Origin of the sequence: Pseudomonas weihenstephanensis (assembly GCF_016812185.1) — a bacterium.
GTDB lineage: Bacteria > Pseudomonadota > Gammaproteobacteria > Pseudomonadales > Pseudomonadaceae > Aquipseudomonas > Aquipseudomonas weihenstephanensis.
The window spans coordinates 339,646-396,436 of record NZ_JAAEBV010000002.1 but is presented as its reverse complement, the minus strand read 5'-3'; the positions used below and the strand labels follow the sequence as shown (position 1 = coordinate 396,436).

Here is a 56,791-nt window from a genome sequence, read left to right as displayed (position 1 = left end):
GCGGGTAGCGAAGGGGTAAGGGTTTGCGCCTCACTTTTCCGAACGTAAACCCTTCACATCCGTTGCCTTGACTTCACCCGCCTGGTTGCCCCAACTGGTGCGAATGAAATTCACCACATCCGCCACTTCCTGATCTGACAAACGCCAGTCAAAAGCCGGCATGGTGAAGGTCGAAGGCGCCGTGTGCGTTGCCGGTAATGTTCCGCCCTTGAGCACGATATGAATCAAGGAGGTCGGGTCATCAGACTGCAACACAGGATTGCCGGCCAAGGCCGGGAATACACGGGTGTAGCCGTTGCCGTCAGTGCGATGGCACGCCGCACAGTTATCGATATACACCGCTGCGCCGCGTTTGCTGTCGTCACCGTTCCACAAGGCATCTGCCACGGCCGGATCGTACTGATGCGGCTTGTCAGCCGAGTCAACAGCAGGCAATGACTTCAAGTAGCGTGCGATAGCGGTCAAGTCAGCTTCAGACATGTACTGCATGCTGTGCACGATCACGTCACTCATGCCACCGAAAACTGCACTGCGATCACTGCGACCGGTTTTCAGGAACTGCACCAGTTGCGCTTCGTTCCAACTGCCCAGCCCATCTTTATGATCGCCGCGCAGGTTCTTCGCGATCCAGCCTTCCAGGGGCGCACTGCCTGACAGGAAGGTGCTGCCATCGGTAGCGCTCAGGGCTTTTTCCTGCATGGTCAGTGCGCGTGGCGTGTGGCATGCGCCGCAGTGGCCAAGGCCCTCCACCAGATACGCACCGCGGCTGACCACAGGGTCTTGCTGGGCCACGGGTGTGAAATCTTCAACCGCAGGCGCAAACATCCAGCGCCACATGGCCAGCGGCCAGCGCATGCTCATCGGCCACGGAATATCCACGGCCTGATTCTCTTGCGCGACGGGTTTAACACCGCTCATGAAGTAGGCATACAGCGCTTGCATGTCAGCCTGATTGACCCGCGCGTAGGACGGATAAGGCATCGCCGGGTACAACGTGCTGCCGTTTTTAGCGATGCCATGACGCACGGCTTTGTCGAAGTCTTCAAAGCTGTAATCGCCGATACCGCTTTTATCGGGTGTGATGTTAGTCGAGTAAATAAGGCCAATCGGGGTTTCCATCGCCAGGCCTCCGGCGAATGGCTTGCCCCCCTTTGCGGTGTGGCAGGCCACGCAGTCACCGGCGCGCGCTAGGTATTCACCTTGCTGGATCAGTGCATGCGCGCTGTCTTGGGCGGCCATTGCCGCAGTGCTGCCCAACAGGGCCAAGATGGCGATAACAAATGTTTTCATGGTCATCGCTCCTTATGCCTGAACCAGTGGGCCGGGGTTTTTCAGGTACTGCTCACGAATCGCCCGGGCTGACCAGTACGTCAACGCAGCCACCAAGCCTGTCGGGTTGTAGCCCAAACCTTGTGGGAACGCCGAGGCGCCTGGCACAAACACGTTATGCACATCCCAACTCTGCAAGTAGCGGTTCAGGGCACTGGTTTTGGGGTCGGTGCCCATGATTGCGCCACCGTTGAGGTGAGTGGTCTGGTAGGACGCCGTGTTGAAATGGTCACCGACTTTTTTACCGATCAAGGCGATGGCTTTCGGGTTCATCGCTTCGGCGATCTTGCCCATCTTTTCCATCATGAAACGGTTCATTTTGATGTCGTTTTCTTGCCAGTCGAACGTCATGCGCAGCAGTGGCTGGCCGTAGGCGTCGCGGTAAACCGGATCGAGATCAAGGTAGTTACCGCGGTAAGACTGATGCGCACCGTGAGCGTCCATTGAGACCTGATGCGTGTAGTAATCGGCTGTGGCCTTTTTCCAGGCGCTGCCCCACGCCGGGGTGCCGGGCGGGTTGGACGTACCGGCAATCGGGCGACTGCCTGCCTGGTTGACCCACATCGGCGAACCGCCCACAAAACCGTGGGGGCCGTGATCGAAGTTATCGGCGTTGAAGTCATCGATGGCCACGCCATTACCGCCAGCGCCGATGAAGTTGTTGGTGTGCACGTGTTTGTCGAAGTACGCCTTGATCGTGCCCATGTTCTGGTAGGCAAAGTTACGGCCCACCACCCCTTCATTGGTAATCGGGTCGTAGGGTTTACCGATCCCGGAGAGCAGCATTAAACGCACGTTGTGGAACTGGAACGCACCCAAAATCACCAAGTCGGCAGGCTGCTCGATTTCGCGGCCCAATGCGTCGATGTACGTCACGCCCGTGGCTTTGGTCTTGGTGTTGTCTAGGTTCACGCGAATCACGTGGGCGTTGGGGCGCAGTTCGAAATTAGGCACCTGCTTGAGCGCAGGCAGGATGTTTACGTTGGGCGATGCTTTGGAATACATGTAGCAGACGTAGCCACTGCAAAAACCGCAGAAGTTGCACGGCCCCATCTGCGCGCCGTAGGGGTTGGTGTACGGCCCGGAAGTATTGGCTGAAGGCAGGTTGTAGGGCTTGTAGCCAACCTCGTTGGCGGCCTTCTGAAACAGCTGTGCAGAAACGGTGTTTTTCTGCGACTCCAGCGGGAAATGATGCGAGCGATCCGGCGCATACGGGTTGCCGCCTTTGCCTTCGCCGACCAATTGACCGTTTACCGTCCATGCCTGACCCGAGGTGCCGAACACTTTTTCGGCGTAATCGAAGAACGGCTCCAGCTCTTCATAGCTCACGCCGAAGTCCTGGATGGTCATGTCCTTGGGGATAAAGTGTTTGCCGTAACGCTCTTCGTAATGGCTGCGCATGCGCAACTCAATCGGGTCAACACGAAAGTGCACCCCCGACCAATGCAAACCCGCCCCGCCCACACCGTTGCCGGGGAGGAAGGCACCCAACTGGCGATTAGGCAAAGCGACGTCATTCACGCTGTGGCGGATGGTGACAGTTTCTTTCGATACGTCTTGAAAGAGTTTTTTTCGAACGCTGTAAGTGAGTTCGTCGATTACTTGCGGGTAGTTGCCATCCGGGTAAGTGTCCTGCATCGGGCCGCGTTCAAGGGCGACAACGTTCAGTCCTGCTTCGGTGAGCTCTTTGGCCATGATCGCGCCGGTCCAGCCGAAACCGACGATAACTGCATCAACTTTTTTCATTACGGTGGTCATGCTCAAGCCCTCTCGCCGCGAATGGAGACTGCCGGGAAGGGGTATGGTTCGTTGCGTTCAACCCAGTCCATGAAATCAGCGCGCGCGCCGGGAAAGCCGATCAAGGTCCAGCCGACCATGCCTTTGTTGCCCCCGTGAATCGGGTCGCAGAAAAAGCCTTCTTTGGTGTTTTGCAGCAAAAAGCTAAAGAACATCTTGGCCGGGACACTCTCAAATTGCGGGGCGCCTGCTTCCAGCTGTTTGAGTACTTCGTCTCGGGTAGCGCTGTCTAGGCCAGCAAATACTGAACCATGTACCTTTTTGCAGTGCTCATCCGTAGCGGCAATGCCCAGGCGATAAATCTGGTTGGGCACCAGTTTGCTCTGCCAGCCCATCTCGGCAGGGGCGTCAGCATTGAACGGGCCTTGCATGAACCACAGCGCGCCGCTGGCATAAGGTGTGTTCATTTGGCGGTCGATGTATTCCGGCACGCCTGCTTCCAGAGCACCGGGGCCTTGTTCGTCGGCCGGGATCAAACGCGCCACGGCAGCATTCACAAACGCCCATTCTTCAGCGGTGAAATATGTCGGTTCATAGGCTTTGCCGGGCGCCGGCGTGCGGCCCTCAGCCGAGGAAGCGGTCTGTGCGTCAGCGTTGGAGGTGGCCATGAGCACAGAGCCGCCAAGGCTGGTGCTGGCCACCGTTACAACAGGAATCAGGGTCAGGGTTTTGCGCAGAAACTCACGCCGCGGGTTGTCTTGCTCAGACATGAGGCACCTCATCAGGCAGTCACGGATTACAGCTGCTCATGGGCAGCTTCTCGTTTTGGCAGGCGGTACGGGGTCGAAAACAACCTAAAAAAAACACGCAGGCAAAAATTGGTTACAAATTCTAACAGGCCATTCGCCTTGATGAACCGTTTCGTGCGTAATTTTGCCGCACCCATGGCCAATTGATTTTAAGTGTTTGCACCATGACGAATTTTTGACAAATGGCTCACGGAGTTTTTATCCGGTTTAACGCACGCTCGCCGTACTTTCCCTGATCCCTATAAAAGCGGTCGAACTGATATGGCGAAAAAACGGATTTTCCCTGGGTTGTGCCTGACCTTCCTGATGCTTGGATCACAGCCACAGGCTCAGGCGGATGAACGTCCGATGCTACGGCCGCAACAATGGGCGCAATCCGTTGCCACGCAGTACAACCTGTATCAAATGTCTCCCACGCTGTACCGCAGCGCATTGCCCGACAGCGCTGCCCAGCCCCTGCTGGAAACGCTGCACATTGCGACCGTGATCAATTTTTTGCCCGAGGCTGATAGCACCTGGTTGAAAACGCCCGGCGTCAACCAGGTGCAGTTGCCGTATCGCACGAACCATGTGGACGACGAAGATGTGTTGTCGGCCCTGCGCGCTATTCAGACTGCTCAGGCGCAAGGCCCAGTGCTAATGCACTGTAAGCATGGCGCTGACCGCACGGGCTTGATGTCTGCGATGTATCGCGTGGTGGTGCAGGACTGGAGCAAGGAAGACGCCCTGAAAGAGATGACGCAAGGCGGCTTTGGTGACAACTCGCATTACAAGGACGGGGCCAACTACATGATGAATGCCGACATTCCTAAACTGCGTTCTGCTTTGAGCAGTGGTGCTTGCAGCACTCGCCCGTTTGCTTTGTGCGTGGTTTTGAACGCGTTGAAGCCCACCAAGGCGTAATACCTGCTTTCTGACAAGGAGACACATTGCATCAGAACCCCTTGGCGGGTGCTCCCATGAAGTGCTCAAAGGACTCAAGGAGCGAGCGCTCGTCCCCCGGAGAGAAAAATGCATCCCTGAAGGCTTGACCTGTATTTTGGTTGAAAATACCGTCGTTCTCGAACTTGGTGAACACTTTCTGTGCCAGGCTTTCAGCCCACTCATAGGTGTAATAGCCCGCTTCATAGCCTGTGACCATGTAATCGAATGTATTGGCGAATTGATCGTTTTCTGGCCAGCCCAAGGGCAGGGCTTCAGTCCTTGCATGGCGTAACACTTGCTGCACGGTACGTCCGTCGCCAACGCTTAGGTGCACCTCAAAATCAAACTGCGAGCGGAGCAGTTCGGTGGCGGTCTCTAGGGCCGCGGTTACTTTTCTCGCATCCAGCAGCCGTCCAACCTGCTCACTGCTAAGGGCTTTGGCTGTTTGATAGTGACGTGAAATCCACAGCAGACAAGCAGGTGACAAGCACCATTGCTCCAGCATCTTTCCTGCGAACTCGCTGGCATCTTTACCCATGTGCAGGATGCTCGACAGTTCGCGCACATCGCTGAGCGTCAGAACCTGTTGCAGGCAATGGCCAAATTCATGAAACAACATGCGCAGCTGCAAGGGGCTTAACAAGCACGGTGTGGTGTCACTGGCAGGCGAGAAGTTTCCATGGAAAATGGCCACGGGCAATATGACGTTGCCTTGTGCATCGATACGGCGGTCACGCGCTGCTTGGGTCCAGCAGCCATCTGCCTTGGGTTCGCGAAAGAAGGGATCGATATAAATGTGCCCAAGCAGGGTGTGTTTATCCCGGACTTCGAACAGCATCACATCGTGATGCCAAGTACTGAAGCTGAGTTGCGCGACCAATTGAATGTCAAACAGTCGCTGGACGATCAGGATCAAGCCGTCAAGCACATGGTTGAAAGGAAAATAAGCCTGTAGTTCGGCGTCAGACATGCCGGACAGTTGCGCGCTTAGTCGATGAGCCACATAAGGGTAGTCCCACGCCTGGAGCGTCGAATACCCCAACGAACTGGCTAATGCCTTCAGCGACGGCATCTGTGCAGCGAGTTGCGGCTTTTTATGTGCATTGTTTGATTTTAAAAAGCCCATAACCTGTTCAGTCGACGTGGCGATCTTTGTTTGCAAGCTCAACTGGGCGTAATTGTCGTAGCCCAACAGGTGAGCTTTGTGATGACGCCGCTCCAAGAGTTGCTCAAGGATAGGCCCATTGTCGTTGTGACCTGCCATGGGGCCATGATCCGAAGCGCGGCAGCTATAAGCCGTTAACAGTTCCTGACGCAGCGCCCGGTTTTCACACTGCGCCATGACATCGTTGTAAATCGCCTCTTCGTCCAGCGTCAGTAACCAGCCTTCGCGCCCGGTCGCTATGGCTTTGAGTGCGAGTTTATTTTTGAGAGGCTGGCTCAGCCCGGCTAACAGGGACTCGTCAGAGATCAGTTTGCTCCAGGCTCTGCTGGCCACCTGCACGTTGGTGAAGAACGTGTGTTCAAGTGACTGGATGTGTTCGTTGAGGGTTATCAAGGCTGTTTTTTGGTCGTCCGCAAGGTTTAGGCCTGCGGCGTTAAACGCGTTGATCTTTTTCGCCAGTAATGTCTTTGCGGCAGGCGATAAATGCTGCGCGGCAGCCCCCATCGCTAATGTCTGGTAAGCCTTGAATAGCCCCAGGCTTTGGGTCACTTCAACGTGCCAGTCGCTGATGAGGGTCCAGCACTCGCTGGCGATGGCCTGCCAGTCATCCGTTTGGGGGATTAGGGCCAAGGTGACCAGCACATTTGAGGCGTCATCCACGCGAGCGCTCAGTGCGTCCATAGCCAGTACCAAGCCGCTCCACGTAGGCGTCTGTGCCTGACTTGAAATGATGAGTTCTACAGCGCTGCGATTTTCGTCAAGGATCCGCGTGATGGCAGGCTTGAGGTGCTCAAGCCTAATGTGTGCATAGTTGACGAGATTATGGGGTTGTAAAAGCGGGTTGCTGTCATTCACGTGCAAACTTCCTGTCTGTGTTGAGCGTGGCGAGATAGCCACCATCCGTGAGGCACAGACTAAAAGTCAGATTCAGCAACATGTCATACAGTGCTACCGCGAATCGACTGTGTTTTGGGGGTACGGCACAGCTAAAAAACGGGGGGCGAAGCGGCCGCCGACAGGTTGTGTCTGAAATGGCGTCGTTTTGCGAGTTACAAAGATGTCAGCGGATAAAGCACATACGCTCGTGATCACTACCTGCTTTGTAGGGGCGTGTGTTTAATCTGAACGCAGTGTGTGAGCAGGCTTTTCAGGGGGTGTTAGATAACTGGCGTAATGCCGCCTTGCGCCGCTCAGCGGGCAGCTTTGCGAGGTGTTCTACCTCGGTATAGAACGTTGGCCAGTCGCTCGTGCTTTTTTTGAATAGTGCTGCAAAAGCAGGGACCCATTGATCGTAGAGGCCAAAAGGCAGCAACTTGGCGTTATTCATGGGGGCATAGACCCACGCGTCAAAGCGTGTGTTACCACTCCACTGCTGATCACGTAACTGACGGTAGGCTTCGCGCATTCGCTCAAACTCTTCAGCTTTACGCTGGCGCATTTGCGGGGCTGTTAATGGCTGTTCGTAAAGCTGCTGCAAACGTTGTCGGGTTTGCAGCACCAGGCCAATGAATTGATCACGTTGCTGCACTGCGCGCATATCTGGCGAAGGCAAGCCTTGCCGGGCACGCCATTGGCGGGTGCCCTCCTGCTCGACGAAGGTGGCGAAGGACTCATTGAATTCAGTGTCGTCTTTGACATAGAAACGCTGGTGCGCCAGTTCGTGAAAGATCACGCTGGCAAGGCGCTCATCGCCCCAATTGAGCATGGTGTTGAGGATGGGGTCATCAAACCAGCCCAGCGTTGAGTACGCTTCAACGCCCCCCACAAATACGTCCATGCCTTGTTGGCTTTGCAGGGCGGCTTCTCCCCGCGCGCCGCCCACTGAGTAATAACCACGGTAGGCCACGCACCCGGCAATCGGGAAGCAATGGGTCACAGGGTTGAGTGAAAACGGGGGCGTGGCGAACACGTTCCACACCACATAGGGCCGCTTGAGGTCGGCGTACACGCGATAGCTCGGGTTGTCTGGCAGGTGCAAGTGTTGACTGGCAAAGGTGCGTGCTGCCTGGGCTTTGACCAGTTGTTGACGCAGGGCAGCAGGGCGTTGAGGGTCGGCGATCACCGCGGCCACCGGTTCGCGGGTCTGCAAAACGTGCAGTTGGCCGCTGGCCAGTTGCGAGTAGTAGCCCAGGCTGGAGCAGCCATTGAGTAAGGCCAGTGCAACGAGGGTCAGCACACGGCGAGCAAGTGGTGTCATACAACAATCCAGAAGAAGACTGCCGCAAGCCTAGCGCCTGAGCAGGGCTGCACGCCACAGCATTGCGGATCGGCGCTATGCTGGCACTTCAATCCCTCATGGAAAATGACTATGCGCACGTATTTGTTGCTGGGGATGGCTTGCCTGCTGAGTGCGTGTGTCAGTACGCCACTGCCCAAGCCGGACCCGAACCTGGCGTGGGTTGACCTCGAAACGCAAACCGGCAAGCTGGTGATGGCTGAACGCCTGGATCATCAACGCATGACCGACGGCCGCTATTTTCAGGTTTCACCGGGTAGCCATGAGCTGATGGTGCGCTTTGATTACGAGGTGTTTATCGGGGGCATGAGCCAGTTCAGTAACCCACAAGAACGGCTGTGCTACATCACGCTCAATTACGCCGATTTCCAGCCTGGCCAGCGCTACCGTTTGCAAGCGCGCTCTTTGGGGTTCAACGCCTACGCCCGGCTCTACAGCGCCGAGGGCAAGGTGTTGGCACAAGAGCGGCAGGTCAACTGCTTGCCGTAGCAATCAATTGTCGTTCTTTTGGTAGATGATTTTTTTGGTGCCGTTTTCGCATGTCCCGACCACCATGTTCTGATCGTGGACCTCTTCATTGCTCACGATTTCAAGCGTGTAAGAGGGCACATTGTTGCCTTGGATCTTGGCCTCGATCTCCGCTTTCAATTCATCGCAAGGCTTGGGTGCTGCCCATACTGAAGTGGCCAAGGCGCTACAGATGACAGCCAGAGCAATACGTTTCATGGTGAGACTCCCTTGATAGCAAAATGCAACGTCATAGGTTGACGCCAATGCGGCTCATTCGATCACATTTTGCAACATTTATGACTGATCCAAGGCATCGCAAGCCATGTCGTCATCGGCCCGCGCCACAGCAGGCGGGCCGATGGCGACATGTCCAATCAGCTCAGCAAGGTCGCGTCGAGGGTGATTTTTGCGTTGAGGACCTTCGATACCGGGCAGCCTTCTTTAGCCTTGGTGGTCAATTCGGTGAATTTTTCTTGGGTGGCACCCGGCACTTTGGCTTTGAGCACTAAGTGCACGGCAGTGATGGCAAACCCCCCATCGACTTGATCCAGCGTGACTTCGGCCGTGGTGTCGATGCTGTCGGCTTTGAGTCCGGCATCGCCAAGAATCATTGATAAAGCCATCGAGAAACAGCCGGCATGGGCGGCGCCGATCAGTTCCTCCGGGTTGGTGCCTTTGCCGCCTTCAAATCGGGCCTTGAAGCCATAGGGCGCGTCACGCAATACGCCGGTTTCAGTGGAGATGGAGCCGATGCCGGTTTTAAGATCGCCTGCCCAATGAGCCGATGCTGTCTTTTTAATACTCATGCGTGCCTCCTGAAGAGCGGCGTGAAGGTTTCACGCCTTGTGTAGAGTTGTGAGGGTAGTCGGCGGCACAAAGTTCATCCTGTCAGACCAATCGTCTTTTTAGGTAACTCATTTCATAGGTAGCTATTGAAACTCGGGTATATGCCCATATTGCAAAGAACACTGGCAGGTTTTGGCGAGCGTCTTGGCCTGCGTCCCACTAGGAGTAGCTGGTTGATGAAAACCCTGTCCGACATCAAATTCTCGACCCTTGACCTGGTGCCTGTGCGTGAAGGTGGCAGCCCCGCGCAAGCGCTGCGCAATTCGCTGGATCTGGCGCAGCACGTTGAACAGTTCGGCTACAACCGTTTTTGGGTGGCTGAACACCACAACATGGACGGTATCGCCAGCTCGGCCACGTCGGTGCTGATTGGTTATTTGGCGGGCGGTACTTCGACCATTCGTGTGGGTTCGGGCGGTGTCATGCTGCCCAACCATGCGCCGTTGGTCATTGCTGAACAATTCGGCACCCTTGAAAGCCTCTATCCGGGAAGAATTGATCTTGGGCTGGGGCGTGCCCCTGGCTCCGACCAAATGACGGCGCGCGCACTGCGTCGGGAACGGTCGGGAAGCGCCGATGACTTCCCCGAAGATGTGGCTGAGCTGATCCGTTATCTAGGCCCACGCACCCCGGATCAGCGCGTGATTGCCATGCCGGGCACTGGCACCAATGTCCCGGTCTGGTTGCTTGGTTCCAGCCTGTTCAGTGCGCAACTGGCGGGTGAGCGCGGCTTGCCTTACGCGTTCGCTTCACATTTCGCGCCACGCCTGATGCACGAAGCGATCCGCGTTTACCGCAATCACTTCAAACCTTCAGCCGTGCTCGATAAACCCTACGTGATGCTAGGCGTACCGTTAGTGGCTGCCGACACGGATGAGCAGGCAGAGTATCTGGCGACGTCTGTGTATCAGCGCATTCTGGCGTTGATGCGTGGGCAAAGCCTGGTGCAGCGTGCGCCTGTCGATACGATGGACGGCCTCTGGCTGCCCCATGAGAAAGACGCGGTGATGAGCTTCCTCGGCTTGGCGATGGTCGGCAGCCCTGAAAAAATCCGTGCCAAACTGGCCGTCCTGGTTGAGCAGACGGGCGCGGATGAACTGATTTTTACCTCTGACCTCTATGAGCACGCCGACCGCATTCATTCTTATGAGTTGCTGGCGCAGGTCATGAAGCAGGGTTAAGCGCGGCAGGTTTTTTACAGCTCTCCCTTCAAGCAATAACTATTTACCACCTGACGACCCTTCGGGGACGTCAGGCTGGCCTGACCTTGTTCCCCTCAGGTCATGAGCATGCCTTCTTCTTTGCACCATCACACGCCGGTTTTAACAGCCTTTGACCCTCGCGGCTTGAATGTTCGCAGTGTGGCGTATCACCGAACGTCATCTGAAGAGCCGGCTCAGGTGCGTGTGAGTTGTCAGGTGCACGGGGCCAGCGGTTTTTTGCTTGAGCAGTGGGACCCGCGCTTACACGGCTTACGTCAGCGCGAACCGCAAACCCGCTCAAATCAAGGCAGCCATTTCAGTCTGTCCGGGCACCCGCTGCTCACCCGCAGTGTTGATGCCGGTAGCCGCTGGATTTTGCGCGGGGCCGCAGGTCACGTGCTCACCCGTTGGGACTCGCGTGGCGGGCGGCAACGTTATGAGTTCGATCAAGCGTTAAGGCTGACGTCGTCCTTTGAGCAAGGCGCCAATGACGCGCGGGAACGTCAAGTCGAGGCGTTGGCTTACGCAGGCAGTACTGCGCAAGATCTGGCTGCTAACCGTTGTGGCCGGTTGATCCGTCACGATGATGCGTGCGGCACATTGCACTACGAACACTATGCGCTCACGGGGTCGCTGTTGAGCGAGCAGCGCAAATTTCGTCGCGGCCTTGACCCTGTGGACTGGCCGCTCTCAGTGCTTGAGCGCGATGAGGCGCTGCACCCGCAGGGCTTTACCACGACGTGGCAATACGATGCGTTGGGTGGCGTGGTGGCGCAAATCGATGCCAAGGGCCATTGCCAGCACACCGTTTACGGCATTGACGGGTTGTTGCGTGAGAGTGCTCTGACCCTCAAAGACGGCGTGCGCCAAGTGTTGCTCGATCAACGCGTGTGTAACGCCAGCGGCCGGGTTCAGTCGGAGCGCGCGGGCAATAACGTGATGACGGTTACACACTATTCTGCGTTCGATGAGCGTCTGGAGCGTTTGGTCGCATACCGCTCGGGCCAGTCGCATGCGCCGTTGCAATCGCTGGATTATGAATACGATCACGTCGGTAATGTCACGCGCATCCGGGATACTGCCCAGCCCGTGCAGTGGTCGAGCAACACGCAAATCAGCGCGGATAGCACGTATGTGTATGACTCGCTGTATCAACTGATCCGTGCCACGGGCCGAGAAAATGCGCATAACGGGGCGGGTCCCGCGTTACCTGAATATGTGGGCTTTGGCGCAACGGATGACAGCGTGTGGCGTCGTTACACGCAAAACTACCGCTATGACGAGGGCGCCAACTTGATTCACTTGCAGCATCAAGTGAGTTCGGGACAAGGCTATAGCCGCACCCTGGAATTGGCCAAAGGCAGTAATCATGGGTTGCTCAACCTCGCCCCGGCACAGATGCCGGTTAATCCGGGGCTGGGCAGCGGGTTTGATTTGAATGGCAACCAGCAAGCGTTGCAGGCCGGGCAAACGATGCATTGGAATGTTGCCAATCAACTGGCCAAAGTTACCTTGGTACACCGAGATAACGCTCGTGACGACGACGAAGTGTATGGGTATGACGCTTTGGGCCAACGTGTGCGAAAAGTGCGCACTACATTGGCCGCTCATCGGACCCACACCCAACAGGTCCTGTATCTGCCGGGTCTTGAGATACGCCACGATACTGCCAGCGGCGAACAATTAAACGTCATCACCGCTCAGGCCGGGCGTTGTGAGGTGAGGGTGTTGCAGTGGGAACATTGCCGAACGCAAGCCTCGTGCGATACGCAGCAACGCTTCAGTCTCTGTGATCTTGTGGGTAGCAGTACGCTGGAGTTGAATGACCAGGCGCAGATACTCAGTCAAGAAAGCTATTACCCCTTTGGTGCGACCGCGTGGTGGGCTGCCAGGAGTGAGGTTGAGGCTTCTTACAAAACCATTCGTTATGCGGGCAAAGAGCGCGATGCCAGCGGGTTGTACTACTACGGGTTCCGCTACTACGCCCCTTGGTTACAGCGTTGGATCAGTCCGGATCCCATTGGCAATGTAGAGGGGTTTAACCAGTACGCGATGGTCTCCAATAACCCGGTCTCACAAACGGACAGCTTTGGTTTGCACGGGCCCTCTGTTGATACCAGGCCAGAGCGTGTTCAGGCGCTTGACCGTTTCTTGCGCGAGCACTTTCCGGGTGCCTACCCCCAAAGTCTGGACACCTTTGCATACAGATACAGCCTCTCTCAAGGCCCGCATGCCAGCATCATCAATGCCGTACGCACTGCCGGGTATAGTTTTGATGAAATAGATGTTTACAACACCTCTGTGAGTATTAAAGCCACCAGGCCGGCCAATATCATGGCGGGGCTGACCGAAGTGTATGTGGCGTCCTCCAGTTACTTTAACGAAACAGCCAGGTGGATGACCAACCCGGTGATTAACCCTGACCCGGGTGTATGGGGTGGACCCAATATCGTGTCGACCTACGAGAGCATGCGACCGGCGGACTGGGGCACGTTTGATGCTCAGGAAACGGGTATGAGCGATGCCTTGAGTATCAGCCGAAAAGAAGCGGTCACGCTGTTCAATAAACTGATCAAGGGCAATCCCGCAGGGCAGGCCACCACTTACAGTGGGCGCAGAGTGAGTGATGTCGGGCTCAACGCATTGGCGGCCCAGGCCCGAGAAGGAAAGACCCTGCGCACTGAACAGTTCTTGTCAGTCAGTGACTCGCTGAGTGTGGCCAAATCATTTGCCATGGGCACTTACGACAGGCGCCCAGGCCCTCTGCACCCCGTGATGCTGACGATTAAGGGCGCGCGCGCGATGAAGCTGGCATCACCGGTCAATGAAGCTGAAGGCGTGTACCCGTTGCAATCAACGTTCACCCTCCACCCGGCGGGCTTTTCCGAAATGATGACCCAGGCGTATGTCCCGAGCGCGACGCACTTTATTTTGCAGGAGGTGATGGTCCCCAAGGCTCAGCGAAAAAATTTGGCCTTTTTAACCGATCCACGGGGGAGAAGCTGGCATTGAGCGACATCACCACGGCCAGTCATGCTGAGGTGTTACTGATCAAAACGGCGCATCGCCCAAAATAGTGGCGCGATGCATCACGCGCCGGTTCGGACGGTAGTCATCCACAGCGTAATGCTGGGTGACGCGGTTGTCCCAAAAGGCCACATCGTTTTGCTGCCAGCGCCAGCGAATGGTGTATTCGGGGCGGGTGGCGTGGGCAAACAGCAGCTTGAGGATTGCTTCGCTCTCGGCCTCTGAAAGCTCGTTGATCCGCGTGGTAAAACCTTCGTTGACGAACAGGGATTTACGACCGCTGACCGGATGCGTGCGAATCACCGGGTGTGATAGCGGCGGGTTGTTTTTACGGGTTTGATCCCAGCGGGCGAAGTCTTCGGGGGTGGAGCCAAAGCGCTCCAGCGGGAACGATTTGGTGAAATCATGTGTGGCCGTTAGCCCATCCAGCAGCCGTTGCAGCGGTTTTGATAACCCTTCGAATGCAGCAATGCCACTGGCCCACAATGTGTCACCGCCGAACGCAGGCAGTTGTTTGGCGCTCAGCACGGCACCCATGGCTGGCGTTGGCAAAAATGTAACGTCGGTGTGCCAGACCGCGTTGTCGCGTACATCGGTCACGGCGGTGTCCAGCACCAGCACTTCTGGCTGTTCGGGCACGTTGGGGTAAATCGGGTGAATGTGCAGATCGCCGAAATTGGCTGCAAAGCGTGCTTGCTGTTGCGGGGTGATGGACTGGTTCTTGAAGAAGATCACCTGGTGAGTGAGCAGCGCTTGTTCGATGGCATCACGCTGTTCGAGGCTCAACGGCTGAGTCAGGTCAACGCCTTCTATTTGGGCGCCAAGGGCAGAGCTCAGTGGGGTAAGGGTCAGGCTCATGGTTATTCTCTTCATCAGCGCGCCGATTGATCAGCGTCGTGTTTTATTCGAAAAATTTAGTGAGCCTGGCCGTGCCACGGCACCAGCTTGCGTTGCAGGGCGCGCAGGCCCATTTCCATGGCGAAGGCGATGATGGCTATCACCAAAATCCCCAGCACCACTACGTCGGTGACCAAAAACTGCGCGGCGGACTGCACCATAAAGCCCAAGCCACTGGTCGCAGCGATCAGCTCGGCCGCCACCAGGGTCGACCAGCCCACGCCCAAACCAATGCGTACGCCGGTCAAAATGTCAGGCAAGGCGCTGGGCAAGATCACATGGCGAATCAACTGCCAACGGCTGGCGCCCAATGATTGCGCAGCGCGTACTTTGGCCGGGTCGACGGTGCGTACGCCGGTGGCGGTGGCAATGGCTATCGGGGCGAAAATCGCCAGGTAAATCAGCAGCACTTTTGACAGCTCACCAATGCCGCACCAGATCACGATCAATGGCAAATAGGCCAGCGGCGGGATTGGCCGATAGAACTCGATCAGCGGGTCGAAAATGCCCCGGGCTATGCGGTTATGGCCAATCGCGATGCCCACCGGGATGGCCGTCAGAATCGCAAAGCCCAGGCCCAGCCCGATGCGGCTCAGGCTCGCACCCAAGTGCTGCCACAAGGTTGAGTCCATGTAGCCTTTTGTCGCCAACAACCAGCCTTTTTCCAGCACGGCCGAAGGTGGCGGTAAAAACAGCGGCTCGATCAAACCCGCGGCGGTGACGGCCCACCACAGGGCGATCAAAGTGATCAGGGTCAGCACACTGATCCCGCGGGTGCTCAGGCTGCGCTTGATCGGGCGTGGCGCATGGGGCACGGCGACCGGAGCCTGGTTGCTTGTCAATTCATAACTGCTCATGCGTGCTCCTGCCGCTGAGCGGCGCCGCGTTGCGAAAACACGCGTTCAAGCACGTGCTCGCGGGTTTCAATAAAGCGTGGGTCTGACTTGATCGAACGTGCCGATTCTCCCGCGTTATAACGCTGGCCGAAATCCAGCGTCAGGCGCTCCACAATACGGCCGGGGTTGGGGGCCAGCAGAATCAGGTCGGTGGCCAAAAACACCGCCTCCTCGATGTCATGCGTGATCAGAAATACCGGTTTGGCAGTGCGCTTGCACACTTGCAGGAGCAGCTCTTGCATTTGCTCGCGGGTAAAGGCGTCGAGCGCGCCAAAAGGCTCGTCCATCAGCAATACCCGAGGGTCGGCGGCCAAGGCGCGGGCCAGACCTACGCGTTGTTTTTGCCCGCCCGACAGTTCCCAGACGCGGCGTTTTTCAAAACCGGACAAATCCACCAGGGCCAGCATGTCGCGAGCACGTGTCTCACGTGGGTCGCGTGCAACGCCTGCCAGCTCCAGGCCGAACGCGACGTTGGCCAGCACGTCTTGCCAAGGCAACAAAACATCATCCTGAAACACCACGCCACGTTCGGCGCTTGGGCCGTGAACCGCAGCCCCGTCAAGGGTGATGCGTCCACCACAGGGTTCGACAAAACCTGCGATCAAATTCAATAACGAGGTTTTGCCGCTGCCCGACGGGCCGAGTGCAACCAGCAGTTGCTGAGGGCCGAGGTTGACGGAAATATCCGACAGTACCGGCTCAGCAGCGCCCGGGTACTGTGCGCTGATGCGCTCCAGTGATAACAAGGCCATGACGGGCGACTCCTGAATCAGCGTGAGTTATTGGGCAATGAAGCGGGCGTTTACTGAAGGCGCGTAATCGGGCAGAACGGCGTCAACCTTGCCTTGCTCTTTGAGGAAGGCCGCAGTATCAGCCAAGGCTTTGGTGGTGGGTGCGCCGAGCAACACCGCTTGGTCGGTGGCTAGCGGGTACACGTTGCCTTGCAGCAATAATGGGATGTCAGCGGCTTTGGCACCTGAGAGCTTCACCAGTTTGTCGACGTTGCTCTGATTGGCCAGCCAGGCTTTCGGGTCTTTGTGGTAGTCGGCGTAGGCATCCAGGGTCACCTTGGCAAACGCCTTGACGATGTCCGGGTGTTTGGCCGCGAAGTCTTTGCGCACGATCCAGGCATCGAAGGTCGGTGCGCCTAATTTGCTCAGCTCGCCCGAGGTGATGAGGACCTTGCCGTTTTCTTTGGCGGTACCCAATGCCGGGTCCCACACGTACGTCGCGTCAATATCGCCGCGCTTCCAGGCGGCAACTATCGCCGGCGGTGCCAGGTTCAGAATCGTCACGGTTGAGGGGTCAATGTTCCAGTGCTTGAGCGCGGCCAGCAGGCTGTAGTGCCCCGTGGAGACAAAGGGTACGGCGATTTTCTTACCGACCAGATCCTGTGGGCTGTTGATACCCGAACCATTGCGGGCGACCAGGGCTTCAGCGCCGCCGATCTGGGTCGCGATCAAAAAGGTTTCAACCGGCACATTACGGGTGATGGCCGCGGTCAGCGGGCTTGAACCCAGGTAGCCGATTTGCACGTCACCCGACGCAATGGCGGCAATGATGTCGGCGCCGTTATCAAATTTTCTCCATTTAATGTCAGCTTGAGTGGCCTGCTCATAAGCACCGTCGGCCTGGGCAACTTTGGCCGGGTCTACGGTGGTTTGGTAAGCCACGGTGACGTCGCTGGCAGCCTGTACGAAGAAGCTGGTCATCGCCAGAGACAAAGCCGCCAGAAGGCGAAGGGGAGAATGCAGTTTCACGATGAAGCTCCTCGACAGGCGGCCGGAGATCGGCAGAGTGCGAGGTTAAATGATCTAAGAAAGGCTAAATAAATAACTTTTAAGCATTAGCTTATGAAGTTCTGCATCCCTCAATCCCGCGCGCGTAACACGACTGATGCGGGCTTTTTTTCTACAGCTGATCTGCCGCGCAGCGTTATACCTTTAGGGACTTAAAAATTTCATAAAATTCTGTTTAGAAATTAGACCAAAGGCCGATAGCATCCCTTCACCGAGCGTAGGAAGTTTCTTTGTATATAGCTATTCGGTCTGAAAATTTTATAAATAAACCTTTTTTGGCTTAACCAAAAGCCATTACCCTACGCACAAATGACGGATGACTAGACAAAGGTCGTAGACATGAATGGTTACGATTGACTTGTCAGTCACGGTCTGGCGCTAATCGCGCATCTCTAGCACCGAAACGTCAGATTTCGGGTTAAAGAACTACAAAAATTAGAAAAGCAAAGGAGCAAGACAATGAACAAGTCCACCTTGGCCGTGGCTGTGGCCGTAGGTTTGTTGACGCAACAAGCAGGCGCTGCCGGCTTCATTGAAGACAGCAAGGCAACCCTGAAGCTACGCAACTTCTACATCAACACCGATAACCGCGACTCGGGTACCAAAGCGGCTGGCGCTCAGAACAAGCAGGAAGAATGGGGCCAGGGCTTCCAACTGGACTACACCTCGGGCTTCACCCAAGGCACGGTCGGTTTCGGTGTGGATGCCATCGCGCTGTTGGGCGTGCGTCTGGATTCGGGTGGCGGTACTAATGGTGTTGGTTCGTACGGCGGCACGGTTTTCCCGAGCAAGTCCAACGGCGACGCGGTAAATGAATATTCCAGCCTGGGCCTGACAGCCAAAGCCAAGATTTCCCAGACCGAACTGCGTTACGGCACCCTGATGCCCAAACTGCCGGTTATCTCCTATAACGATGGTCGTCTGCTGCCTCAGACCTTTGAAGGTGGCCAAATCACCTCCAATGAGTTCAAGGACCTGACCCTGATCGGTGGTCAGATCGAACACGTTAAAGGCCGTAACTCCAGCAACAACGAACAGATGTCGATTGGGGGTGCGAACGCTCGCACCGCCAACAGCAACAAGTTCATCTACGCCGGTGGCGACTACAAGGTCACCAAAGACCTGTTGCTTCAGTACTACTACGGCAACCTGGACAAGTTCTACAAACAGAACTTCCTGGGCCTGGTACACAACTGGTCGATCGGCCCTGGTGTATTGAAAACGGATCTGCGTTATTTCAACAGCCGTGATGACGGCAAAAACGGTTATGACTCCTCGTACTTCAGCAACGGCGATTACAGCAACAGCGTGCTGAAAAACGGTAAAGGTAAAGTTGATAACAACCTGTACAGCGGCTTGTTCCTGTACACCGTTGAAGGTCACACCTTTGGTGGTGGTTACCAGGTGAGCAACGGCAGCAGCGACTTCCCTTGGTTGAACCAGGGCGACGGCTCGTCGAACTACACCATCACTGACATGCAAATCCAGAAGTTCGGCCGTGCCGGCGAACGTACTTGGCAAGCTCGCTACTCGTATGACTTTGCCAAGGTTGGCGTACCGGGCCTGACGGCCGGTGCGGTGTACCTGCGTGGCGATAACATCGACACCTTTGGCAAAAGTGGCCAGACCAGCAATGGCGCCTCCGAGTGGGAACGTGACATCACGGTGGCCTACGTGGTGCAAGAAGGTCCGTTGAAAAATCTGGGTGTAATGTGGAAAAACGCCATGTGGCGCAACGACATTGCCGGCCAGCGCGATCAGGACGAAAACCGTCTGATCGTCAGCTACTCGATCCCGTTGCTGTAATGCGGGCGTAGTGCAAAGGTAAGAAAAATCCTGCCCGGCGCAATGCCGGGCAGGGTGTTTACCGAAGACCAGAACGATCAATTCGCAACACATTAATAGTCGCAGCTCCCTGCCGCTCCCCTTGCCTAAACCTGAGTCCAGAGTGGACCCGGTGCTTTGGTGCGTCCAATGAAACAGTTTTTAATATTCGTTTCAGATCTAAATAAATCGTCATTTATTCTTTTTAATTAAGTCATGCCGCAGGCAGAGTGAACGCTCACTGCCTCGCCATCTCTTATAAAAAGGAACTGCACCATGAGCCTTAGACTCGGCGATATCGCCCCCGATTTCGAACAGGATTCCAGCGCTGGCAATATCCATTTTCATGAGTGGCTGGGCGACAGTTGGGGCGTGTTGTTTTCGCACCCGGCGGACTTCACCCCGGTGTGCACCACAGAGTTGGGCTTCACCGCCAAACTCAAAGATGAATTCGCCAAGCGCGGCGTCAAAGCCATCGCACTCTCCGTTGACCCGGTGGACTCGCACCACAAGTGGATCGACGACATCAACGAAACCCAGCACACCGTGGTCAACTTCCCGATCCTGGCCGATGCCGATCGCAAAGTCAGCGACCTCTACGACCTAATCCACCCCAACGCCAGTGATACCCTCACCGTGCGCTCATTGTTCGTGATTGATCCGAACAAAAAAGTTCGCCTGACCATCACTTACCCGGCCAGTACGGGCCGCAACTTTAACGAAATTTTGCGCGTGATCGATTCGCTGCAACTGACCGACAGCCACAAGGTCGCCACCCCGGCTAACTGGCAAGACGGTGACGATGTGGTGATCGTGCCGTCTATCAAAGACGAAGACGAGATCAAGCAGCGTTTTCCCAAAGGCTATCGCACCGTGAAGCCCTATTTGCGCCTGACGCCGCAACCGAACAAGTAGGGCCTGGCCACCGCGATTGATCGACTGAAGTAAGCATTCAGTTCAATCACGGGGACCGTGTTTGCCCGGTGAAACCTATGTTCAGGGATGTACGACAGGTTGATAGCGCTCAATATTGCCGCCCAATCGACTGATCAATAGCGTGAGGGAATCCGCGTTACTAAGAATGACATTGAAACGACTCTGCGGGTCGGCTAAAAAAATCAGGCGCGCCTGATCCAGTGTCGAGGCGCCCGTCTCCGCTAGAATACGGTCTTGGATACGGGCAGACAGACTGGCAGGTGGCGTGTTGGTTGAGGTATGGCTTATGAACAGATCACTAATGGTTGTCGACCTGGACAATGCCGTGGCTTGCATACTCGAAATCTGATCAAGGATGTCATGAAATGGCGCAGCGCTGTTTTCGAGTAATTCGATGTAAGGGGAACTAGCGTTCATGTAGGCAATGTCCACGGTCTTTGCCGTTTGATGAGACACCTCATGAATAAGCGTGGTCGCACGAAAGTGCAGATTGAAGTCGAACGGCGGGTTGGTGCGTTTTAATCCCAGCATGATCCCTGTGTTCAAAGGATCCTGCACAGTCTGAAAGAACCCTTCGTAAATGTAGATGTACTTACGCGTGTCGTCGGCCAGTATGAAGGCCAACTCAGCGTTATTAGCGGGTACGTGGCGAAGTACGACATAGCGCTCGGAGGTAAGGGGGTTCATTGAGGGCTTTAGCAAGCGGCCTAAAATGGAGTCAATGGCGGCTTTAATTTTTTTGATTTGCTGGGGTGTAAGGCTAGGGCTGCCGAAAAAATCTTCAAGCCACTGACGGTGCTGCTCGAATGGGGAACCCGGCTCATACAGGCGCTTGAGTACTCTTTTTGCCTCGATCAAGTATTCAATCGCCTGCTGGTGAGCCGCCTCAATCGCAGCGGCTTTGGCAGGATAAAGCCTACGGATCTGTGGCATGCCTTCTGCTTCAGTCACCACGTTAGGAAAGTTTCTTGCGGGAGATGCATGCCTGGACAGTATTGGCCCGCCACCTAATAAAGGCTCACGTGGATCTAACTCCCAGCGCTTCTGGCTATCACGTTTTAACGCCGGGCCTGTGCGGCCTTCACCGATATCAATGCGCCAGCGTTGAAGGTCTTTTTTAACCTTATAAATATTGCCGCTCAATACGATGTAGCTCGTCTCGTTGGCCGCGTTGCTATAAATGCCGGTTTCTTCATTGAGGGTCATTTCATGAAGGGAGACGAGGTGATCAATATAGGGTTGTAGCGCATTCAGTTGCCGGGTCTTGAGAAATGAAGCCTCGCTAGCGTGACCAACAGGCTGATGGGCAACCGGGGGTTCAAGGGGCACTCCTACTGGATGTTCACGCGGCTTTTGGGCGGGCGCGCTTCGCACGGTTATCAGCATCATCATGGAGGCTACAAAACGGGTTAGCGCTTCGCCCCAGTGCCCTTCGGCAGCCGCGAGTACCGACGATTTCAATGTGTCTTGTGTCTGCCAAACGGTGATGGGTAGGCTGAGCTTGCCGGGCAAAAACATGAGGGCTGTTTCAGCGATCAAGGAAAGCAGGGTTTTGAACGAGGTCCAGTCGGCTTCTGAGGTGGTGACGGACTGCTGTTTGGCCATATCCAGCAACAAAGCAGTGTTGTCGTCGTACAACGTCAAAAATGCATTGCCTTCAATGGCCTCGCCTGAGAGCGTGACCGGAGCAGGTGTTGAATACACATCAAAGCTGAAGAAGTCTTGAGAGATGTAGGTGACGTGCGGCTCTTTAAAACCGCCGTTATCATATTTTTTGCGGATGTAGGGTGTGAGCCTGCTCAGAATTAGCGATTGCAGTGTCGCCCGCGAACACAGGTCCAAAATAAAGTGCTGTTCATCGGGATACTCCTTGAACGAAAAATCCTGGTTGTAAGTGGCCCACACCACAAAAGGACCTTCACCAGGGGCTTGGGGGCTGATCACATACACCCCTTTTACCGGGTCAGGGGTCGCGTCGCTGGATGTGCACAGCTGTAAGCGCCGCAACTGGATGCGCTGACCCTTCACAGATTCCCGTGCTCCGCCATCGGGCATATTCATGACCTGTTCAATACAGCGGTAGGCAGCGTCTGTGAGCTGGCCTGCCAATTTACTGTTGAATGCGGCTTCTAGCACTTGGAGAGGCAGGTGATTGCAGAACATGCTGAACCGTGCCGCATAGTCCGGTTTGCCACGGGGTAATTTCTCAGCCAGTAAGGTTCGGTACTGAGTACCGATGTTTAATTGTCGGACCAGGTCTTTCACTGCCGACGCATCGAGTTCAGGCGGTAATGGTTTCGCGCTTAACGAGCGGAGTGAAAGATGTCCTGTCAGTTGTCCAAATCCGCGAAGCGCATACGCTGACAGCGGTTGCACCGATCTGGACACGGCCCCGCCCAAGGATGCAATTTGTGCCGTCCAGGCGGGTGATGTGGTGACGGTAATGGTCACCTCAATGTCATGAGGGTCAAGTTCAGCGTGCGGGTAATCCGCGCTCAGTTGTGTTTTGAGTGCCTTGTAGGCGAAGTCGTTGATATCGGGAATATCGTGCAAATAATCGTTGTTGTCCTTGACCACATCCCGGTAACGCTCCAACAGCGTTGCGTATTCAAGCTGGTCCTGTAAGGGGGCTTCTTTTAACGCTTTTGGCAAGGCCGCCTCAAACAGTAGCGTGTCAGTGTATTGAATGAGGGACGTGATATTGAAACTGTGGCGGATGCGCTCTTTGTAATTAAGAACGCTGTCTTGAAACACAGCACTTGGCATATTGATTTCGATGGCTTGGTCCACCACCGCCGACAGGTCTTGTATATGTTGTTGGGTGCTGCTGCGCGATAAGGATTCTAAAAAGTTGTCCTGGATAACTTCAAAACTAAAAAGGCCATTGCTATCGGCCAGCAGCATCGCCCTTTTGGCAAGCACTGTCGCCCGTTGAGCACGGCCCAGGGTCGACATTAATGCCTCGCCCTCTACGTCATCAAAAAGCCGTTTGCGCAAGGCTGCCTGGCAATCTGCGAGACTGGCGAAAACTTCGAACTTCTTGGCCGGTGACCAAAAATAAACGCGCCCGCAACACGACGCGTCCATCCCCCCGCGCTCTGTAATCAGAAAACATTCTTCAAGGGTGGCGCTGATGCCAGCCTGGGACGAATTAAGCGTGACGCTAAACACATCGGACACAAAGTGGTAAAACGACCTGCGCTGATCCAGTTGCAGACCTAAGTTGAACATTTCTATGCAGCTTGCGTCGTGCGGTGAGAGCGTGGGTTCATATTGATAAAAATACAGCCCTCCAGCCCATAGGTTTTCCAGGCGTAAATCGACCAGTTTTTTAATGCCGGTCTTGGGTTGTTTAGGCAGAGCAGGCCGCAGGTTGTTTTGTTCGTGCAACAGCGTCTCGGCGAAGTAATCGATCAGTGCGCCACTAAAGCCATCCGCCATCGAGAATAAAATCCGATGAATCGCTGCACTTTCGTTGTCGTCGAGCAGGGTGGCAGGCGTGCCGGCTTCGTTTCTTATTTGATATTGCACACGGGCGTTCTTGGCCGGTAACAGCGCATGTCCCGTCACATGCTCTAACAGGCTGTCAATCAGGGTCAACGGTGTTGCAGAGGGGGTGTGCGGCGCGGTGTCATACACCTCGATGTTTTCAATATCCAGAGGGCGTTTGTTGGTGCTCGACCAGTGTTGAGCGAACCGTTTTTTAATGAAGGAGGCGATACTGGGCGAGGCGGCCAGGAAACTGTCGAGTTGTCTATCAAGTGTCTGCAAATCTTTTTTAATTTCCTGAACAGAGGATTTCAGAGAATTTAATAGTTCACCGTCGATGACGGTGGTGGTTTGCCCCACGCTGAAATGAGTGCACCAGCGCTGCTGATTAAACCGCGGTATCAGCGCCGGATTCACCAAGGCGCGAATATCCAGTGCATCCTCCAGCACCGCGGATACCAAGCTGGCATAGTCTCTGGCGGTATAAGAACTCTGTAGAAAGTCCAGATTTTTTATCCAGGCGGATAAGAAGTTCACATCAGAGATTATTTTTTGCAAAAGCCGTTCTTCGACGGTTGCAAACACGTTGCCATGAATCAAGGTATGGCCGAACCCAAGCGGCGGCTCTAGCGTTAAAGCTGCACGATCAATGCGAGCCATATAACGCGCCAAGAAAGGCTCCATGCCGTCGGGGCCATAGGCTCTTTGCGGGGACAGCAATGCCTTCACGCGAGGCAAAACGGTGAGCACGAAATGCGCCCACGAGTCAAAAAACTCGAGCCCCCTATCCGTCATGACAATGAATTGACCGTTTGTGTCGCCTATATAGATGCCATACCACCCCTCCCAGGCGATGGGTGAAAAGAGCGTTTGATTAATGTGCAGTAAGACACACTGTATGGGCGCCCCGTTGTTTAGATAGAGCCCCCCAAACAGGTGGTTGAACATGTTTGAACTCACGCGGTTGGAATGTCGCGCCTCAAGCAACTCGCTCAAAAACCGGTCACTCAACTCGTAGACCAGTGTGGTTTGCAACGTGGGAAAGGGCAGTTGAAGAGTGGTCCAGGACGCAAGGAGTTCTGCGGCAAGTTCGGTGTCCAGATGACGGGCGGTACTTGCAATCATGCTTATCAGTTCGAGTTCAATTTCACTGCGACTTTTGATGACTTGCAGGTTACAGGTTGTCGAGGACCTGTATTCAACAATTTCACTGTCGACCATAGTGCCTTTCAAGTAGTACTCAAATATCCAATTCACTATCGGGTGCTCAGCAACGAGCGGGGTCATTGCGCAGGTTGTTTCAAGTGAATCCGTCGATGGCCTGGTTGTGCGGACGGCTGCTTGAAGTTGTTTAAACAGGGTAGAGCGCGCAGAGGGCAGTTGGGAGAACAGCGTCACCGTCAGAAATCGGTCGGCGTCGATCTGTGCGTTAAACAGCTCACTCATACTTTCAAACACATCGCTTGTAATACCTTTCTTTTCCAGAGGCGTGTCGATGTATTGCGTTAAACGATGCCGCATAGAGAAAGGCGTTGAATACATCAGCGCAGGGTCTGCATTAGTCAGTCGTTGGCGAATATCTGCGACCGCCTCAGCCCAGAGGTTAAATTTTCTAAAGCCATCTACCAGCGAGTAGAGGTAGTAACGGTTTGAGTCTTCTGGTTCAGCACAGAGCAGGCAAACGCCTTTAAAGGTAATAGAGGGCGTATTGGGATGCCGGAAACCGATATGGTGCGCATACCCCCTTGTCTCACCCTGAGCGGGCAGGTCTTCGCGGGGTGTTATGCAAGCTTCAACCCATGCTTTTTCAGCCAACGTGATAATGCCTTGATCAAGCGCCTCACGCGCATGGGTCAGAAAACGCTCTTTTATAGAGAGGGGTGAATAAAAAGTGCTCGCTGGTTTCTCGCTCATGTCGCATTCCTTGTGAGTAATGACCTGCACCCTATGTCGCGTGACGCGCAGCTGGGCGGTACATAACTGTTATTTGTTTGCGTGCATGGGCATCTGACATGCGCCCCTAAACCGCCGGTACGGCGCTGTTTCAATGGGGTATCGAATCCAGGCGCAGCGAGCTGATTGAAGCGGACTCCTTCTTATTCGTTTAAGGAATAAATAAATGAATAAATATGATTTATAGATATAAAAATCCCCTGTTATGGTCTCTCCACTCAAGCGAAAACGCTGACAGCGATTTGCACACATTCATGCAAGGAAATGCCTAGATGCTGGTTGTGACTCTCGGAGGAAGCCCAAGCCAACGATCCCGCTGCGGGGTGTTGCTGGACCGCGCCAAAGGTTGGCTCAACCGCCAAGGCGTCGAAGTGGTGAGTTACCAGGTGCGCGATTTCCCGGCTGAGGATTTGCTGCATGCGCGGTTCGACAGCCCGAAAATCATCGACCTGCTGCAACAGATCGAAAACGCCGACGGGTTGGTGATTGCGACGCCGGTGTACAAGGCATCTTTTAGCGGCGCCCTGAAAACCGTCCTCGATTTACTGCCTGAACGCGCCCTGAGCCACAAGGTGGTGTTGCCCATTGCCACGGGCGGCAGCATCGCCCACATGCTGGCGGTGGATTACGCACTTAAACCCGTATTGTCGGCGCTCAAGGCCCAAGAAATGCTGCACGGCATCTTTGCCGATGACAGCCAGATTGCTTATGGCGAAGGCAGCGCTCAAGCACAGTTGGCGCAGGTTTTGGAACAGCGCTTGAACGAGTCGCTGGAGCAGTTTTACAGCGCGCTGGCCCGTCGCCCCAAGCCGCTGGACCCCAACCTTCTCAACGAGCGCCTGGTCGCGGCTCGCTGGAGTATCTGATTTAACGCTTTCCCCACCTTACTGACCCGCTAACGGCTCGGCAGGTGCAACCCGAATCTCGAACAACAAAAGGAGAGCGCCATGCGCCCTGTCATTTTGCGTCGAGGTCTGGTCGCACTGTTAGCTGCGGCTGTGTCCTTCGGCGTCGTGTTAGAAGCTCAAGCAGATGCCCTGCGCATCGGTTATCAAAAATACGGCACGCTGATGCTGCTCAAAGCCAAAGGCACGCTTGAAAAGCGTCTGGCCGAGCAGGGCGTCGATGTGCAGTGGACTGAGTTCCCCGGCGGCCCACAACTGCTGGAAGGCTTGAACGTCGGCTCGATCGACTTCGGCGTTACCGGTGAAACACCACCGGTGTTCGCCCAGGCTGCGGGCGCTGATTTGCTTTACGTTGCCTACGAGCCACCGGCGCCCACCAGCGAAGCGATTCTGGTGCCCAAGGACTCGCCGATCACCTCGGTGAAAGACCTCAAGGGCAAAAAAGTCGTACTGAACAAAGGCTCCAATGTGCATTACCTGCTGGTGCGTGCGCTGGAAGACTCGGGCCTGAAGTACACCGATATCCAGACAGTCTTTCTGCCTCCCGCGGATGCGCGTGCGGCGTTCGAACGCGGCAGTGTGGATGCGTGGGTGATTTGGGACCCGTACCAGGCCGCCGCCGAGCAACAGTTGCAAGCGCGCACCCTGCGTGATGCCAGCGGTATTGCAGACAACCATCAGTTCTATCTGGCGACCAAGCCGTATGCGCAGCAGCACCCCAAGGTGATCGAAACCTTGGTCGATGAAGTGCGCAACATTGGCGAGTGGGCCAAAGCCAACCCTCAAGAGGTGACCCAACAAGTGGCGCCGCTGTTGGGGTTGTCGCCCGAGATCACCCTTACAGCCGTCAAACGCCAGGGTTACGGCGCACAGTTCTTGACCCCGGAGGTGATCAACGCACAGCAAAAAATCGCTGACAGTTTTTACCAGCTCAAGTTGATCCCCAAGCCACTGGTGGTCAAAGACGTGATCTGGACGCCCCCGGCCGCCGTGGCCAAGGCCCTCTAACGCTTGCCGTACCCATTTAGGAGACCACTCCATGAGCCTCAATATTTTCTGGTTCCTGCCTACCCACGGTGATGGCCATTACCTTGGCACCAGCGAAGGCGCCCGCGCTGTCGATTACGGTTACCTGCAACAAGTGGCGCAAGCGGCGGATCGGCTGGGCTTTGGCGGGGTGTTGATCCCCACCGGCCGTTCCTGCGAAGACTCCTGGCTGGTAGCCGCCGCACTGATTCCGGTCACTCAGCGTCTGAAATTTCTGGTGGCTTTGCGTCCTGGCATCGTTTCGCCCACCGTGGCCGCGCGGCAAGCGGCGACGCTTGATCGTTTGTCGGGCGGACGGGCGCTGTTCAATCTGGTGACGGGGGGTGACCCGGAAGAGTTGGCCGGTGACGGTCTGTTCCTCAGCCATGAAGAGCGTTACCAGGCGTCGGTGGAATTCACCCGCATTTGGCGCCGTGTACTCGAAGGCGAAACTGTGGACTACGATGGCCAGCACATCAGCGTCAAAGGCGCCAAGTTGTTGTACCCGCCGATCCAGCAGCCGCGTCCGCCGCTGTACTTTGGTGGTTCGTCGCAAGCGGCGCAGGATCTGGCCGCCGAACAAGTTGAAATGGTGCTGACGTGGGGCGAGCCACCGGCCGCGGTCGCTGAAAAGATTGAACAAGTGCGCGCCAAAGCCGCCAAGCTCGGGCGCACGGTGCGCTTCGGCATTCGTTTGCACGTCATCGTGCGTGAGACTAATGAAGAGGCATGGAAAGCCGCAGACAAGCTGATATCGCATCTGGACGATGACACCATCGCCCGTGCTCAAGCCTCTTTGGCGCGCTTTGATTCGGTGGGCCAACAACGCATGGCTGCGCTGCACGGCGGCAGCCGCGACAACCTCGAAGTCAGCCCCAACCTGTGGGCGGGCGTGGGGCTGGTGCGCGGCGGCGCGGGCACGGCGCTGGTCGGTGACGGCCCAACGGTCGCGGCACGGGTTCAGGAATATGCCGACCTGGGCATCGACACGTTCATCTTCTCCGGCTACCCGCACCTGGAAGAGTCTTATCGCGTGGCGGAGCTGTTGTTCCCGCACCTGGATATCGAGCGCCCGGAACTGCCGAAAAGTGCCGGATATGTGAGCCCCTTTGGCGAAATGGTGGCCAACGACATCCTCCCTAAAGCCGCGTCGCAGAGCTGAGGCGGCCATGATCACAACGAAGGCTTCGCGCCTTAATAACCTCGCTCACACGTTGGCGCCCTGGACCTTGCCCGTGTTGCTGTTGGCGGTGTGGCAGCTTTCGGTGTCGGCCGGTTGGTTGTCGACGCGCATTCTGCCGGCGCCCAGTGCCGTGATTGCGGCAGGCGTTGAGCTGGTGCGCAGTGGCGAGATCTGGAAGCACCTCGCCATCAGCGGCTGGCGCGCCGGGTTGGGCTTTGTCATTGGCGGCAGTATTGGCCTGGCCTTGGGCTTTATCACCGGCCTGTCAAAGTGGGGCGAACGCCTGCTCGACAGCTCGGTGCAAATGATCCGCAACGTGCCGCACCTGGCGCTGATTCCGCTGGTGATCCTGTGGTTCGGGATTGATGAGTCGGCGAAGATTTTTTTGGTCGCGCTGGGCACGTTGTTCCCCATTTACCTCAACACCTATCACGGCATCCGCAACGTTGACCCGGCGCTGGTGGAGATGGCGCGCAGCTATGGCTTGTCCGGTTTCAGTCTGTTTCGTCAGGTGATTTTGCCGGGCGCATTGCCTTCGATTCTGGTGGGTGTGCGGTTCGCGCTGGGCTTTATGTGGCTGACGTTGATCGTGGCTGAAACCATCTCTGCCAGCTCCGGTATTGGCTACCTGGCGATGAACGCCCGGGAGTTTTTGCAGACCGATGTGGTGGTGTTGGCGATTGTTTTGTACGCGGTGCTTGGCAAATTGGCCGACAGCGCGGCCCGGGGTCTGGAACGCGTGTGGTTGCGTTGGCACCCGGCCTATCAAGTGGTTAAAGGCGGTGCAGCATGACGGCTCAACAACCTCCTCGCTTGCGTCCGGGCATCCCGCTGGCGATCAACAGCCTGCAAAAATCCTTTGGCGAACGCCTCGTACTGCGCGACATCAACGTGCACATCCCGGCAGGTCAATTTGTGGCTGTCGTGGGGCGCAGCGGTTGTGGCAAAAGCACCTTGATGCGCCTGCTGGCCGGGCTGGATCAGCCCACGGCAGGTCAATTGCTGGCAGGCAGCGCGCCGCTGCAAGACGCGCACGACGACACCCGTTTGATGTTTCAGGAAGCGCGTTTACTGCCGTGGAAAAAAGTCATCGACAACGTGGGCCTGGGGCTTAAAGGCGATTGGCGTGGCAAAGCGCTCAAGGCGCTGGAAGAGGTCGGCCTGGCCGAGCGCGCCCACGAGTGGCCCGCTGCGTTATCGGGCGGGCAAAAACAGCGTGTGGCCTTGGCCCGCGCGCTCATTCATCAACCGCGTTTGCTGTTGCTGGACGAGCCGCTGGGTGCGCTTGACGCACTGACCCGCATCGAGATGCAGCAACTGATCGAACGCTTGTGGCGCCAGCATGGTTTCACGGTGTTGCTGGTGACCCACGACGTCAGCGAAGCGGTGGCCATTGCTGATCGGGTGATCCTGATTGAAGACGGCGAAGTGGGGCTGGACCTCCTCGTCGAACTGCCCAGACCGCGCGCGCGTGGCTCGCATCGGCTGGCGGCGCTGGAAACCGAAGTCCTTAACCGAGTGCTTGCTTTACCTGGCTTGCCGCCTGAGCCAGAACCCGTTGCACCGTTGCCTACGCAATTGCGTTGGGCGCAATAACCTCAGTTTTCTCTCCCAAGACAGGAATCGACACCATGACCATTAAAGCCATCAACGTGCGTAACCAGTTCAAAGGCCACATCAAGGAAATCGTGCTGGGCGACGTGCTGTCTGAAATCGACGTACAAACGGCTTCGGGTATCGTCACCTCCGTCATCACCACCCGTTCAGTCAAAGAGCTGGAGCTGGTGGTGGGCAGCGAAGTCATCGCGTTTGTGAAGTCCACCGAGGTGTCGATCGCCAAGTTGTAAGCGTGGGTTATCCACAACCCCGAACGGCGTAAGCCTTTCGGGGTTTTTTACGTGTGGGAGGGGCGAAAGCTGTAGCAGGGGGGGAGTCAGACCGCCATTGGCGCCGTCATGGGCGCATGGTGTTCATACCCTTCGAGGCTGAAGTCACTCGGCTCGATCAAGCCCAGCCATTCGGGCTGATAAACGCCGGTCTTGGCAAACTCAGGCACACGGTCCGAGATCACCAGTTTGGGCATCGGGAACGGCTCGCGGGTCAGTTGCTCGTTGAGCATGTCCAGGTGGTTCTCATACACATGGGCGTCGCCGATGAAGTAGGTGAACCAGCGCGGCGTGTAACCGGTCAGACGGCCGATCAGGCTTAGCAGCGCCGCGCCTTCGGTCAGGTTGAACGGCGTGCCCAGGCCCAGATCGTTGGAGCGAATGTAGAGGGTCAGGGAAATTTCCTTGGTCTCGACATTGGGGTGGAACTGATACAGCAGGTGGCACGGCGGCAGGGCCATTTCGTCGAGTTGGGCGCAGTTCCAGCCGTGGAACAAAATGCGGCGGCTGCCCGGGTCGTTGATGATGGTGTCCACGCACTGGCGCACTTGGTCGATGGCCTTGTACAGCACCACGTAAGCCTGGCCGTCTTCCTCGCCTTCTGCGATCTGGCGGTAGCCCTGGCTCAGGCACAACGCGATGGCGTCCTGATTGCTGCGCGCCACTTGTTTGTAGGCGGGCCATTTGCGCCATTGCACGCCGTAGATTTCACCGAGGTCGTCTTCACCCTGGCGGAACGGGTTGGCCAGCCATTGGGCGTTTTCGTTGGCGTTCTGGTCCCACACTTTGCAGCCCAGCGCGCGGAAGTCGGCGGCACTGTTGACCGGACGCAAGAACCCGCACATTTCGCCAATCGCTGATTTGAACGCCATGCGCCGGGTGGTGATGGCCGGAAAGCCTTCTTTGAGGTCGTAGCGCAACATGGCGCCGGGCAGACTGATGGTCTTCACGCCGGTACGGTTGGCTTGCAGGGTGCCGTTTTTAATGACGTTGGCAACGAGGTCGAGATATTGCTTCATGGTTTTCCTACCGTTTGAATGCAGGGCCGGGCAGCCCTGCGATTCGAATTTATTGCGCTGTTTTCTGGGTCGCCGAGTCGCGGTGGTAAGCCCACCAGATCAACAGCAAACCCCCGACAATCATCGGGATGCAGAGGATTTGCCCCATCGTCACCCAGCCGAACGCCAGATAGCCTAGCTGAGCATCCGGCACGCGGACGAACTCAACGATGAACCGGAAGATGCCGTAGAACAGGGCGAACATGCCGGAAACGGCCATGGTCGGGCGCGGTTTGCGCGAGTACAGCCAAAGAATCAGGAAGAGTGCCACACCTTCGAGGGCAAACTGGTAAAGCTGCGACGGATGACGCGCCAGTTGCTGCGGGTCGGTGGGGAAAATCATCGCCCACGGCACGTCGCTGGCCTTGCCCCACAACTCGGCATTGATGAAGTTACCGATGCGCCCGGCACCCAGGCCAATCGGCACCACCGGGGCAATGAAGTCCATGATCTGGAAGAACGATTTGTTGTTGCGCTTGCCAAACCACCAGGTGGCCAGCATCACGCCAATCAGCCCGCCGTGGAACGCCATGCCGCCTTTCCATACTTCAAAAATCAGCAGCGGGTTGGCGATGTAAGCGCTCAGGTCGTAGAACAGCACGTAGCCCAAGCGACCGCCGACAATCACGCCCATCGCCACCCAAAACACCAGGTCAGAGAGTTTCTCTTTGGTCCAGGTCGGGTCGAAGCGGTTGAGGCGGCGCGACAGGATCAGCCAGGCGGCGCCAATGCCGATCAGGTACATCAAGCCGTACCAATGGATTTTCAGCGGGCCGATGGCCAATGCCACCGGGTCAATCTGCGGGTAAGGCAGCATTGCGACTCCTTGTTAGATCAGGAAACTCACACCGACACAGAACAACAGTGCGGCAAACAGCCGTTTCAGCAGACGCGGCGAAAGCTTATGGGCCAAACGCGCACCGAAACGGGCGAAAAACATGCTGGTCAGGGCAACCCCCAGCAACGCCGGCAAGTACACAAACCCCAGACTATGCGCGGGCAGGTCGGGGTTGTGCCAGCCAATGATCATGAAACTTAATGCACCCACCAACGCAATCGGCAACCCGCACGCCGCCGAAGTGGCGACCGCTTGCTGCATCGGCACACTGCGCCAGCTCAGGAACGGCACGGTCAAGGAGCCACCGCCCACCCCGAAAATCGCCGAGGTCCAGCCAATCACCGTACCGGCCAGGGTCAGACCGACTTTGCCCGGGACCGTTCGGCTGGCCTTGGGTTTAAGCTCCAGGGCCATTTGCGCGGCAATGACCAAGGCAAACACGCCAATGATCTTTTGCAAATGGGGCCCGGCGATTGCTTCGGCTGTGAGTGCACCAATGCCCGCGCCGATCAAAATACCCAGCGCCATCCACACAAACAGCGGCCAGCGCACCGCGCCTTTGCGGTTGTGTTCACGGATCGAGTTGATCGAGGTAAAGATGATCGTCGCCAGGGACGTGCCCACGGCCAGGTGAGTCAGCACCTGAGGGTTGAACCCCTGCAAGGTGAAACTGAACACCAGCACCGGGACGATGATAATCCCGCCACCGACCCCAAACAGCCCGGCCAAAACCCCTGCGAAGCCTCCCAGCACCAGATAGAGCAGAAATTCCATGACGCCCCCCCCCAATTTGATCCGCATGGTAACGGAGCAACGGCTTAGGCTCCACACATGGCGCGAGGCGCCGGGGCAATCTATAAGTAGTGGGGTTAAAAAAACATTAAGGACTGCCCATGTGCTTGATTGTGTTTGCCTGGCGCCCCGGCCATGCACAGCCGCTGGTGGTAGCGGCCAACCGTGATGAGTTTTATGCACGCCCCACCCAACCGCTGGCCCAGTGGGCCGAAGCGCCGCAGGTGTATGCCGGGCGCGATCTTGAGGCGGGTGGCACGTGGCTGGGGATTGGCGCTGATGGCCGTTTTGCGGCGCTGACCAATATTCGGGAGCCGCATAAGCCTGCTTCGCGCCGTTCGCGGGGCGAATTGGTGGAGTTTTTTTTGAGCGGAAGCCAAACATTGGGCGACTACTTTAAAGACGTTGGGCAACGTTCGCTGGATTATGCAGGCTTTAATTTGTTGTTAGGCACGCGTGATGAACTGTGGCATTTCAACTCCCATGAAACGGCGCCAGTACCTTTGAGCGCCGGGGTCTACGGCTTATCTAACGCAGGCCTTGATAGTCCCTGGCCGAAGTTGATTAAAGCCAAAGCCGAGCTGCATCAGGTGTTGAGTGACCCGCAGCCCTACGCCTTACTCAAATTGCTTGAGAATCGGGACACTGCGCAGGTCAGTGAGCTGCCTGATACCGGCGTGGGGTTGGCCACAGAGCATTTGTTGTCGAGTGTGTTTATTGCCAGTGCCACGTATGGAACGCGCGCCAGCACGGCATTGATCGTCAAAGCTGACGGTTCAAGGGTCATGGTGGAGCGCAGCTTTGGGCCTGGTGGTGGGCGTTTGGGCGAGGTTTGCCTGGATCAGCCCTCACCCTCTCCCCGAGGGTGAGGGTGAGGGTGAGGGTGAGGGGCTTTTAATACGGTTTGATCGCCGCCGGGTTCATCATGCGGGTCAGCCCCATGTTTTTCAGCGCCAATTGCACGGTGCTGCGGATGACCTGCGGGTTGTCGATGGTCATCACTTCTGCCAGCAGTTCCTTGGCGCGGCTCAGGCTGACCTGACGCAGCATCCATTTCACTTTAGGCAGGTTGGTGGCGTTCATCGACAGGCTGTCAAAACCCATGGCCATCAACAGGATCGCCGCCGCCGGATCGCCCGCCATTTCGCCGCAGATACTCGCAGGTTTGCCTTCGGCATGGGCGTCGCGGACCACTGACTGCAATGCTTGCAGTACGGCGGGGTGCAAGTAGTCGTACAAATCGGCAACGCGCGGGTTGTTGCGGTCCACCGCCAGCAAATACTGGGTCAAGTCGTTGGAACCTACAGACAAGAAGTCGACCTGACGCGCCAGCTCTTTGGTTTGATACACCGCTGCCGGAATCTCGATCATCACGCCAATCGGCGGCATCGGTACGTCCGTGCCTTCATCGCGCACTTCGCCCCAGGCACGGTGCAGCAGGTGCAGGGCTTCTTCGAGTTCGTGGGTGCCGGAGATCATCGGCAACAAAATACGCAGGTTGTTCAGGCCTTCGCTGGCCTTGAGCATGGCCCGGGCCTGAACCAGAAAGATTTCGGGGTGGTCGAGGGTGACGCGAATCCCGCGCCAGCCCAGGAACGGGTTGTCTTCTTTGATCGGGAAATACGACAGTGACTTGTCGCCGCCAATGTCCAGGCTGCGCATGGTCACCGGTTGCGGATGGAAGGCGGCGAGTTGCTCGCGATAAATCGCCAGCTGCTCCTTTTCGCTCGGAAAGCGCTGGTTGATCATGAACGGCACTTCGGTGCGGTACAGACCCACGCCTTCTGCACCGCGCTGTTGCGCGCGTGCCACATCCGCGAGCAAGCCGGTGTTGACCCACAGCGGCATGCGATGCCCGTCGGGGGTGATGCACGGCAGCTCGCGCAGGGCGTCGAGGCCCTGAGACAGCTGGCGCTCTTCTTCAACGACTTCGGCGTATTGCTTGCGCAGCAGATCACTGGGGTTGGTGTACACCTCGCCGTGATAGCCGTCGACGATCATCTGAATGCCGTCAACCTTCGAGTACGGCAGGTCGACCAGGCCCATGACCGTCGGGATGCCCATCGCCCGGGCCAGAATCGCTACGTGGGAGTTACCCGAGCCCAATACCGAGACCAGACCGGCCAACTTGCCCTCAGGCACTTCGCCGAGCATGGTCGCGGTCAGTTCTTCGCTGACCAGAATCGTGTGGTCGGGGTAGACCATGGTTTGCTTGCGATCATGCTGCAAATAGGCCAGCAGGCGCCGCCCCAGATCACGCACATCCGACGCCCGCTCGCGCAGGTAGTCGTCGTCCATCAATTCAAAACGGTTGACGTGATCCGTCACCACCTGGCGCAGAGCGCCCTGTGCCCATTGTCCGGTCTTGATCACATTTTTGACTTCGCTGCCCAGCGATGCGTCATCGAGCATCATCAGGTACACGTCAAACAGCGCCTGTTCTTCCGGGCGCAGTTGCGTGGCGAGTTTTTTCGACACGGCGCGCATGTCATTGCGCACGCCTTCAAGGGCGGTCTTGAACAGGGCGATTTCAGCAGGAATGTCGGTAATGGTTTTGTCGGGCACCACATCGAGGTCAGCTGGAGGCAACATGACCACCGCTGTGCCGACCGCAGCCCCGGGCGACCCCGGAACCCCGACAAACTTGGCTTCCTGAATGCCCTTGCCCTGGCGCCCAAGGCCACGAATCGACCCGGTGGCTTCGGCGTGGGCAATAACGCCCGCCAGTTGCGCGCTCATCGTCACCAGAAAGGCTTCTTCGCCTTCATCGAACTGGCGGCGTTCCTTTTGCTGGATTACCAGTACACCCACCACACGGCGGTGGTGGATGATCGGCGCGCCGAGGAAGGAGGCATAACGTTCTTCCCCTGTTTCGGCGAAGTAGCGATAGCGCGGGTGATCGGCGGCGTTTTCGAGGTTCAGAGGTTCTTCACGGGTGCCCACCAGGCCGACCAGGCCTTCGTTGGGCGCCATGCTGACCTTGCCGATCGAGCGCTTGTTCAAGCCCTCGGTGGCCATCAGCACGAAACGGTTGGTCTCTGGATCAAGCAAATAGACCGAGCAGACCTGACTGCCCATGGCCTCTTTGACGCGCAACACAATAATCCCCAACGCCGCCTTGAGATCCTTGGCGGAGTTAACTTCCTGGACGATCTTGCGCAGCGTATTGAGCATGGCTCGGGGTCGAACTCCGTGTCAGGCGCGCGTTAAAAGGCGCGGGGCAAGCTCTTTGAGAGCGCGACGGTAGACCTCGCGCTTGAATGTCACCACCTGGCCCAACGGGTACCAATAACTGACCCAACGCCAGCCATCGAACTCCGGTTTACCGGTCAAATCCATCCGCACCCGCTGCTCGTTAGAGATCAGGCGCAGCAAAAACCACTTCTGTTTTTGGCCGATGCACAGCGGCTGGCTGTGGGTACGGACCAAACGTTGCGGCAAACGATAACGCAACCAGCCTCGCGTACAGGCAAGAATTTCTACATCTTCGCGTTCAAGGCCAACTTCTTCGTTCAGCTCACGGTACAAGGCGTCTTCCGGCGTCTCATCAGGGTTGATACCGCCCTGGGGAAACTGCCACGCGTCTTGATTGATTCGGCGAGCCCAAAGTACCTGACCAGCATCATTTGTCAGAATAATCCCGACATTAGGACGGAAACCATCGGGGTCGATCACGGCAACAACCTCGCAAACGCATGTCGCCGCATTGTTCCACAAAGGTTGTGAAAGCAGCAACGCGCCTTCCTGCCTTATGTGCACTCTTATTAAAAGACCGTATTGTGATGGGCCTTCAACGACAGCTCAGCGGGTAATTGCAATGCGTCTGGCTTTATTTGACTTGGACAACACCCTTTTAGGCGGCGACAGTGACCACGCGTGGGGCGACTACCTGTGCCAGCGCGGCATTCTGGACGGCGACGCGTACAAGGCGCGTAACGACGCGTTCTATCAGGATTACCTGGCGGGCAAGCTCGACAATGCCGCCTACCTGAATTTCAGCATGGAAATTTTTGGCCGCCATGACATGGCGCAACTGGATCAATGGCACCGCGAATTCATGCGCGACTGCATTGAGCCATTGATGCTGCCGAAGGCCTTGGCCCTGCTGGCCCAACACCGCGAAGCTGGCGACACGCTGGTGATCATCACCGCCACCAACCGCGTGGTCACGGCCCCGATTGCACAAAAACTGGGCGTGGAACATTTGATCGCCACCGAATGCGAAATCGTCGACGGCCGCTATACCGGGCGCAGCACCGACGTGCCGTGCTTTCGCGAAGGCAAAGTCACACGGTTGAATCGCTGGATGCAAGAAAACGGCTATAGCCTGCAAGACAGCTACTTCTACAGTGACTCGATGAATGACCTGCCGTTGCTGGAGCAAGTCACGCATCCAGTGGCGGTTGACCCCGATGAGAACCTGCGGGCTGAAGCCCTCAAGCGCGGCTGGCCGGTCATCTCGTTACGCGCCTAAAAGCAAAAGCCCCTCACCCTAGCCCTCTCCCTTCGGGAGAGGGGACTAAAAGCAAAAGCAGATGTGCGTAACGCCACAGATCAAACGCCCTCTCCTGCGGGAGAGGGCTGGGGTGAGGGCAAGCCTTAAACCGGCTTGGCGCCCATCAACCCCGCAATGGCGATAAAGCAAACGGCACAAAAAATCGCCAGCCCCAGCGTAAAGCGTGGATGTTTGGCCACCCGGCCCAAGCGCAAGCGGTTAAGCCGTACCACCAGCCATAACCAGCTCAACGCGCCCAGCCCATACAGGCAACTGCCCGCCAACAACCACAGTTGACTCAGCGGCCAGCCCGCCAGGTGCACCAACCACCAGCCACTCACCGGCAAGGCCAGCAGGCAAAGTCCCATCAGCGCCCAGACAAACCCCCACGGGCGACGCACGGCGCCACCCGACAGGTCTTTGTCCCCGGCACGCCAGCGGCGAATCACCACCACCAACAAAGCGATGGCGCTGACAAACAACAGCAGTGTCGACACGCCATGCAGCAACTTCAACGCGGTGAAGGTTTCCATGTCATTGATTCCTTGAGCAGTTCAATCAGCGTAGCGGCTCTTAGCCAAGAAACAGCTGATAGGCCGGATTATCACTTTCATCCCAGTAGGGGTAACCGATATCGGCCAACGCCGCAGGCACCAAATGACGCTCATCGGCAGGCACTTGCAGCCCGGCCATCACCCGGCCGTCGGCAGCGCCGTGGTTGCGGTAATGAAACATCGAGATGTTCCAGCGCCCGCCCAGTTTGTTGAGGAAGTTGAACAGCGCCCCCGGACGCTCCGGGAATTCGAAACGGAACAACAACTCATCGCTGACCTTGGCCGCGTGCCCGCCCACCATGTGCCGAATGTGCAACTTGGCCAGCTCGTTGTCGGTCAGGTCGACCACCGGGAAGCCTTGCTCTTTAAGGCTCGCCAGCAAGGCACTGCGCGGATCGTTGACCGGGTGCGTTTGCACGCCGACAAAAATGTGCGCTTCGCTGCCGGTGTGGTAGCGGTAGTTAAATTCGGTGATCTGGCGCTTGCCGATCGCCTGGCAGAACGCTTTGAAGCTGCCCGCTTCTTCAGGAATGGTCACGGCGATGATGGCTTCGCGACCTTCACCCAACTCAGCCCGCTCGGCTACATGGCGCAAACGGTCGAAGTTGACGTTGGCGCCCGAATCGATGGCTACCAGAGTCTGGCCGCTAACACCGCGCTGTTCGACGTATTTTTTGATCCCCGCCACGCCCAACGCCCCAGCAGGTTCGGTGATTGAGCGGGTATCGTCGAAGATGTCCTTGATCGCTGCGCAGATCTCGTCAGTGCTGACGGTGATCACTTCGTCGACGTAGTCTTTGCAGATGTCGAACGTGTGCTGGCCGATCTGCCCAACGGCCACGCCGTCCGCAAAAATCCCCACGGTTGGCAGCACGACACGCTCTCCTGCGGCCATCGCGGCTTGCAGGCAGTTGGAGTCATCTGGCTCGACACCAATGATTTTGATGTCGGGGCGCAGGTATTTCACATACGCCGCAATACCTGCGATCAGTCCGCCACCCCCGACGGGCACAAAAATCGCGTCCAGTGGTGCCGGGTGCTGACGCAGAATTTCCATTGCCACGGTGCCCTGCCCGGCAATGGTGTGCGGGTCATCGTAGGGGTGAACGTAGACGTAGCCTTTTTGCTCAACCAGTTGCAGCGAATACGCCAGCGCTTCAGGGAAAGAATCACCGTGCAGCACCACAATGCCGCCACGCGAGCGCACGCCTTCGATTTTGATCTCGGGTGTGGTTTTAGGCATGACGATGACGGCTTTGACCCCCAACACCTTGGCGGCCAGCGCCAGGCCTTGCGCATGGTTACCGGCCGATGCCGTGACCACGCCACAGGCGCGCTCGGCATCTGTCAGGTGCATGAGTTTGTTGTAAGCGCCACGAATCTTGAACGAGTACACCGGTTGCAGATCTTCACGTTTCAGCAAAATCTGATTGCCCAACCGCTCGGTCAACTGGTTAGCAGCTTGCAGGGGCGTTTCAACGGCAACGTCATAAACGCGCGAGGTGAGGATCTTCTTAACGTACTGTTCGAGCATCGGAAAGCGTCACTGTGCGAGTTGGCAGGGACCCGGGAGTCTACCCCAGCGTTTACACGGGCGACCATACGAAATGGAAGGTTTATAAAAGCCCCCTCTCCCAAAGGGAGAGGGTTGGGGTGAGGGCAAAGGGTTGCACCACACAGCCGGGCACTTGCCCGTATAATGCCGGCCTTCTGTTTTCCTTCCCGCCCCGGAGCCCGCAATGACCCAGGATCAACTCAAACAGGCCGTCGCCCAAGCGGCGGTCGATTTCATCCTTCCCAAGCTGGATGACAAGAGCATCGTGGGGGTTGGCACCGGCTCCACGGCCAACTGCTTCATCGACGCACTGGCCCAGCACAAGGGCGCGTTTGACGGCGCCGTTGCCAGTTCCGAAGCCACCGCCGCCCGCCTCAAGGGTCACGGCATTCCTGTGTATGAGCTCAACACCGTCAGCGACCTGGAGTTCTATGTAGACGGCGCCGACGAAAGCGACGAAAACCTCAACCTGATCAAGGGCGGTGGTGCAGCCCTGACCCGCGAGAAAATCGTGGCCGCAGTCGCCAAAACCTTTATCTGCATCGCCGACGCCAGCAAGCTGGTGCCGGTGCTGGGCGCCTTCCCGCTGCCAGTCGAAGTGATCCCGATGGCCCGCAGTCACGTGGCCCGCGAGCTGGTCAAGCTGGGCGGCGATCCGGTGTACCGCGAAGGTGTGATCACCGACAACGGCAACATCATCATTGATGTGTTCAACATGCAAATCACCAACCCGGTGGAGCTGGAGCGTCAAATCAACGCCATCGTCGGTGTGGTCACCAACGGCTTGTTCGCCGCGCGACCTGCCGATTTACTGCTGCTGGGCACGCCAGAAGGCGTTAAAACCCTGTCGAAGTAAATTCACAGGTGTAAAAAAGCCGACGCTCAGCGTCGGCTTTTTTGTACGCGTTGGGTTAACCGCGCTTGTAAACGATCTCTTTGGTGTCGCCACCGCAGGTGCCGACCACTTTGCCGTCGGCCGATGCGCCTTTGTCGACGATCTCCAGCGAATAGTGTGCAACGCCTTTGGCGTCAACCTTGGCAGCGATTTCGTTTTTCAGCTCACCACAGTCTTTCGCGGCAAAGGCTGTACTTGCCAGCGTCATCAAGCTGACAGCCACTAAAATCTTCTTCATCCGTCACATCCCCTGTTCAAAACAAATAGGGTGCGCCGCGCTTGCACAGCGTCGCACCCAGACGGTGTAGCGGAGTTTATGGCAAACGGCCAGCCTTTAAGTTCAAAAGGATGGCGTCACTCAGCTGCTGGCGATCCGGAATCCCACCTTGAGGGTCACTTGATAGTGCGCCACTTTGCCGTCCTTGATATGCCCGCGCGTATCGAGCACTTCGAACCATTCCAGGTGCTTGATGCTTTTGTTGGCCTCGGCCAGTGCATTACTGATGGCGTCTTCTATGCTGCTCGGGGACGAGCCTACCAGTTCGATTTTCTTGTAGGTGTGATGGTCAGACATAACGTTCTCCTTTTGTCGTAGGTCAAAGCCTAGCAGCGAATCTGCTCAATACTTGGGAAGCGCCGTGAAAGGAAAAGTTCAGGTTTACTGCACTTTCTGAAAACGGCGCAGTCGGACTTAACACACACAGTCACTCATCAATGCAGGAGAGCCCTAATGGCTAGCAATTCTTTACGTAAAGCCTCATTGCAAAGCATGGAAGCTGAGATCGAGAGCCTGCTTAAGTCTCTGGAAAGCCTCAAGGACGACGCCTCGGACGAGTCTAAAAAGACCCTCAAGGCCCTGAAAGGCAATGCCGAAAACGCGCTGAAACATTCGCGTCACCTGCTCAGCGAAACCTTCGAGGAAGTGAAGGACAAAACCCGCGAAACGGCCATTGCCACCCGCGAATACGCTCAAGAGCATCCGTATGCCACTGCCGGTGTTGCCATCGGTGCACTGGGCCTGTTGGCCGCGTTTTTGATGTGCAAACGCGGTAATTAATCCGCGTCACGCGCAAGCTCAGCCTTGAGCCACTGCGCCAGTTGTCGGGCACGCCCATCTGCGGCGCGCTTGGGCAGCCATAACGCCAGTTGCGCCGGGGTTTGCTTAAAGCCCCACGGCGCAACCAGGCGCCCTGCCTTGAGGTCTTCGGCCACCAACGGTTCAGGGGCGATCGCCACACCCAATCCCGCCACCGCCGCTTCTAGCAAGTAGTACAAGTGCTCAAACCCCTGCCCATAGTTCAACGCTTTCGCGTCGAGCCCATGCTGCTGCGCCCAGCTTGGCCATGCCTGTGGTCGTGACGTGGTGTGCAATAAAGGCTCGCCCAGTAGGGCGCTGGCCGGGGCGTGACACAACTGTTGATAACGGCCCAAGCGTGGGCTGAGCACCGGCCCGATACGTTCGCTGCCCAACGCGTACACGTGCATATCGGCTGGCCACGGTGGCTCGGCAAACACCAGCAACGCATCCAGCCCGGGTTTACGCGGGTCAAGATCACCTTCGCCCGCCGACAAGTGCAGGCGCAGATCCGGCAGGTCTGCATTCAAACGGCCCAGGCGCGGGATAAACCAGCGTGCCAGCAAACTCCCTGAGCACCCCAGAACAAACGGCGCGTCAATATGGCTTTGCGTGAGTTCAGTGCATACGTTGCGCAAACGATCAAACGCTTCGCTGCTGGCATCGCGCAAGCGCACACCCGCCTCGGTGAGCTTCAGGCCGCGGCCTTCTTTGACGAACAAGCTCACGCCCAGATGCTCTTCAAGGACTTTTAGCTGCCGACTGACGGCGCCGTGGGTGACGCTCAATTGCTCGGCCGCCTGGCTGACGCTGCTCAGGCGGGCAGCGGCTTCAAAGGCGCGCAAGGCGTTCAAGGGGGGGAGATCGCGGCTCATGGGATATGTGAGTTTTCCTGACAGGTTGCGGCGATCTTATCGGTTTTCATCCGGGGCTGTCGCGGGTAAAGTCAGGTCCATCGACCTTCGTACCTTTTCAGCTGGAGCGTCCCATGACTCAATCCAACCTGCGTAACGGCCCGGATGCCAATGGCCTGTTCGGCTCATTCGGCGGCCGTTACGTGGCCGAAACCCTGATGCCGTTGATCCTCGATCTGGATCGCGAATACGAGCTGGCCAAAACCGACCCCCAATTCATCAAAGAGCTGGCGTACTTTCAGCGCGACTACGTGGGCCGCCCAAGCCCGCTGTACTTTGCCGAGCGCCTGACCGAGTTCTGCGGCGGTGCAAAAATCTACCTCAAGCGCGAAGAGCTGAACCATACCGGCGCGCACAAAATCAACAACTGCATCGGGCAGATCCTGCTGGCGCGGCGCATGGGCAAAAAGCGCATCATCGCCGAGACTGGCGCGGGCATGCACGGTGTAGCCACCGCCACCGTTGCCGCGCGTTTCGGCCTGCAATGCGTGATCTACATGGGCACCACGGACATCGAGCGCCAGCAAGCCAACGTGTTCCGCATGAAGCTGCTGGGCGCTGAAGTGATCCCGGTCGTGGCCGGCACCGGCACGCTCAAGGACGCGATGAATGAAGCGCTGCGAGATTGGGTGACCAACGTCGACAACACCTTCTACCTGATCGGTACAGTGGCAGGCCCGCACCCGTATCCTGCGATGGTGCGTGATTTCCAGGCCGTGATCGGCAAGGAAACCCGCGAGCAGATGCAAGCCCAGGAAGGCCGCCTGCCGGACAGCCTGGTGGCGTGCATCGGTGGCGGTTCCAATGCGATGGGCCTGTTCCACCCGTTCCTGGATGACACCGGCGTTGAAATCATTGGCGTCGAAGCGGCCGGTTACGGCATCGAGACCGGCAAGCACGCGGCCAGCCTCAATGGCGGCGAACCGGGCGTGCTGCACGGCAACCGCACCTTCCTGTTGCAGGACGACGACGGTCAGATCATCGACGCGCATTCGATTTCTGCGGGCCTCGATTACCCCGGCATTGGCCCGGAACACGCGTGGTTGCACGACATCGGCCGCGTCGAATACACCTCGGTGACCGACAACGAAGCACTCGATGCCTTCCACAAATGCTGCCGTCTTGAAGGCATTATCCCGGCGCTCGAAAGCGCCCACGCACTGGCCGAAGTGTTCAAGCGCGCGCCGACCCTGCCAGCGGATCACTTGATGGTGGTCAACCTGTCGGGCCGAGGCGACAAAGATATGCAAACCGTGATGCATCACGTCGAACAGTCCCAGCAGGAGAAACACTGATGAGCCGCCTGCAGACCCGCTTTGCTGAACTCAAAGAACAAAACCGTGCTGCGTTGGTGACCTTTGTCACGGCGGGCGACCCGGATTACGCCACCTCCCTGGCCATCCTCAAGGGCCTGCCCGCAGCGGGTGCCGATGTGATCGAGCTGGGCATGCCGTTCACTGACCCGATGGCGGATGGCCCGGCAATCCAGCTGGCCAACATTCGCGCGCTGGGAGGCAAGCAAAACCTGGCCAAAACCCTGCAAATGGTGCGCGAGTTCCGTGAAGGCAACAGCGACACACCGCTGGTGCTAATGGGCTATTTCAACCCGATCCACCATTACGGCGTGGCCAAATTCATTGCCGAGGCCAAAGCGTCAGGTGTCGACGGCATGATCGTGGTCGACATGCCGCCCGAGCACAACAGCGAGCTGTGCGACCCGGCACAAGCCGCGGGGCTGGACTTCATTCGCCTGACCACCCCGACCACCGACGATGCACGCCTGCCCAAAGTGCTGACGGGCAGCTCGGGTTTTGTGTATTACGTGTCGGTCGCGGGGGTGACGGGCGCGGGGTCGGCCACCACCGATCAAGTGCGCGAAGCCATTGAGCGTCTGCGTCGCCATACGGACCTGCCCATCAGCGTAGGGTTCGGCATTCGCACCCCGGAACAGGCCGCAGCCATTGCGCGCTTGGCCGATGGCGTGGTGGTGGGTTCGGCCCTGATCGACAAAATCGAAAATGCAGCGACGCCTGAACAGGCCCTGGACGGGGTGTTGAGTCTGTGCGCGGCATTGGCTGAAGGTATACGCACGGCTCGCTAGATCAAAAGCCGCTCACCGTAACCCTCTCCCTTTGGGCGAGGGTCAGGCTGAGGGGCTTTTCAGCACCCCGCCATTTCCTGCGCCAGCCCCAGAAACGCCGCCGGCAAACGTGCCGTTTTTCGCTCCTTGAGGCAGTACAGATACTCGTGGATTACCGGCGCATTCTCCAGCGTCAGTACCCGTAACTGCGGATCGTGCGGCACTTCCTGACGCGCAATGATGCTGATGCCAATGTTGCGCAGTACGGCCTCACGAATCGACTCGCGGCTGCCGATTTCCAGCAGCGGGCCAAATCCAATACCGGCCGTGGCGAGCAATTGTTCCGTCAGTCGGCGGGTGGTCGAGCCTTCTTCACGCATCAACAGGCAATGCCCGGCCAGCGCCGTAAGCGGCACATGATCGAGTGTGGCCAGCGGGTGATTGCGGTGCACGGCCAGCACCAGCGGATCACTGCCCAGCACCCGGCGAATCAGGCGCGGGTCTTCAAGCAATTGTGAGGACGCTGCGATGTCGACGCGGTATTCCTCCAGCGCCTCCAGCACTTGCTGCGAGTTGCCAATGTCCACCGACACGTCGATGTTCGGCAAACGCTCGCGAAAAGCTTTGACCAGGTCGAGGATGTAATACGGCGCGGTGGCCGCGATACGCAATGCGCCCGCACCCTGGCCGCTGTTACGCAAAAAGAACTCGATGTCGGCTTCTTGCTGCAACAGCGCCTTGACCATCGGCATCAAGCGCACACCGTCGTCGGTCAGGGTTAACCGCCGCCCGCCGCGGTAGAACAACTCCACCGCGTATTGGCTTTCAAGCTGGCGCACCTGCGTGGTCACGGTCGGCTGGCTAAGCCCGAGCTTTTTCGCAGCCTGAGTAATGCTGCCCAATTGGGCCACCCGGTAAAACGCTTTCAGCTCGGCACTCAGCACAACGGCCTCTCTTGATCTATTTGCGCAACAGGCGTAACCCGTTGAACACCACCAACAGGCTCACGCCCATGTCGGCAAACACGGCCATCCACATGGTGGCCAAACCGAGGAAGGTTACCGCAAGGAAGATGCCTTTGATGACCAATGCCAAGGCAATGTTCTGTTTGAGGATGCTGGAGGTCTGACGTGACAGGCGGATGAATGCCGGAATTTTGCGCAGATCATCGTCCATCAGGGCGACATCGGCGGTTTCAATCGCGGTATCGGTGCCCGCTGCGGCCATTGCAAACCCGATCTCGGCACGCGCCAGCGCAGGCGCATCATTAATGCCGTCGCCCACCATGCCGACATGATGGCCTTGGGCGTAGAGCGCTTCTATCGCCTTGAGTTTGTCCTCAGGCAGCAAGTTGCCCTGCGCTTCGTCGATACCCACTTGGGCCGCGATGGCCTTGGCGGTGTGCGGGTTATCGCCGGTCAGCATCAGGGTTTTGATCCCCAGCGCATGCAACTCGGCAATGGCTTCGCGGCTTGAGGCTTTAACGGTGTCGGCCACGGCAAACAGCGCCATTGGCCGGGCGTCGTTGCACAGTAGGATCACGGTTTTGCCCTGCTCTTCGAGCGCGAAGAGTTTGGCTTCCAGTTCAGGTGAACACAGGCCCAGCTCCTCAACCATGCGGTGGTTACCCAAGTGGTAGAGCGTGCCGTCGATTTCACCGCGCACGCCGCGACCGGCCAGTGCGGTGAAGTTATCCACAGCGCTCAAGACCCGCTTTTTATCCACAGCCGCATTGGCCACCGCCAGTGACACCGGGTGATCGGAGCGCGAAGCCAGGCTGGCCGCCAGCAGTGCGGCGCTGTCAGCAAGCTGCGGGTCGAGCGGCAGGTAATCGGTTTGCACCGGTTTGCCGTGGGTAATGGTCCCGGTTTTATCCAGTGCCAGGTAATCGAGTTTATGGCCGCTTTCGAGGTAGACCCCGCCTTTGACCAAGATGCCTTTGCGCGCCGCTGCCGCCAGCCCGCTGACGATCGTCACCGGGGTCGAAATCACCAGCGCACACGGGCACGCCACGACCAGCAGCACCAAGGCGCGGTAGATCCAGTCAAACCACAGCTCGCCCATGAACAGCGGCGGGATGACGGCCACGGCCAACGCCAGCACAAACACCACCGGGGTGTAGATTTTGGCGAAGCTGTCGACGAACCGTTGGGTCGGCGCACGGGCGCCCTGGGCCTGCTCAACGGCATGGATGATGCGCGCCAGCGTCGAGTTATTCGCCGCAGCGGTGACGCGATACTCCAAAGACCCCGCCTGATTGATGGTGCCGGCAAACACCTTATCGCCCACGGTTTTTTCAATCGGCAGGCTTTCGCCAGTGATCGGCGCCTGATCGATGGTTGAACTGCCCGAGATCACCTCACCGTCCAGCCCGATGCGTTCGCCGGGCCGCACGCGCACGATGGCCTCAAGCGCGATGTCTTTGACGTCCTGCTCCCGCCAACTGCCGTCCGCCTGTTGCACGGTGGCTTTGTCCGGGGCCATTTGCATCAGGCCGCCGATGGCGTTGCGCGCACGGTCCAGGGATTTGGCTTCGATCAACTCGGCCACGGTGAACAGGAACATCACCATCGCGGCCTCGGGCCATTGACCGATGAGGATGGCGCCCGTCACAGCGATGCTCATCAGGGCGTTGATGTTCAGGTTGCGGTTTTTCAGGGCGATCCAGCCCTTTTTGTAGGTGCCAAGGCCGCCACTGAAAATCGACACCAGCGCCACCAGAGCAATCACCCAGGTCGGCGCGGCATCGGTGAAGTGCAGCACTTCGGCCGCCAACGCGCCCACACCGGACACAGCCAATGGCCACCAATGCTTTTGCACGGTGGGCGCAGGCGCGGTCTCGCTGCCCGACTCCAACGGCTCGGCCTGCATGCCAAGGGACTTGATAGCCGCGACTATCGGGTCGGTAGACGCCAAATCGTGGGTCACGCCGAGTACGCGGTTGATCAGGTTGAATTCCAGCTGCTGCACGCCCGCCAGCTTGCCCAGTTTGTTCTGGATCAGGGTTTGCTCGGTTGGGCAGTCCATCGCTTCGATCCGAAAGCGGCTCAACCGGGCGCCCGCGGTAGGGGTTGCGTCAAATGTGATCACGCTCGGGGCTTGGCCGGCCGAGCAGCAACTGTGGGCATGCGCGGCATGCTCATGCTGTGCGCCGTGATCATGATCGTGATCGTGATCAGCGCCGGGTGTGTGCGGGGTGTGAATGGAATCGCTCATTAGGGTGCGTCCAAAAAGGTGCTTGTTGCCAAGTAAAGACCCTGTAGCCACTATAGGGTCAAGCGACCTTTTGGAGAGATGCGCGATGAAAATCGGTGAACTGGCGAAATTGACCGACTGTCAGGTCGAAACCATCCGTTATTACGAGCGTGAAGGGCTGCTGCCAGAGCCGGCGCGCAGTGAGGGCAATTACCGTTTGTACACGCAGGCGCATGTGGAACGGCTGACATTCATCCGCAACTGCCGCAGCTTGGACATGACCCTCGAAGAAATCCGCAGCCTGCTCAACCTGCGTGACAGCCCGCAGGACCAGTGCGAAAGCGTGAACGCATTGATTGATGAGCACATCCAGCACGTCAAGGCGCGTATCGACGGCTTGTTGGCGTTACAGACGCAACTGCTGGACTTGCGCCAACGGTGCGGTGCAGGGCCTGAAGGTGAGCATTGTGCGATTTTGCAACGTTTGGAAGTCAGCGGCTCGGTGAGCGCCCCCGAAGGTGAGCCGAGTCATGTAGGTCGAAGCCACGGGCATTGAGGGCGAAGGTGTTGACCTTCGCGCACTTAAAAAGGCACCGCAGCCTTGGCCCTATCAACGCTTGTTCAGCACCCGCGCCAAACGATCACCGCCCAGCTGGATGACGGCCACCAGCACCACCAGCAATACAATCACGGTGAGCATGACTTGCGTGTCGAAGCGCTGGTAGCCGTAGCGATAGGCGATGTCGCCCAATCCGCCCGCGCCGATGGCACCTGCCATCGCGGAAGAGTTGATCATGGTCACCAGGGTGATGGTAAAACCGCCCACGATGCCCGGCAGCGCTTCGGGCAGTAGAACGTGCCAGATGATGTGATGGCGTTTGCAGCCCATCGCCTGCGCCGCCTCGATCAGGCCGTGGTCCACTTCGCGCAAGCTGACTTCGGCGATGCGTGCAAAGAACGGTGTGGCGGCCAGGGTCAGCGGCACGACCGCGGCCCACACGCCGTAAGTGGTGCCGACAATCAGTCGGGTAAACGGGATGAGTGCCACCATCAAAATCAGAAACGGGATGGAGCGAAACAGGTTCACGAACGCGCCCAGTGCTTTGTTCAGCGCTGGCGCCTGATAGATGCCGCCCTTGTCGCTGGTGACCAAAATCACGGCCAGTGGAATGCCCAGTACCAGTGCGATGAACGATGACACGCCGACCATCAAAAAGGTGTCGATGACGCCTTGCCACAAACGATCAAATCCCATAGCCCACCACCTCGACCTGTTGTGCCCACGGTTGTGCACGTTTGCGTAACGCTTCGGCGCCCAGTGAGCTGTTGCTCACGCTGACCAGCAGTTGCCCCAGGGCATGGCCTTGTATGTGTTCGACCCCGCCGTGCAGCAGGTGCACCTGCCCGCCCAGGGCGCTGAACAACGCGCCCAGGTCTGGCGCTTGTGCGTGCTGACCGGTGAAGCGCAGGCGCAGAATCACGCTCGATTGCGCCGACAGCGGCTGCGCTGTGATGCGGCTTTGCAGTGCGGGGGGCACGGTGTCCTGCAAGGGCGCGAGCAGGGTTTTACTCACTTCGTGCTGCGGGTCGCCGAACACCTGCCACACCGGGCCTTGCTCGACAATGTGCCCTTGTTCCAGCACCACCACGCGGTGGCAGAGGTCGCGAATCACAGCCATTTCGTGGGTAATCAGGATGATGGTCAGGCCCAGGCGCTGATTGATTTCGCGCAGCAAGCTGAGGATCGATTGCGTGGTCTCTGGATCGAGCGCAGACGTGGCTTCGTCGCACAGCAATATGGCGGGGTTGTGCACCAGCGCGCGGGCGATACCGACGCGTTGTTTCTGCCCGCCTGACAACTGCGCCGGGTAAGCGCCGTGCTTGCCTTGCAGACCGACCAGCTCCAGTAACTCCCGGACCTTTTGCTCACGTTGCAGCTTCGGCACGCCTGCGACCTTGAGTGGCAGCTCAACGTTTTGCCACACGGTTTTGGCCGACATCAGGTTGAAGTGCTGGAAGATCATGCCGGTCTGACGACGCAGCCCCACCAACGCGTTTTCATCGAAGCTGCTGATGTCAGTCTGATCGATCAGCACCCGCCCGCTGCTGGGTTGCTCCAGACGGTTGATGGTGCGGATCAGCGACGATTTGCCCGCGCCGCTGCGGCCAATAATGCCGAATATTTCGCCATGTTGAATCGCCAGGTCGATGCCTTTGAGCGCCGCCACGGGGCCTTGGCGACCGTCATAGGTTTTGCCTACGCCGATGAAACGCACATGGGCACGGCTCAGTTCAGGGTGCAGCTCGGTCTGGGTCGCGTTGGGCGGCGGCTCGTTGAGCTGCACGCGAGCAATGGCTACGCTCATATCAGCCTCCCCAACCCGGTTGGTACAAGGTGCCGTAGGTTTTATCCAGCGACGCTTTGACGACCGGCGAGTGCTGATAAATGTCGACGAATTTGGCGATGCGCGGGTCGTCTTTGTTGTCCGGCTTGATCACAAATTGAATCACGTATTCGGGGTGATCGAGCCCGTCGAACAGCAACGCAGAGCCTGCATCAAACGTTTTGGCCAAGCGGATGTAAGCCGGGTAACCCTGCACCAGATCGGCATCGTCGTAGGCTCGAACCAGTTGCACCGCTTCGACTTGCAGAATCTTGATTTTTTTCGGGTTGGCGATGATGTCGTCTTCGGTGGCCTTGTACCCGACCCCGGGCTTGAGGGTGATCAAACCGGCCTTGGCCAGTAATTGCAGGCCACGTCCGCTGTTGATCGGGTCATTGGCGATGGCCACCGTGGCGCCAACCGGCAACTCATCCAGGCTTTTATATTTTTTGGCGTACAGCCCGATGTTATTGATGATTCCGGGTTTGAACGGCACCAGATCGCTGCCCGCGGCCGCATTGGCATTTTCCAGAAAGGGGATGTGCTGGAAGTAATTGACGTCGATATCACCGGCCGCCAGCGTGGTGTTGGGTGCGATCCAGTCGGTGAACTCCACCAGTTCAACGTTTAGCCCTTGTTTCCCGGCCTCGGCCACCGCCGTTTCCAGCGGGATGGCGAAGGCGGCGGTGGTGCCGACTTTGAGCGGTTTATCGGCTGCATGCGCGAGGCTGCCCAGCAGTCCCAGGGCAAGTACCAGTGCGTATTTTTTGTTCATGGGCGTTATCCGGTCAAAGAGTTCGAAAGCCGCAGCCGCTGACGCAGCCTGCGCCAGCGGCTGGGGGGTTAAGCGTTATGGCGGTAGTGGGCGCCGGTATGCCGTGCCGGCAGATGCGCATCACCTTCGCTAAACAGTTTTTGGCGCAAGCTGCCACTGTCATAGGCCGTTTTGTACGCACCCCGGCGTTGCAGTTCAGGGATCACCAGGTCGATGAAATCGACGTAGCTTTCAGGGGTGACGATGCGAGTCAGGTTGAAGCCGTCCAGCCCGGTTTCTTCAATCCATGACTCCAGCTCATCGGCGACCTGCTCTGGCGAACCCACCACCGTCATGTAGCGCCCGCCCAGTGCGTGTTGGTCGAGTAATTTACGGCGCGTCCAGTCGTTGTTTTGCAGCACTTGGGTGGCTGACTGGATGGCGTTGCTTTTCACGTACTGGATCGGTTCGTCCAATTCGTAGTCCGCAAAATCGATGCCGGTGGAGCTGGCAAAGTGCGCCACGCCCGCTTCGGCGCTGGCGTAGCTCAGGTATTCCTCGCGTTTGGCCTGCGCCTGAGCGGGGGTGGGGGCGACGATCACGTTAAGGCCCATGAACAATTTGATGTCGTCAGGGTTGCGCCCGGCCGCCACCGCGCTGGCGCGCACTTTGTCGACCTGGGTTTTGGTCGCAGCCTTGGTTTGGCCGCTGATAAACACGCATTCGGCATGGCGCCCGGCAAACGCCAGCCCGCGCTCGGAGCTGCCCGCCTGAAACAGCACCGGAGTGCGCTGCGGTGACGGCTCGCACAGGTGATAGCCCTGCACCTGATAGAACTCGCCGTCGTGTTGAACTTTGTGCACTTTGTCGGGCTGGGCGTAGATACGTTGTGCCGGGTCGTTAAGCACGGCGCCGTTCTCCCAACTGCCTTCCCACAGTTTGTAGAGCACCTCCAGGTATTCGTCGGCCTGGTCATAACGGCGGTCGTGCTCGACTTGCTCTTTGAGGCCCATGGCCTTGGCGGCGCTGTCGAGGTAGCCGGTGACAATGTTCCAGCCCACGCGTCCACGGCTCAGGTGGTCCAGCGTCGACATGCGACGTGCGAACAAATACGGCGGCTCGTAAGTCAGGTTCGCGGTCAGGCCAAAACCGAGGTTTTTAGTGACGGCAGCCATGGCTGAAACCAACAGCAACGGGTCGTTGACCGGCAGTTGGATCGACTCTTTGAGCGGCACCTGCACCGAGTTCTGGTACACGTCGTAGACGCCCACTATGTCGGCGATAAACAGCCCGTCAAACAGCCCGCGCTCCAGTAACTGCGCAAGCTCGGTCCAGTATTCGAGGGTGTTGAATTGTGTGGAGTTGTCGCGCGGGTGTGTCCACAACCCGTGGTTGATATGGCCAATGCAATTCATGTTGAAGGCATTGAGCAGGATTTTCTTTTTGGCCATCAGATGGTCCCCCGCAGTGGCGGGTTTTCATCGTTGAGGTAGTAGTTACCTATCGCGTGGTACTTCCAGCGCACCGGGTCATGCAAGGTGTGCACCCGGGCGTTACGCCAGTGACGATCCAAGCCATGTTCGGCCAGCGTGGCCTGACTGCCCGCCAGTTCAAACAGCGTGCTGCCCGCTGCCAGGGAGATTTCAGTGCTGATGGCGCGCGCTTCGGCCACGGCAATGGAGGCTGCCGCGACGGTGCTGGCGTTCGGGTCGGCCTGGGCAATGTCGAGAAACTCCCCGGCGCGTTCCAGCAAGGCTTCGGCGGCGCTCAGGCGTACGCTCAAATGGCCGAAGCTTTTTAGGGTCAAGGGGTCTTCGCTGGCGATATCGGTGGTGGCGTCGATCCAGGGCCGGGTTTTGGTGCGCACAAAGTGCAACGCATCTTCAAAGGCGGCACGGGCGATACCGGTGTCGATGGCGGCATGAAGGATTTGCGCCAGCGGCCCGACCGTGGTGGGACGTTCGAATGCACTCTGGAAAGGCACTACGTCTTCGGCGGCCACAAAAACGTTGTCCAGCACCACTGAACCGCTGCCTGTGGTGCGCTGGCCAAAGCCGCTCCAGTCATCAATGATGCTCAGGCCCTCGCTGTCGCGGGGTACGAACGCCAAGTGCTGCACGCCGTCGTCGTCCACCACCAGCGTGGGGATGCGTTGCGCATACAGCGCACCCGTGGCGTAGAACTTGCGACCGGTAATGCGAAAGCCGTGTTCGGCCTTGGCCAGATGGGTGGTGCGTTCATGAGCATTTTTAGTGCCCAGTTCAGCCAGTGCATTACCGAAGCGCTCGCCCGCCAGCACCTGGGCATACAGGCGTTGCTTTTGTTGCGGGCGACCATTTACCCGCAGCACTTCGAGGGCATAAAAGTGGTTTTGCGGGATTTGCCCCAGCGAACTGTCGGCGGCCGAAATCAACGCAATGACTTGGGCCAGCGTGGTGTTGGAAACCCCGGCGCCACCGTAAGCCTTGGGCACGGAAATGCCCCACAGTCCGGTGTGGGAAAACAGTTCGAGTTCATCGTGCGGCAAGCGCCGTTCACGGTCGCGCAGTGCGCTGTCGCGCTTCAACACGGCGGCCAGCTCATGGGCGACCTTCAGGGCCTCGGCGTCGCTGTGCAGCACCGGGACCTGTTTGGATGTCAGTGACATGGTGTTCTCCAGCGTCAGATCCAGGAATGCCGGGCAGGCAAGGTGCCGTTAAGGCGATACGCACCGATGGCGTGGTATTTCCAGCGCACCGGGTCGTGCAAGGTATGCACGCGGGCGTTGCGCCAGTGCCGGTCAAGGTTGAATTCGGCGAGGCTGGCGCGGCTACCGGCCAGTTCGAAGAGCTTTTCACTGGCCAATAGCGACAGTTCAGTGCTCAGCACCTTGGCCTCGGCCACCGCAATCGAAGCGCGTGCCGCCGCTTGGGCGTCTATCGGCTTTGCGCTGACTTCATCCAGCACACGGCCCGCTTTGCGCAGCAGCGCATGGGCGGCGTGCAGTTCAATGCTTAGCTTGCCGATGTCGGCAATCACATAAGGGTCATCGCTGTTGCGCTCAACCTTGGCATCAATCCAGGGACGTGAGCGTTCGCGTACAAAACTGAGGGTGTCGGCAATGGCCTCGCGGGCGATACCCAAGTCGATGGCTGCCTGGATCAATTGCGAGACTGCGCCCTGAATGTTGGGGCTTTCGTTGATGCGCCAGTTGTCGACGACCAGGTCGGCGTCTACGCGCACATCATTGAGCAACACGGTGCCGCTGGCGGTCGTGCGTTGGCCAAAACCTGACCAGTCATCCACTACGCGCAAGCCCGGCGTGCCGCGTCGTACAAAGGCAATCACTTGTTTGCCGTCTTCGTTCAGCGCTTTGACGGCAATCCAGTGGGCGAAAAGTGCACCGGTTGAGTAAAACTTCTGGCCGTTAATGACGAACTCGTCGCCATCCGTGGTGATGCGGGCTTTGAGGTCGAGGGTGTTTTTACTGCCGCGCTCAGGCCCGGCATTACCGATGCGCCAGCCTTGCAGCACGCTGCTGAACAATTGCTCTTTTTGGGCGTGGGTGGCCGTGCTCTGGATCAGGTTAAGAATGCCCACCTGGTTTTGCGGGATTTGCCCCAACGCCGGATCAGCGGCCGAAATGATGGCGAAGACTTCGGCCAAGGTGACGTAAGACACCTGAGGCCCACCGAATTCACGGGGGATAGAAATACTGCCCAGCCCGCTTTGCGTGAACGCCTCAAGCTGTGACCAGGGCAACTTGCGTTGCTGATCGCGCTTGGCCGCGTGTTCGCGGGCCACGCCAGCCAGGGCATGCGCGGCTTGAAGGGCTTCGTTGTCGTTGCGCAGGACATGCGCTGATAACAACAAGGGCGCGACATCGTGGTCGCTTTGCAAATGTGCATTAGCCAAGTTAGACATCAGTACCGCTCCTTGGCTGCACTCAATGCCCTGGCGTTACGCACAAGGGTGATTGTGTTACTGACCATACCTACCTCGCATCTCAGGGAAGCGCCGTGTAAGCGGCGCGAATAAACGCTAGAGAGTCCGGTGGTCCGGTCTATATACCCTAATCGAGTATAAAAATTTAAAGAACTAACTTTTAGGAATATGAATAGACCTTTCTTTCAGCCCGTTACGGCTAGTCTCGCCAATTGGGCCTGGGTTCAGCGACGCGCAGTAACGCATTGGACGACGGGTTTACGTAGCGCCTGTTAGCACCCACCTTGAGCGTGCGTGCTGGCGCCCAACGTGAGTTATTACCGACGCGGTCAATGACGCAGTAGGTGACTTCCAGTTTGGCGTCTTCCCCGGCTTCCAGAATGATGTCGGGCGGCACGAACACGTTGACGGCCTTGCCGATGTCCTCTCGGCGCAATTTGGGCACGTCCATGCGTATATCCCCCCACATCAAGGTAATGGCATCGTCGATTGCCATGTTGGGGTAGGGCTCAATGATCAGGGGCACACCGCGTTTCATTTGGCTGGCATTGACCCCATACCGCTGGATGGGGCCTGGAATCCCCACCGGTGCAAGCCCTTGATTTTCTTCGCCGATGGCTTTGCCGCCGGGGCAATCAAGTTTAACCAACACCTTGAGTTGGGCTGAAAGAGCAGGACTGCTGCCGATATGCATCACGCGGTAATAGAGTCGCGCCGAGCCATTTTGAATAAAACTTTCGGGCACTCTTAGCTGGCAGGGTTGGCCGATATCAGACTTCACAAGTTGCCGTGAAGTTACATAGCAGCCGTCCCAGAACAATTCGATCAGGTCACCTTCTTCCATATCTAAGTAGGGCGGTACGGTAATAAATAGCTGCTCGGCGGCCCGGGCACAAATCAGCGGCTTATTAGTTTGATAAAGAGCGGGGGGTGCGAGTTTATTGGCGTGCGAGGTGAAAGGCATATGAACTCCGAAATCATTAATTTAATAAATGGCCGCGCACACCAGAGCGGGCGGTTCTCTAGTGGAAGTCAGGAGCTAGGCGCCTTCGTCTCTGAGTGCGCGTGATCGATGCCGTCCGCTCAATACAGGTGCTTGTGCAGCGCCGGTAAGTTCGAGCGTAGGCCGATCTGTTTTATTAGATAAGAGGCTGGATGGAGGAGTGTCAAGTTTGAAGTTGGTGAATACACATGTCGTCTTATTATTCAGAAAGATCCTACCGGGCGGGCGGTGGAACCGGAAAATAATTATCCCGGTCGACATTTGTTATCTCAATGCCTGCACCTAATTAAATAGGTGGGCGGTGCAAGTCGATGTGCAAAGTGCAATATATTTAGAGTGGCCTAGTTTCTGGCGGCGTAAGCGTAGAGAAGTTGTCACGTAGAGGGGAAAAGTTTCCTACGTTAAATTTATATTTTTCGGTGCATAGCGTTCTGGTTGTCATCTTTAATACGCTGGCGGCACATGGCTCAGTGCCATTATTTGGCTTTTTTCGGGTTTCCTCTAGTCTTGCGGGCTGCGCGTGGCGCTTTTGCCATTAATTTCACATTCAGTCTGCATAATGCCTCTTGCCTGAGCAGCCTGCGTAACCTGTTTGTGTTACTCAGACGTAGCAAAAATTTTCTGGAAGAGCACATCAATGGCCACCGATCCTCTGCTGACCCCATCTGTCCGCCAACCTTCTCGCTTCTCGTTGCG

General features: G+C 57.6%; 51 protein-coding genes (1 of these 51 cut by a window edge). 20 read left to right on the top strand and 31 right to left on the bottom strand.

Annotated elements, in window-relative coordinates:
* Positions 1 to 30 precede the first annotated feature (30 nt).
* The 3 genes from GYN01_RS09260 to GYN01_RS09250 all read right to left on the bottom strand — a co-directional run bounded on the left by GYN01_RS09260 (position 31) and on the right by GYN01_RS09250 (position 3,836).
* On the bottom strand, positions 31 to 1,239 hold the full coding sequence (locus GYN01_RS09260) for a c-type cytochrome (protein WP_420850402.1): 1,209 nt from the start codon (positions 1,237 to 1,239) through the stop codon (positions 31 to 33).
* A 63-nt stretch (positions 1,240 to 1,302) separates the two neighbouring features.
* Complete coding sequence (locus GYN01_RS09255) at positions 1,303 to 3,087, bottom strand: GMC family oxidoreductase (RefSeq protein WP_203306928.1); 1,785 nt, start codon at positions 3,085 to 3,087, stop codon at positions 1,303 to 1,305.
* 2 nt (positions 3,088 to 3,089) lie between these two features.
* Positions 3,090 to 3,836, bottom strand: coding sequence for a gluconate 2-dehydrogenase subunit 3 family protein (locus tag GYN01_RS09250; protein ID WP_048402043.1), 747 nt, complete (start codon positions 3,834 to 3,836; stop codon positions 3,090 to 3,092).
* A 300-nt stretch (positions 3,837 to 4,136) separates the two neighbouring features.
* Between GYN01_RS09250 and GYN01_RS09245 the strand changes: the two genes are divergently transcribed.
* A complete protein-coding gene (locus GYN01_RS09245; protein ID WP_048402042.1) occupies positions 4,137 to 4,778 on the top strand; it encodes a dual specificity protein phosphatase family protein in 642 nt (213 codons plus the stop codon).
* 31 nt (positions 4,779 to 4,809) lie between these two features.
* On the opposite strand, the gene GYN01_RS09240 is transcribed toward GYN01_RS09245, so the two are convergent.
* The gene (locus tag GYN01_RS09240; RefSeq protein WP_048402041.1) at positions 4,810 to 6,819 is read right to left on the bottom strand and encodes a M3 family metallopeptidase; all 2,010 of its coding nucleotides are present in this window, start codon (positions 6,817 to 6,819) and stop codon (positions 4,810 to 4,812) included.
* Between the two features lie 292 nt (positions 6,820 to 7,111).
* Complete coding sequence (locus GYN01_RS09235) at positions 7,112 to 8,161, bottom strand: aminopeptidase (protein ID WP_048402040.1); 1,050 nt, start codon at positions 8,159 to 8,161, stop codon at positions 7,112 to 7,114.
* Between the two features lie 111 nt (positions 8,162 to 8,272).
* Between GYN01_RS09235 and GYN01_RS09230 the strand changes: the two genes are divergently transcribed.
* On the top strand, positions 8,273 to 8,689 hold the full coding sequence (locus GYN01_RS09230) for a PA0061/PA0062 family lipoprotein (RefSeq protein ID WP_048363942.1): 417 nt from the start codon (positions 8,273 to 8,275) through the stop codon (positions 8,687 to 8,689).
* Positions 8,690 to 8,692: 3 nt separating this feature from the next.
* On the opposite strand, the gene GYN01_RS09225 is transcribed toward GYN01_RS09230, so the two are convergent.
* Complete coding sequence (locus GYN01_RS09225) at positions 8,693 to 8,926, bottom strand: DUF1161 domain-containing protein (RefSeq protein ID WP_048402039.1); 234 nt, start codon at positions 8,924 to 8,926, stop codon at positions 8,693 to 8,695.
* Between the two features lie 158 nt (positions 8,927 to 9,084).
* Positions 9,085 to 9,516, bottom strand: coding sequence for an OsmC family protein (locus tag GYN01_RS09220; protein WP_048402038.1), 432 nt, complete (start codon positions 9,514 to 9,516; stop codon positions 9,085 to 9,087).
* A 216-nt stretch (positions 9,517 to 9,732) separates the two neighbouring features.
* On the opposite strand from GYN01_RS09220, the gene GYN01_RS09215 reads away from it, so the two are divergent.
* Positions 9,733 to 10,737 (top strand): LLM class flavin-dependent oxidoreductase, encoded by a 1,005-nt coding sequence (locus tag GYN01_RS09215; RefSeq protein ID WP_203306927.1) that lies wholly within the window; start codon positions 9,733 to 9,735, stop codon positions 10,735 to 10,737.
* Between the two features lie 108 nt (positions 10,738 to 10,845).
* Positions 10,846 to 13,770, top strand: a complete 2,925-nt coding sequence (locus GYN01_RS09210) for an RHS repeat-associated core domain-containing protein (protein ID WP_203306926.1) — start codon at positions 10,846 to 10,848, stop codon at positions 13,768 to 13,770.
* 39 nt (positions 13,771 to 13,809) lie between these two features.
* On the opposite strand, the gene tauD is transcribed toward GYN01_RS09210, so the two are convergent.
* Genes tauD through tauA form a run of 4 tightly spaced genes read right to left on the bottom strand, consistent with a single transcriptional unit; the run spans position 13,810 to position 17,338 of the window.
* Positions 13,810 to 14,643: a taurine dioxygenase gene (gene tauD, locus GYN01_RS09205; protein ID WP_048363946.1), complete on the bottom strand. Its 834-nt coding sequence runs from the start codon at positions 14,641 to 14,643 to the stop codon at positions 13,810 to 13,812.
* 56 nt (positions 14,644 to 14,699) lie between these two features.
* Positions 14,700 to 15,539 carry a taurine ABC transporter permease TauC gene (gene tauC / locus GYN01_RS09200; protein WP_048402036.1) on the bottom strand — a complete coding sequence of 280 codons (840 nt, stop codon included), beginning with the start codon at positions 15,537 to 15,539 and terminating at the stop codon, positions 14,700 to 14,702.
* Positions 15,536 to 16,330 carry a taurine ABC transporter ATP-binding subunit gene (tauB, locus tag GYN01_RS09195; RefSeq protein ID WP_203306925.1) on the bottom strand — a complete coding sequence of 265 codons (795 nt, stop codon included), beginning with the start codon at positions 16,328 to 16,330 and terminating at the stop codon, positions 15,536 to 15,538. Before tauB ends, tauC begins: the two co-directional genes overlap by 4 nt.
* A gap of 27 nt (positions 16,331 to 16,357) precedes the next feature.
* The gene (gene tauA / locus GYN01_RS09190) at positions 16,358 to 17,338 is read right to left on the bottom strand and encodes a taurine ABC transporter substrate-binding protein (RefSeq protein ID WP_048402035.1); all 981 of its coding nucleotides are present in this window, start codon (positions 17,336 to 17,338) and stop codon (positions 16,358 to 16,360) included.
* Positions 17,339 to 17,836: 498 nt separating this feature from the next.
* On the opposite strand from tauA, the gene GYN01_RS09185 reads away from it, so the two are divergent.
* Positions 17,837 to 19,183 carry an OprD family porin gene (locus tag GYN01_RS09185; protein ID WP_203306924.1) on the top strand — a complete coding sequence of 449 codons (1,347 nt, stop codon included), beginning with the start codon at positions 17,837 to 17,839 and terminating at the stop codon, positions 19,181 to 19,183.
* A gap of 294 nt (positions 19,184 to 19,477) precedes the next feature.
* A complete protein-coding gene (locus GYN01_RS09180) occupies positions 19,478 to 20,116 on the top strand; it encodes a peroxiredoxin (protein WP_048363951.1) in 639 nt (212 codons plus the stop codon).
* Positions 20,117 to 20,197: 81 nt separating this feature from the next.
* Here the strand turns inward: GYN01_RS09180 and GYN01_RS09175 are convergent, their stop codons facing one another.
* Positions 20,198 to 25,540 carry a dermonecrotic toxin domain-containing protein gene (locus tag GYN01_RS09175; RefSeq protein ID WP_203306923.1) on the bottom strand — a complete coding sequence of 1,781 codons (5,343 nt, stop codon included), beginning with the start codon at positions 25,538 to 25,540 and terminating at the stop codon, positions 20,198 to 20,200.
* A 311-nt stretch (positions 25,541 to 25,851) separates the two neighbouring features.
* Between GYN01_RS09175 and ssuE the strand changes: the two genes are divergently transcribed.
* The 6 genes from ssuE to GYN01_RS09145 all read left to right on the top strand — a co-directional run bounded on the left by ssuE (position 25,852) and on the right by GYN01_RS09145 (position 30,540).
* Positions 25,852 to 26,445 (top strand): NADPH-dependent FMN reductase, encoded by a 594-nt coding sequence (gene ssuE, locus GYN01_RS09170; RefSeq protein WP_048363953.1) that lies wholly within the window; start codon positions 25,852 to 25,854, stop codon positions 26,443 to 26,445.
* Between the two features lie 81 nt (positions 26,446 to 26,526).
* Positions 26,527 to 27,492 carry a sulfonate ABC transporter substrate-binding protein gene (locus GYN01_RS09165; RefSeq protein WP_203306922.1) on the top strand — a complete coding sequence of 322 codons (966 nt, stop codon included), beginning with the start codon at positions 26,527 to 26,529 and terminating at the stop codon, positions 27,490 to 27,492.
* Positions 27,493 to 27,523: 31 nt separating this feature from the next.
* Complete coding sequence (gene ssuD / locus GYN01_RS09160; RefSeq protein WP_048363955.1) at positions 27,524 to 28,672, top strand: FMNH2-dependent alkanesulfonate monooxygenase; 1,149 nt, start codon at positions 27,524 to 27,526, stop codon at positions 28,670 to 28,672.
* A gap of 7 nt (positions 28,673 to 28,679) precedes the next feature.
* Complete coding sequence (gene ssuC / locus GYN01_RS09155) at positions 28,680 to 29,486, top strand: aliphatic sulfonate ABC transporter permease SsuC (protein ID WP_048363956.1); 807 nt, start codon at positions 28,680 to 28,682, stop codon at positions 29,484 to 29,486.
* On the top strand, positions 29,483 to 30,289 hold the full coding sequence (ssuB, locus tag GYN01_RS09150) for an aliphatic sulfonates ABC transporter ATP-binding protein (protein WP_048402295.1): 807 nt from the start codon (positions 29,483 to 29,485) through the stop codon (positions 30,287 to 30,289). The genes ssuC and ssuB overlap by 4 nt, the downstream gene beginning before the upstream one ends.
* Positions 30,290 to 30,324: 35 nt before the next feature.
* Positions 30,325 to 30,540 (top strand): TOBE domain-containing protein, encoded by a 216-nt coding sequence (locus GYN01_RS09145; protein ID WP_003444581.1) that lies wholly within the window; start codon positions 30,325 to 30,327, stop codon positions 30,538 to 30,540.
* A gap of 86 nt (positions 30,541 to 30,626) precedes the next feature.
* Here the strand turns inward: GYN01_RS09145 and GYN01_RS09140 are convergent, their stop codons facing one another.
* Genes GYN01_RS09140 through GYN01_RS09130 form a run of 3 tightly spaced genes read right to left on the bottom strand, consistent with a single transcriptional unit; the run spans position 30,627 to position 33,249 of the window.
* Positions 30,627 to 31,598, bottom strand: a complete 972-nt coding sequence (locus GYN01_RS09140) for a thymidylate synthase (RefSeq protein WP_203306921.1) — start codon at positions 31,596 to 31,598, stop codon at positions 30,627 to 30,629.
* Positions 31,599 to 31,647: 49 nt separating this feature from the next.
* Complete coding sequence (gene lgt, locus GYN01_RS09135; protein WP_048363959.1) at positions 31,648 to 32,454, bottom strand: prolipoprotein diacylglyceryl transferase; 807 nt, start codon at positions 32,452 to 32,454, stop codon at positions 31,648 to 31,650.
* A 12-nt stretch (positions 32,455 to 32,466) separates the two neighbouring features.
* Entirely contained in the window at positions 32,467 to 33,249 is a 783-nt protein-coding gene (locus tag GYN01_RS09130) for a sulfite exporter TauE/SafE family protein (protein ID WP_203306920.1), read from the bottom strand.
* 119 nt (positions 33,250 to 33,368) lie between these two features.
* Here GYN01_RS09130 and GYN01_RS09125 point away from each other — a divergent pair, with 119 nt between their 5' ends.
* Entirely contained in the window at positions 33,369 to 34,136 is a 768-nt protein-coding gene (locus GYN01_RS09125; RefSeq protein WP_048402291.1) for an NRDE family protein, read from the top strand.
* A 25-nt stretch (positions 34,137 to 34,161) separates the two neighbouring features.
* Here GYN01_RS09125 and ptsP read toward each other — a convergent pair whose 3' ends face one another.
* Together ptsP and GYN01_RS09115 are read right to left on the bottom strand one after the other, a co-directional pair.
* Positions 34,162 to 36,441 carry a phosphoenolpyruvate--protein phosphotransferase gene (ptsP, locus tag GYN01_RS09120; RefSeq protein ID WP_048363961.1) on the bottom strand — a complete coding sequence of 760 codons (2,280 nt, stop codon included), beginning with the start codon at positions 36,439 to 36,441 and terminating at the stop codon, positions 34,162 to 34,164.
* A gap of 21 nt (positions 36,442 to 36,462) precedes the next feature.
* A complete protein-coding gene (locus GYN01_RS09115; RefSeq protein WP_047278492.1) occupies positions 36,463 to 36,942 on the bottom strand; it encodes an RNA pyrophosphohydrolase in 480 nt (159 codons plus the stop codon).
* Between the two features lie 142 nt (positions 36,943 to 37,084).
* Between GYN01_RS09115 and GYN01_RS09110 the strand changes: the two genes are divergently transcribed.
* Entirely contained in the window at positions 37,085 to 37,741 is a 657-nt protein-coding gene (locus GYN01_RS09110) for a histidinol-phosphatase (RefSeq protein ID WP_048402290.1), read from the top strand.
* A gap of 125 nt (positions 37,742 to 37,866) precedes the next feature.
* Here GYN01_RS09110 and GYN01_RS09105 read toward each other — a convergent pair whose 3' ends face one another.
* Entirely contained in the window at positions 37,867 to 38,295 is a 429-nt protein-coding gene (locus GYN01_RS09105; RefSeq protein WP_048363963.1) for a DUF2269 family protein, read from the bottom strand.
* A 40-nt stretch (positions 38,296 to 38,335) separates the two neighbouring features.
* A complete protein-coding gene (gene ilvA, locus GYN01_RS09100) occupies positions 38,336 to 39,850 on the bottom strand; it encodes a threonine ammonia-lyase, biosynthetic (RefSeq protein ID WP_203306919.1) in 1,515 nt (504 codons plus the stop codon).
* A 205-nt stretch (positions 39,851 to 40,055) separates the two neighbouring features.
* On the opposite strand from ilvA, the gene rpiA reads away from it, so the two are divergent.
* Positions 40,056 to 40,727: a ribose-5-phosphate isomerase RpiA gene (gene rpiA, locus GYN01_RS09095; RefSeq protein WP_048363965.1), complete on the top strand. Its 672-nt coding sequence runs from the start codon at positions 40,056 to 40,058 to the stop codon at positions 40,725 to 40,727.
* A gap of 55 nt (positions 40,728 to 40,782) precedes the next feature.
* Here the strand turns inward: rpiA and GYN01_RS09090 are convergent, their stop codons facing one another.
* Positions 40,783 to 41,004 carry a DUF1161 domain-containing protein gene (locus GYN01_RS09090; RefSeq protein ID WP_203306918.1) on the bottom strand — a complete coding sequence of 74 codons (222 nt, stop codon included), beginning with the start codon at positions 41,002 to 41,004 and terminating at the stop codon, positions 40,783 to 40,785.
* Between the two features lie 120 nt (positions 41,005 to 41,124).
* Positions 41,125 to 41,340 carry a dodecin gene (locus GYN01_RS09085; RefSeq protein WP_048363967.1) on the bottom strand — a complete coding sequence of 72 codons (216 nt, stop codon included), beginning with the start codon at positions 41,338 to 41,340 and terminating at the stop codon, positions 41,125 to 41,127.
* A 156-nt stretch (positions 41,341 to 41,496) separates the two neighbouring features.
* Here GYN01_RS09085 and GYN01_RS09080 point away from each other — a divergent pair, with 156 nt between their 5' ends.
* Positions 41,497 to 41,823 (top strand): ElaB/YgaM/YqjD family protein, encoded by a 327-nt coding sequence (locus GYN01_RS09080; RefSeq protein ID WP_048363968.1) that lies wholly within the window; start codon positions 41,497 to 41,499, stop codon positions 41,821 to 41,823.
* Here GYN01_RS09080 and GYN01_RS09075 read toward each other — a convergent pair.
* Positions 41,820 to 42,716: a LysR family transcriptional regulator gene (locus tag GYN01_RS09075; protein ID WP_203306917.1), complete on the bottom strand. Its 897-nt coding sequence runs from the start codon at positions 42,714 to 42,716 to the stop codon at positions 41,820 to 41,822. The genes GYN01_RS09080 and GYN01_RS09075 overlap by 4 nt on opposite strands.
* Positions 42,717 to 42,829: 113 nt before the next feature.
* On the opposite strand from GYN01_RS09075, the gene trpB reads away from it, so the two are divergent.
* The gene (gene trpB / locus GYN01_RS09070; protein WP_048363970.1) at positions 42,830 to 44,050 is read left to right on the top strand and encodes a tryptophan synthase subunit beta; all 1,221 of its coding nucleotides are present in this window, start codon (positions 42,830 to 42,832) and stop codon (positions 44,048 to 44,050) included.
* Positions 44,050 to 44,856 (top strand): tryptophan synthase subunit alpha, encoded by an 807-nt coding sequence (gene trpA / locus GYN01_RS09065; protein ID WP_203306916.1) that lies wholly within the window; start codon positions 44,050 to 44,052, stop codon positions 44,854 to 44,856. The genes trpB and trpA overlap by 1 nt, the downstream gene beginning before the upstream one ends.
* Before the next feature lie 59 nt (positions 44,857 to 44,915).
* Here the strand turns inward: trpA and GYN01_RS09060 are convergent, their stop codons facing one another.
* Positions 44,916 to 45,779, bottom strand: coding sequence for a LysR family transcriptional regulator (locus GYN01_RS09060; protein WP_048363972.1), 864 nt, complete (start codon positions 45,777 to 45,779; stop codon positions 44,916 to 44,918).
* Positions 45,780 to 45,795: 16 nt separating this feature from the next.
* Positions 45,796 to 48,051 carry a heavy metal translocating P-type ATPase gene (locus GYN01_RS09055; protein ID WP_203306915.1) on the bottom strand — a complete coding sequence of 752 codons (2,256 nt, stop codon included), beginning with the start codon at positions 48,049 to 48,051 and terminating at the stop codon, positions 45,796 to 45,798.
* Positions 48,052 to 48,136: 85 nt separating this feature from the next.
* Between GYN01_RS09055 and cadR the strand changes: the two genes are divergently transcribed.
* A complete protein-coding gene (gene cadR / locus GYN01_RS09050; RefSeq protein WP_048363974.1) occupies positions 48,137 to 48,586 on the top strand; it encodes a Cd(II)/Pb(II)-responsive transcriptional regulator in 450 nt (149 codons plus the stop codon).
* Between the two features lie 54 nt (positions 48,587 to 48,640).
* On the opposite strand, the gene GYN01_RS09045 is transcribed toward cadR, so the two are convergent.
* The 7 genes from GYN01_RS09045 to GYN01_RS09015 all read right to left on the bottom strand — a co-directional run bounded on the left by GYN01_RS09045 (position 48,641) and on the right by GYN01_RS09015 (position 56,056).
* Positions 48,641 to 49,285: a methionine ABC transporter permease gene (locus GYN01_RS09045; RefSeq protein ID WP_048363975.1), complete on the bottom strand. Its 645-nt coding sequence runs from the start codon at positions 49,283 to 49,285 to the stop codon at positions 48,641 to 48,643.
* The gene (locus tag GYN01_RS09040; protein WP_203306914.1) at positions 49,275 to 50,396 is read right to left on the bottom strand and encodes a methionine ABC transporter ATP-binding protein; all 1,122 of its coding nucleotides are present in this window, start codon (positions 50,394 to 50,396) and stop codon (positions 49,275 to 49,277) included. The genes GYN01_RS09045 and GYN01_RS09040 overlap by 11 nt, the downstream gene beginning before the upstream one ends.
* Before the next feature lies 1 nt (position 50,397).
* Entirely contained in the window at positions 50,398 to 51,189 is a 792-nt protein-coding gene (locus tag GYN01_RS09035) for a MetQ/NlpA family ABC transporter substrate-binding protein (RefSeq protein WP_048363977.1), read from the bottom strand.
* 68 nt (positions 51,190 to 51,257) lie between these two features.
* Positions 51,258 to 52,619 carry an LLM class flavin-dependent oxidoreductase gene (locus GYN01_RS09030; RefSeq protein WP_048402283.1) on the bottom strand — a complete coding sequence of 454 codons (1,362 nt, stop codon included), beginning with the start codon at positions 52,617 to 52,619 and terminating at the stop codon, positions 51,258 to 51,260.
* Positions 52,619 to 53,815: an SfnB family sulfur acquisition oxidoreductase gene (locus GYN01_RS09025; protein WP_048402282.1), complete on the bottom strand. Its 1,197-nt coding sequence runs from the start codon at positions 53,813 to 53,815 to the stop codon at positions 52,619 to 52,621. Before GYN01_RS09025 ends, GYN01_RS09030 begins: the two co-directional genes overlap by 1 nt.
* Positions 53,816 to 53,829: 14 nt before the next feature.
* Positions 53,830 to 55,071, bottom strand: coding sequence for an SfnB family sulfur acquisition oxidoreductase (locus tag GYN01_RS09020; protein ID WP_048402281.1), 1,242 nt, complete (start codon positions 55,069 to 55,071; stop codon positions 53,830 to 53,832).
* 220 nt (positions 55,072 to 55,291) lie between these two features.
* Positions 55,292 to 56,056 (bottom strand): hypothetical protein, encoded by a 765-nt coding sequence (locus GYN01_RS09015; protein ID WP_048363981.1) that lies wholly within the window; start codon positions 56,054 to 56,056, stop codon positions 55,292 to 55,294.
* Positions 56,057 to 56,732: 676 nt separating this feature from the next.
* Between GYN01_RS09015 and GYN01_RS09010 the strand changes: the two genes are divergently transcribed.
* Positions 56,733 to 56,791 carry the start of an SdiA-regulated domain-containing protein gene (locus tag GYN01_RS09010; RefSeq protein ID WP_048363982.1) on the top strand. It continues 874 nt past the right edge of the window, so only the first 59 of its 933 coding nucleotides appear in the window; its start codon is at positions 56,733 to 56,735; the stop codon falls past the right edge of the window.

Excerpts from the sequence above, each read along its gene's own strand:
- GYN01_RS09260 (WP_420850402.1), bottom strand. The coding sequence starts at position 1,239 with ATGGCCGCCCAAGACAGCGCGCATGCACTGATCCAGCAAGGTGAATAC.
- GYN01_RS09255 (WP_203306928.1), bottom strand. The coding sequence starts at position 3,087 with ATGACCACCGTAATGAAAAAAGTTGATGCAGTTATCGTCGGTTTCGGC.
- GYN01_RS09250 (WP_048402043.1), bottom strand. The coding sequence starts at position 3,836 with ATGTCTGAGCAAGACAACCCGCGGCGTGAGTTTCTGCGCAAAACCCTG.
- GYN01_RS09245 (WP_048402042.1), top strand. The coding sequence starts at position 4,137 with ATGGCGAAAAAACGGATTTTCCCTGGGTTGTGCCTGACCTTCCTGATG.
- GYN01_RS09235 (WP_048402040.1), bottom strand. The coding sequence starts at position 8,161 with ATGACACCACTTGCTCGCCGTGTGCTGACCCTCGTTGCACTGGCCTTA.
- GYN01_RS09230 (WP_048363942.1), top strand. The coding sequence starts at position 8,273 with ATGCGCACGTATTTGTTGCTGGGGATGGCTTGCCTGCTGAGTGCGTGT.
- GYN01_RS09225 (WP_048402039.1), bottom strand. The coding sequence starts at position 8,926 with ATGAAACGTATTGCTCTGGCTGTCATCTGTAGCGCCTTGGCCACTTCA.
- GYN01_RS09220 (WP_048402038.1), bottom strand. The coding sequence starts at position 9,516 with ATGAGTATTAAAAAGACAGCATCGGCTCATTGGGCAGGCGATCTTAAA.
- GYN01_RS09215 (WP_203306927.1), top strand. The coding sequence starts at position 9,733 with ATGAAAACCCTGTCCGACATCAAATTCTCGACCCTTGACCTGGTGCCT.
- GYN01_RS09210 (WP_203306926.1), top strand. The coding sequence starts at position 10,846 with ATGCCTTCTTCTTTGCACCATCACACGCCGGTTTTAACAGCCTTTGAC.
- tauD (WP_048363946.1), bottom strand. The coding sequence starts at position 14,643 with ATGAGCCTGACCCTTACCCCACTGAGCTCTGCCCTTGGCGCCCAAATA.
- tauC (WP_048402036.1), bottom strand. The coding sequence starts at position 15,539 with ATGAGCAGTTATGAATTGACAAGCAACCAGGCTCCGGTCGCCGTGCCC.
- tauB (WP_203306925.1), bottom strand. The coding sequence starts at position 16,330 with ATGGCCTTGTTATCACTGGAGCGCATCAGCGCACAGTACCCGGGCGCT.
- GYN01_RS09185 (WP_203306924.1), top strand. The coding sequence starts at position 17,837 with ATGAACAAGTCCACCTTGGCCGTGGCTGTGGCCGTAGGTTTGTTGACG.
- GYN01_RS09180 (WP_048363951.1), top strand. The coding sequence starts at position 19,478 with ATGAGCCTTAGACTCGGCGATATCGCCCCCGATTTCGAACAGGATTCC.
- GYN01_RS09175 (WP_203306923.1), bottom strand. The coding sequence starts at position 25,540 with ATGAGCGAGAAACCAGCGAGCACTTTTTATTCACCCCTCTCTATAAAA.
- ssuE (WP_048363953.1), top strand. The coding sequence starts at position 25,852 with ATGCTGGTTGTGACTCTCGGAGGAAGCCCAAGCCAACGATCCCGCTGC.
- GYN01_RS09165 (WP_203306922.1), top strand. The coding sequence starts at position 26,527 with ATGCGCCCTGTCATTTTGCGTCGAGGTCTGGTCGCACTGTTAGCTGCG.
- ssuD (WP_048363955.1), top strand. The coding sequence starts at position 27,524 with ATGAGCCTCAATATTTTCTGGTTCCTGCCTACCCACGGTGATGGCCAT.
- ssuC (WP_048363956.1), top strand. The coding sequence starts at position 28,680 with ATGATCACAACGAAGGCTTCGCGCCTTAATAACCTCGCTCACACGTTG.
- ssuB (WP_048402295.1), top strand. The coding sequence starts at position 29,483 with ATGACGGCTCAACAACCTCCTCGCTTGCGTCCGGGCATCCCGCTGGCG.
- GYN01_RS09145 (WP_003444581.1), top strand. The coding sequence starts at position 30,325 with ATGACCATTAAAGCCATCAACGTGCGTAACCAGTTCAAAGGCCACATC.
- GYN01_RS09140 (WP_203306921.1), bottom strand. The coding sequence starts at position 31,598 with ATGAAGCAATATCTCGACCTCGTTGCCAACGTCATTAAAAACGGCACC.
- lgt (WP_048363959.1), bottom strand. The coding sequence starts at position 32,454 with ATGCTGCCTTACCCGCAGATTGACCCGGTGGCATTGGCCATCGGCCCG.
- GYN01_RS09130 (WP_203306920.1), bottom strand. The coding sequence starts at position 33,249 with ATGGAATTTCTGCTCTATCTGGTGCTGGGAGGCTTCGCAGGGGTTTTG.
- GYN01_RS09125 (WP_048402291.1), top strand. The coding sequence starts at position 33,369 with ATGTGCTTGATTGTGTTTGCCTGGCGCCCCGGCCATGCACAGCCGCTG.
- ptsP (WP_048363961.1), bottom strand. The coding sequence starts at position 36,441 with ATGCTCAATACGCTGCGCAAGATCGTCCAGGAAGTTAACTCCGCCAAG.
- GYN01_RS09110 (WP_048402290.1), top strand. The coding sequence starts at position 37,085 with ATGCGTCTGGCTTTATTTGACTTGGACAACACCCTTTTAGGCGGCGAC.
- GYN01_RS09105 (WP_048363963.1), bottom strand. The coding sequence starts at position 38,295 with ATGGAAACCTTCACCGCGTTGAAGTTGCTGCATGGCGTGTCGACACTG.
- ilvA (WP_203306919.1), bottom strand. The coding sequence starts at position 39,850 with ATGCTCGAACAGTACGTTAAGAAGATCCTCACCTCGCGCGTTTATGAC.
- rpiA (WP_048363965.1), top strand. The coding sequence starts at position 40,056 with ATGACCCAGGATCAACTCAAACAGGCCGTCGCCCAAGCGGCGGTCGAT.
- GYN01_RS09090 (WP_203306918.1), bottom strand. The coding sequence starts at position 41,004 with ATGAAGAAGATTTTAGTGGCTGTCAGCTTGATGACGCTGGCAAGTACA.
- GYN01_RS09085 (WP_048363967.1), bottom strand. The coding sequence starts at position 41,340 with ATGTCTGACCATCACACCTACAAGAAAATCGAACTGGTAGGCTCGTCC.
- GYN01_RS09080 (WP_048363968.1), top strand. The coding sequence starts at position 41,497 with ATGGCTAGCAATTCTTTACGTAAAGCCTCATTGCAAAGCATGGAAGCT.
- GYN01_RS09075 (WP_203306917.1), bottom strand. The coding sequence starts at position 42,716 with ATGAGCCGCGATCTCCCCCCCTTGAACGCCTTGCGCGCCTTTGAAGCC.
- trpB (WP_048363970.1), top strand. The coding sequence starts at position 42,830 with ATGACTCAATCCAACCTGCGTAACGGCCCGGATGCCAATGGCCTGTTC.
- trpA (WP_203306916.1), top strand. The coding sequence starts at position 44,050 with ATGAGCCGCCTGCAGACCCGCTTTGCTGAACTCAAAGAACAAAACCGT.
- GYN01_RS09055 (WP_203306915.1), bottom strand. The coding sequence starts at position 48,051 with ATGAGCGATTCCATTCACACCCCGCACACACCCGGCGCTGATCACGAT.
- cadR (WP_048363974.1), top strand. The coding sequence starts at position 48,137 with ATGAAAATCGGTGAACTGGCGAAATTGACCGACTGTCAGGTCGAAACC.
- GYN01_RS09045 (WP_048363975.1), bottom strand. The coding sequence starts at position 49,285 with ATGGGATTTGATCGTTTGTGGCAAGGCGTCATCGACACCTTTTTGATG.
- GYN01_RS09040 (WP_203306914.1), bottom strand. The coding sequence starts at position 50,396 with ATGAGCGTAGCCATTGCTCGCGTGCAGCTCAACGAGCCGCCGCCCAAC.
- GYN01_RS09035 (WP_048363977.1), bottom strand. The coding sequence starts at position 51,189 with ATGAACAAAAAATACGCACTGGTACTTGCCCTGGGACTGCTGGGCAGC.
- GYN01_RS09030 (WP_048402283.1), bottom strand. The coding sequence starts at position 52,619 with ATGGCCAAAAAGAAAATCCTGCTCAATGCCTTCAACATGAATTGCATT.
- GYN01_RS09025 (WP_048402282.1), bottom strand. The coding sequence starts at position 53,815 with ATGTCACTGACATCCAAACAGGTCCCGGTGCTGCACAGCGACGCCGAG.
- GYN01_RS09020 (WP_048402281.1), bottom strand. The coding sequence starts at position 55,071 with ATGTCTAACTTGGCTAATGCACATTTGCAAAGCGACCACGATGTCGCG.
- GYN01_RS09015 (WP_048363981.1), bottom strand. The coding sequence starts at position 56,056 with ATGCCTTTCACCTCGCACGCCAATAAACTCGCACCCCCCGCTCTTTAT.